Raw genomic sequence first — 55,555 nt, 5'->3', positions numbered from 1 at the left:
GTGCGGTCCCACCACCCACCCTCGACACGGTGCGGACCCGCGAGAAGCTGCAGCACGCCCTGGTACAGCGGCCGGTTGTTCTCGGTCGCCAGCCGCAGCGGCTTCGGCAGGATGAAGGTGGGCTGCGGCACGTCGACCGCCCGGCATGTCGCGCGAGGGGCCGGCTCTGGCGCAGGGCGCCAGCGGCACATCCATTCCATGCGGTGGTCTTCGAGGATCACGGGTCGCAGCACACGGTCCGGGCCGAGGCGCGCGGCGATGCGCTCGAGCACCAGCGCCAGGCTCTCGCCGGACTGGCGAGCCTCGGGCAGCATCGAAAAGCTCTTCTCCTCGAGCGTCTGCACTTCGGTGGCCAGCAACTCCAGGTCGCCGACGGGAGCGAGCAGCTCGACCTTGCCCAGGTGCTCGGCCAACAGCCGGATCAGGTGCTCCGTGTCGCGCGTGGCCTGGGCCGTGCGCACTGTCAGCTCACCGCCGTCGCCGGCAGACTTCGCTCGCATCGCGTCGTGGCACCAGCGCAGCGTGAAGGCTGTGACACCAGATCGCCGGGCCATCAGCCAGCCGGCCATCTGCAGCATCAGCCGCCGTGCGCCGAAGAGCATGGCTGGCGCATGCTCGACACGCGCCATGAGTTCAAGCTTGGCATGGAAGGTTTCCGGCAGTTGGGCCCACGGGTAGGTCTCGGGGCGCAGCCCATAGGCCTGGTCCAGGGTCGCGAGCAGCTGCGCGTCGAAGCGCCGGCTCAGCCCCCCGCGCGGCAGCGCGCGGACCTGGCCCAAGGTGCGGCAGCCCAGCCGGGCCAATGTGGCCTGGTGAGCGGCGACCTGCGTCAGCGTCTCCAGCGGCAAGGCATCGAGGAGCTGGGCGAGCGGCTTGGCAAAACCGTTGGACAGGCCCGAGCGCGCGACAGCCAGCGCGGCCAGGCTCGTCGGGCCCCAGCTCAGCTGCCGCACACCGAGGCTCGTGCAATCCTCGCGCACGCGCTCCACCAGGCGACGCTTGCCGCCGAACAGGCGCACGCTCTGCTCGAGCTCCATCACCACGGCCGGGCACGCCAGCAGCGCCTCGAGGACGGCCACGCGTGGCGTGAACTGCAGGCACCACGTCGCCAGCCCGTCGAGCGCGTCAGTGCGCGGGCGCGGATCGTCCGGAAGGCCGTCGGGAAGAAGGGTTGCCCACAGCATGGGAGAACTCTCGGGAAATGTCTTGGGGGAGGCCCTGGCTCTGACCCTGACGCTTTCGCGCGGCGATTAGGCGGCTCGGATGGCGCAGGCGCGGCGTCAGGATCGCGTCCAGCCCGCCGGGCACCGAGGGCAAGGTCAGCTCGCCTTCGTGCGGCGGTCCCTTGCGCTTGAGCAGGTGGACGTGCAGCTCCCAGTCGATGCCCAGCCTTGCCTGCAGGCGCAGCGGCGCGGCCGAGGCTTCGTGCTCGGCGGCTGCGGGCCGACACAGGATCACCGGACCGTCGCAGCTCTGTGCGCACACCTGCAGCCGCCGGATCTGTTCCTGGCGCGCCTGCGGCAGCCAGCTCACGAGCATGCCGGCAGCGTTGGCCTTGATGAGCTGCTCGGTCGCCCATAGGCGCTCGACGGGCTTGTCCGCCTGGATCCAGACGATATGCCGTTCATCGAGGCCCAGATGCTTCAGGCCTGGCAGGTGCGGTGGCTTTGGCGGGCCGACAATCACGATCTGCTTACCCTGCCCCACCAGCGTGTGCATCGCGGGCGCGAGCAGGCGCCACTCGAGCACCGAGGACTGCACCTGCAGCACCTCCGTCAACGATTGGCAGGGCCAGCCGTGGCCAGGCAGTTCCGCGTCGAGGGCTTCGAAGCCGGTGCCGACAGTCGTGGTGACCGGCGTACCGAGGGCGTCGCCGCGCCAGATAGCCGATTCGACGGCGTGCGGGAGCACAACGGGCCAGCGCGGCACGCTCGCTAGGGAGGAAGGTTGCGGGGCCTCTGGCGTGTGCTCGCCATCCGCCCATGACAGGGAGATGGCCATCTGTGGCTCCGATTACTGTATGGATGTACAGTATCGAGGACGATTCGGCACCGAGCAAGAAGGTTTACAAATTTTCCTCCTCGGACGGGTCCGGCGATCTACGTCGACACGGCGCGGGGTCGGCGGGCCCATCCACATTGTCATGGATCACGACGACATACCCACCGACATCTGGATCTTCTACTGCGTGCGGCAGCTGAAGATGCACTGGCGCACGGTCGATCCGGAGCAGCTCGAGGAGTTGGCCGCGGACCTGGCGCGCGAGCCGCATCTTCGTCAGATGTCGCCGCAGGCCGCGGCGCCGAAGTGGATGGAGCCCGTCTTAGTCCCGCGCAGATAGGTCGCTGCCCTGCGCAATCGGCGCACCGCCATCAGCTCTCAGAGCTTCGACAACCATCTTCGAACTGCTTTATAAGTCGCTCTCAACACACGTTTTTGCCAAGCCTAAAGATTCGATCTCTAAGAAAAAACCTTTAGCCCACCGTCGTGGGCATCTCGTCATGGGAGCTGTCGCATGTGCTATTCCGCCCAGATTCGCGCCGACTACAAACAGTTCTTCCGTCTCTTCGGTGGTGTGCTCACCTTGCGCGCCTTTGCCGAGCTCTACTACGAGCGTCAAGGCAACCCGAAGATCAAGATTCCCAAAATGATGGACGCGGCCTTCGAGACGCCTGAGAACGACGAGGAGCGTGAGATCAAGGGGCTGATTGACACTTTCAATGCCGAGCAGGCCCTGGCGCTCGAGCAGGACATCTTTGCGCAGCGCAAGCGCCTGGCGGACGCTCAACGCAAGTTGCTGACCAAGACCACGAAGAAAGCCACCGAGGACGTTCGCATGGCCACCGCCAAGGTCGAGTGGGGATTGGGGAAGCTGGCGGACCTCAGACGCACGCAGCCGGAGCCACGCGACGCGAGGATCTTTCCTGGCGTGTATGCACCGGTCATGATCTGGGAGAACGGGCAACGCGCGGTCAAGCCGATGCGCTATCACTGCCGGCCGGCCGGCAAGCCCGAGAAGTTCGATGTGCTTTACCCGGGTACGTACAACGCCCGGCGCGACAACCTCGAAGGCTTCTGGCGCGGCCAGTTCAGCGTGACGCACGGCGTGCTTGTCGTCAATGCCTTCTACGAGCATGTCGACCGCGATGGAAAAGACACCATCCTCGAGTTCAGGCCAACGCCCGCACAAGACATGTGGCTCGCTTGCCTGTGGTCCCGATGGACTGCGCCTGGCCAACCCGACCTGCTCTCGTTTGCTCTCATCATGGACGAGCCGCCGGACGAGGTTCGCGCTGCGGGGCAAGACCGCTGCCCCATCCCGCTCAAGCCCGAGAACATCGATGCCTGGTTGCGACCGGACATGGGGAGTCCGGATGCCCAATACGCGTTACTTGATGACCGCGAGCGCCCCTACCACGAGCATCGGCTCGCAGCCTGAGTGCCCCTCGGGGCCTGACTGGCCGCGACCATCGAAGTTCATCGAGGTCGTTGATACCTACATCCGCTGGTACAACGAGAAGCGGATCAAGATCTCTCTCGGCTCTCGCAGTCCCATCAAATACCGGGTGAGCCTCGGACTTGCAGCATAACCAGTCCAAGTTTTTATCCGCCCCCTGGGTCACTTCTGAATGGAAACCAACATCAATGACTTGACGCGCTTTTCTCGCGCGGAGGTTCTTAGCCCCTGACGCTCTTTGAATTGAACCGGCACCAACGCGTGCCAGGGGCAGCAGATGTAGGCAGACAGCGCTGGCGACCTCAGCTTTTTGATCCGGCTGTCTCAAGCCGTTAAGCTGCAATGACCGCTCTCGGTCCTACGGAATGCGGAACCCGCAAGTGGCTGAAAGATGGCGCGCACAGACGATCGGCGGGACAGCTCACTCACGCAGCGTGAAGACGATGGAGGGATACGACACAGGCCGCAAGTAAATAGCCTCGATGCCATGCAGCGCTGTGGCGTCGAACATCAGAGAGTCACCCGCCTTTACCGAGGCGGTCTTGGCGCTCTAACGGTAGCTAACCTCCCCTGGCAGGAAATACAAGAGCTTAAGCCCTGGATGCTGGAACGTGACATAAGGCTTTGCATCGGGAAGCAGCGTGACCAGGTAGGGCTCCACGAACAGATTGCCGGACAGCGAGTGACCGAGGAGTTCATAGCGGTAGTCCGCGACTTCGCCGACGCGATCGACAACGAGCCCGTGACCCGACTGAACATGACAGAAGTCCGTGCGGCGAGCCTGGTCGCCGAAGAAACGCGAGATTGGCACCCGCAACCCATCGGCAATGCGGTCCAGAGTTTCGACCGAAGGCGACACCAATCCGTGCTCGATACGTGAAAGCATTGATCGAGAAACTCCACTGGACAGGGCAAGCGCACCGGCCGAGTTTCCCGCAGCCAGCCTCAGCGCCCGAATCTGCGCACCGATCCGCGAGGCAGAACCGCTCCGCGGTGTGGACTCTGGTTGCTTGCGTCGCGCCTTTGCATGTTCAGGCAGCTTGAATGGCCGAGCAGTGGGGAAAGGTGAAGCAATTCGAACGTGCGTCAATCTCGATCCTCGTGGCAGTCGTCGATCCTGCAAAAATTAATCCCAAGGGTCGACCGCCGGGGCCCCGCGCCAATTCTTCAACCCGCTCTCTGGCAAAAGTGACGATTGGTCGACATCTTAATATGTGACGATAAGTCCGTGGTTGATTAGTCTACAAACCACGCCAATTGGAGGGTGAAGTCACTATCCATTCGGTTCAGCGAGCGCTTGAGGGAATTGCGAAAAGAGCGCGCCCTTTCGCAAGAGGAATTTGCAGCTGCCTGCGGTTTTGACCGTACCTATGTCAGCGGCATGGAGCGCGGAGTTCGCAATCCGTCTCTCGCCGCAATAGAAACCCTCGCCGCAGCACTTGGGCTCTCGGTGGGCGACCTGTTCAAGGGGCTATAGCGCCCGGTCGCGAGGGCCGCTGTTGGAGCAGTTCCGCGGCAAGCCAGTCGTTGGCCCGCTGCCGCGAGGAACGGTGCGGCCCCATAGACAATGGGGTTGAGCCGGCGACGCCTGCGCGACGTCGTGCGCATCTCAGACCGCAGTTTGTCCACGATCCACCGCTGCAGCTCTGGGAGGCGTTTCCGAAGCCGCGTGTCGGCGATCCTGCAGGGTCGCAGGGGATCCAGCGCGCGCTCAAAGCGACAGCGACGGATCCCTCGCAGGCGATCGAGCGCATCGAGATCGTTTGGCCACCAAGCGCGCGCAGACTCCGCTCGGGTGGAACGACGCCCTCCAAACGGTGCCCAATCCCCCTTGCCTGCCATGTTCGAAACGCGGGTCAGCGCCCCCCGACGCCGTCGCCTTCCCCTTGGGAGAGCCAGGACCTGTGCAATCGCCGTATCAACGGGCGGGCCAACCGACGCGCATCGACCACCGGGGCACACGACGCAGCATGGCAGCTCGGCGAAGAAGCGTGCGCACGTCCACCTGACGCTCTGCGGCGCGATGCCGCGCGCCGACTCAACAGCAGTCGCCCCGGCACACCGGCCTTGCACCTACCAGTTCTGGCAGTTGCTGCATCACGGCTGGACGCGAAGGATGCGAGGTCCGCCCGCACCACCAGGAGCCTTCCATGCGCACCCTCTTGATCGACAACCACGATTCCTTCACCTACAACCTCTACCAATACCTGGCCGCGTGCAACGCCGAGGAGCCCCTCGTGATCAGGAACGACGAACGGCCCTGGCGCGAGATCGAGGCGCTGGACTTCGACAACATCGTGATCTCTCCCGGGCCCGGCAGACCGCAGCGTCCGACGGATCTCGGCATCTCCGCGGAAGCCCTGCGCCAGGCACGCGTGCCCGTGCTCGGCGTCTGCCTGGGGCACCAGGCCATGGCGCACCATTGCGGCGCCACGGTGGCACGTGCGACGCGGCCGATGCACGGACGCCTGGATCGCGTCCATCATGCGGCGACCGGCCTGTTTCGCGGCATTCCCGACCACTTCGAAGTGGTGAGATACCACTCGTTGGCCGTCACCGACCTGCCCGCTGAACTCGAGGCGCTGGCCTGGGCGGCGGACGGCACGCTGATGGCGCTGCGTCACATTCGCCGGCCGTGGTGGGGTGTCCAGTTCCACCCCGAATCGATCTGCACGGAATACGGTGCCCGACTGTTGAACAACTTCCGGGAACTGACGCTGGCATGGCGCAGCCATCGCCGCCCCGCGAGCACCATGGGCAGCTTCCTGCCGGAATTCAGCCTCGGCAAGCACGCTGCCGTGCAGGTGCATGCCCGCTGCCTCGATGTCCTGCCGGATCCCGAGCAGGTCTTCGATGCCCTCTTTGCCCAGGCCACCACATCGTTCTGGCTGGACAGCAGCCTGACCGACACCACGCGCGCACGCTTCTCGTTCATGGGTGATGCCAGCGGCCCTCTGGGCAAGCGCGTGATCTACCGCGCGAGCGGCAAGGATCTCGAGATCCGCACTCACGGCACGGTGGACAGGCGTGTCCAGAGCATCTTCGACTACCTGCGCGAGCAGCTGCCGCCACCGCGGCCGGCCCCTGCGCCGCTGCCATTTGATTTCGCGGGGGGCTTCGTCGGCTACTTCGGCTACGAGCTCAAGGCAGAGCTCGGCGGCGGGAGCGTGCACCGCGCCGAAACGCCGGACGCGCTGTGGATCCTGGCGGACCGGCTCCTGGTGTTCGACCACGCCGAGCAACAGACATGGGTGCTTTGCTTGGACGGGGACCAGCTCTCGAAGGCCAACGCGGACTGGATCGAGGCGGTTGCACGGCAGCTTCAACGTGAGCTGCCCGCCATGCCGTCCGTCGGCGAGGATGCCGCGCGCGGGCTGGGCCCGATGCAGTGGCTGGTCGATCTCACCGATTATCGCAGGCGCATCGTGCGCGCGCAGCACGAGATCCTCGAAGGTGAGACCTACGAGGTCTGCCTGACCAACCAGCTGCGGGGCCAAGGCGCCATCGAGCCATGGCCGGTCTACCGCGCACTTCGCGCGCGCAGTCCTGCCCCCTACGCCGCCTTCCTGAAGACACCCGAATTGTCCGTGCTGTGCGCGTCGCCCGAGCTGTTCCTGCGCATCGGTGCCGACGGCAGCGTGGAATCCCGGCCGATCAAGGGCACCGCCGGGCGCGGAGAAGACGAGGCGGCGGACCGGTCCATCGCACAGTGGCTTGTCGACGACGAGAAGACACGCGCGGAAAATCTGATGATCGTCGACCTGCTGCGCAATGACCTCAACCGTGTCTGCGACGTGGACTCCGTCCACGTACCGGGACTGTTTGAGATCGAGACCTACGCCAGCGTGCACCAGATGGTCAGCACGATTCGGGGGCACCTGCGTGAAGGACTGGGCCCGATCGACTGCGTGCTGGCGACATTCCCGGGCGGATCGATGACGGGGGCGCCCAAGGAGCGAACCATGCACATCCTCGACGGTCTCGAGGAGGCGGCACGTGGCGTCTATGCAGGCAGCATCGGCTATCTCTCACTGAACGGCACGGCTCAGCTGAACATCGTGATCCGGACCATCGTGAGCGCCGCCCAGCGCGTCTCGATCGGCACGGGCGGCGCCATCGTGGCGCTGTCGGACCCGGACCAGGAGGTCGAGGAGATCGTGCTCAAGGCACGTGCATCCTGCGAAGTGCTGCAGCGATGCGGCGGCGCTGGCGCCATGACGCCACACGACACCGCTCCGGCGCCCGCGCGCTCTGACAAGCCGAAGGCCGGCGAATGATCTCGGCGCCGAACCGCCGAGGCATCGCACTCATGACCGCGGCGATGGCGTGCTACGTACTGAACGACACGCTCGTCAAGCTGACGCTGGACGTCTTTCCCCCTGGTCAGGTTCTGGCCGTCCGGGGCGTCGCCGCGACAGCGGCGCTCGCGCTGGTCTCGCACCGTCGCCTGGCAACACCGGGGGCCATGCGCACGCTCTGGCGTCCCCTGCTGGCGCTTCGATGCGCCCTGGAGGTGACCACCGCGGGCACCTCGGTACTCGCGCTCTCGCAGGCCTCGCTGTCGAGCGTCAGCGCCATCATGATGACGGCCCCGCTGCTGATCGCGATGACCAGCATGACACTGGGGTGGGAACCTGCCCGCCCTGGGCGCCTCCTCGCCGTGGCGTTCGGCCTGGCCGGCGCGCTGCTGATCCTGCGGCCCGCGGCCCAACCGCTGAGCGATGGCGTCATCCTGGCATGCCTGTGCGCCGTCTCGCTCGCGGCGCGAGACCTGGCGACGCGACGCTTGCCACCGTCGCTGCCCTCCGCCATGGTGGCCGCGACCGCGAGCTGTGCGGCGTGCGCGGCCGGTCCCGTGCTGGGCTGGGCGATGGACGAGTCCTGGGCCAGCGTGGCGCGCCGTGAGACATGGGTGCTCGTCGGCGCCGCACTGTGCACCGCGGCGGGCAACTACTCGCTCATCGCGGCATGCCGCGGCTCGGACCTGGCCGTCGTGACGCCCTTTCGCTACAGCCTGCTCGTATGGGCATGCCTCGCCACCTTTTTGGTGTGGGGGGAGGTGCCCGATGCCGCCGGCACCTGCGGCATCGTCGTGATCGTGGTCGCCGGCATCTTCACCATGCGCGGCGCAGTCCGGCGTTGACCGGGACGGCCGCTCGCCAGGCCTGGAACAGGCGCGCCTCACGGCGACGGCACCTCGCGCGCGACCGTTGCGGCGCCATGACGCTCAGGTCCGAAGGCTGAACACCGCGCACAGGTAGTTCATCGGCGCCTCGTCGACGCGCACGACGCCATGGGCAGCGGATGCGTCGAAGAGCAAAGCATCCCCCGCGCCGAGGCTCACATGCCTGGGACCGTAGCGGTAGCGCGCCTTTCCTGAGAGAACGTAGATGAACTTGAGTCCCTGATGCGTCAGCGCCGCGGGGGTTTCGTCGGAAGCGTCGATCTGCACGAGACTCGGTGCAACGCTCAAGTCCCCCGACAACAGATGCCCGAGCAGTTCATAGCGTCCGCCCGTTGCCGCCGCCAAGCTGTCCACCGGGATGCCGTGACCGGCCGGCACGTGCAGAAAGTCGACGCGTTCCGCGCGCTGTGTGAAGAATCGCGAGATCGACACGCCCATCGCGGTCGCAATGCGCTCGAGGGTCTCCACCGACGGCGATGCCAGACCGCGCTCCACGCGGGAGAGCATGGAGCGCGAGACCCCTGCACACCTGGCCAGCTCGCCGCCAGAAGTTCCTGTCACTGCGCGCAAGGCCTTGATCTGAGCACCGACGGCACCGGCTCGCTCGCTGCGAGGCGGGCGCGCCGGCCTGGTTCGCGGGGCGACGAGGCGTTGCGGCAGCCGGACGACATTCGCCGTGGGAAACGGCGATGGTGTCCGCGCGCGGCTCATGGAACCCTCCGCCGCGCATCCGGCCGCATGCAAAGAGAACGCGCGCGGGCATGCGGTGGCCGCATCGCCATCGAAACGCATTCGTGGGCAGCAAGGCGGTGCACGTCGCGAAATCTCATGCTCATCTCAACGACCCGAGCGGTGCGTCGATGACCTCGAGTTCCAGGCGGCAGGTCTCTTCGATGACGAGCGCGTACAGCGATCGAAGGAAGTCCCCACGGATGCCATGATTCGCCGCGAACTCGGCGGCGCGCTGCTGCACAAGCCCGATGCGTTGCGGCTGCATCATCGGGATCGCGTGCTCGCGCTTGTGCAAGCCGATGCGACAGCAGCAGTCCAGCCGTTGCCGCAGCGTCTCCATGAGCCGCCAGTCGATACCGTCGAGCTCGTCGCGCAAGGCCTGCAGCACCGCCTCCGCTTCGGGATTGTCTTCAGGGGCCGTGGCGCCATGGGAAGCAACAGGAGTATCAGAGATAGACATGTTGGATGAAGCACGTTCGAGTGGTCGAACGTCGATCTTTGTGCCGGCGCCCAGCGTGAACAAGGCTTGCACGCCATGCACAAGGCGTCACCTCACCGTCGCAACGGCGCGCCCGTCCGATCCTGGCGTTCCAGCGCTCGCCCGTGTACACAGCGCCAACGTGCGAGCCGGGTCTCGCCATCGATCGCTTGCATGTCGCGCAAAAACGCGCCGGGCCAGACGATTCAATGCAACGCGCCGGGGTGCACCCGAGGGCGTCGTGACGGGCACGCCGCAGGCACGCAACTGCCAGATCAGGTAGTTTTGCGACGCCTCCTCCTTGGCTCTAATGGACCGACGTGCTCAAAACATCGGAGGTCCAATGAACATCGTGACTGGCACCGCGGACACCCTGCCGGCTGGCTTGCTTTTCGACATGGCGCACTACCGCTACCGCGTCTTCGTCGAGAGGCTCGGGTGGCAGCTGCAACACCACGGGCGGCTGGAACTCGACCAGTTCGACCGTCGCGACACCTTGTATGTGATCGCGCGGCAGCGAGGCGGCGAACTGCGTGGCGTCGCACGGCTGCTTCCCACCGACCAGCCCTACTTGCTCGCGACGGCATTTGCTCAGTTGCTGCCCGGTCGCCCGCTGCCGCGCAGTCCCGAGATCTGGGAGCTGTCGCGCTTCGCCGCGGTCGACCTTGATGCGTCCGGCCGAGAGGGGACCCGTTTCGGCGCCTCCGAGGTCGCGCTCGCCCTGCTGCGCGGCGCCATGCAGCTCGCCGCGCAACGCGGTGCGCGCGCGCTCGTGACCGCTTCGCCGATCGGGATCGAGCGTCTGCTGCGTATCGCGGGCATTGCCGCCAGCCGAATGGCGCCACCGGTGGCGATCGGCGGCCACAGGATGTTTGCTTGCCGCATTGAACTTTCGTCGACCCGGCCAGCACCCGCGTCGGCCTCCGGCGGCGACGGCGGCACACTCGCGCCGCTCAGCCGAGCAGTCCCAGTCCGGCCGCGCTCGCCACGGCGGCGGTCTTGTTCGCCGATCTCAGTTTGAGTCTGACGTTCTTCGCATGGAAGTTGACCGTGTTCACCGAGATGCTCAAGAGCAGTGCGATCTCTTCGGACGTCTTGCCATCGGCCATCCACTGCAAGATTTCGATCTCCCGCGCGGACAATTCGGGTGGCGGCTCGCCATGGGTGCGGCGCAGCGCCGCGGAAAGTGCCACATGGGCCGCATTGGCAAGCCAGCAGAATTCGGGCTCATGGGCCTTCAGTTCTGCGCGAGTGAGGCTCTGGCTCGAGCGCGCCAGCGAAAGCATGCCCACGGACCCGGAGGCATCGAAGCTCGACTGCGCCCACCCCACCTGCAGGTCGAAGGCGCGTGCCTCCGCCCACAGCTTCGGCGTGCTGCGGAACAGCTCGCGGCTCCAGACCAGGGGCGCGGTCGAACGCACGCCGTGCGCGACCGTGGGGTCGATCTTCAGGTATCCCGCTTCCCGGTAGCGGTCCTGCCACCGCTGGTCGTAGTTGCTGATCAGCATGAACTTTTGCCGAGAGTATGGAAGGCGCATGCGCACGCCGTAGGCGCACGATTCGAACCCCAGTCTGCGCACGGTCTCGGCGACGACGTCGAACACCGACTGCAAATCCTCGGCTTGGGAGAGGGCCGTGCGAACGTCATCACCGAGGACGTCCAGACGGCGCCGCATGGCACGGGGAGACCACCGAACGCCCGCGAGGATGCATGGTTGTTCCACGACGAATGGGAAGTCCCCTTCTGCGCTCATGAGCCACCTTTCCGTTGCGGTCGCCGCAGGGCCCAAACAGGATTGCGTCTCCAGCGCGTCGGCATAAGATGCGCCGGGGGGACCGGGACCGCAGTTCAAAGTCTAGGCACGGCGCTCGGATCGCGCAGCGACAAATCCTCCATCCTTTTCGCCACCGGTCGCGGCGCGCGGCACCTGCTTCAAACCAAAGCATCAAGATGCTGCCGCCATTCGGCACCCGTGGCCCTTGTTCTTCACCTCCAGCGAGGGCAAGTCGATGTCAGAGGTCTGGTTCATTCTTCTGGACGGGTTCGATCTCTATGAGGCCAGCGCAGCGATGCAAGCCTTTGTCGTCGCCAACGGCTTCGCATGCGTCGCCGGGCAGGCCAGGCGCTACCTGGTGCGGTGTCTCACGAACGGTGCCGCGCCGGTGCGCAGCAACGGCGAAGCGACACTTCATGCGGATGCGCTGCCCCCCGCGCTTCCCGCGCGGGTGGAACATGTGATCCTGGTGGGCGGAAGCAGCGCCAGGCAGGCGCTGCTGCATCCCACGCGCAGCCAAGCGCGGCTCGCGGCTTGGATCGCGCGCGAACGCCCGCGCATCGGCCGCCTCGCGGCGATCGGCGAAGGGGCGTTCGTGGTGGCGTCATGGCGCAAGCGAACGCCGCGTGATGCATCGAGCGGTGACACGGGGGTTGCCGCAAGCCTCTCGGGACTCGAGTTGGCGTTGCGAACCATCACCGGCGACATGGGCTACCGCGTCTCGCTCCAGGTCGCCGAGAAGCTCGCGCCGGCGCCAGAGCGATTCGGCGCCCCTTTTCGTTTTCGCACCGCGCTGACGGGCCACGCATGCGGTGACGAGCGCGCCCTCGCACTGAACCGATGGATCGCGGCGCACCTTCGACAGCCGCTGACCAACGACCAGTTGTCGCAGCGCCTGGCCATGACGTCGCGCACGTTCTCGCGCTTTTACCCACGTGCCACCGGCTTCACGCCAGCGCGCGCTGTCGAACACATTCGCCTGGAGCATGCGTGTCACGTGCTCGAGACAACGCTCATGTCATTCAAGCAGATCGCACGGCGCAGCGGCTTCTCCTCCGAGGAAGTCATGCGCAGGGCTTTCATCCGGGTGATCAAGATGACGCCGTCCCAGTACAAGCGCCAGCTTTACGGGCAGGTCTGATCGGATGAGCTCGAACCTCTGACGAACGAATCCGGCGATGCAGGCGCGTGGCGCGCGGGCCTCCAGCCAGCAGACGCTCACGAAAACAAGTGCGACGCACGACGGCGTGTGCATGCGGCACGCTGGTACGCCTGCCAGCCTCGAAGCGGTCCCAATGACCCACATCCGGGCCGCGGGCCCTGCCTCGTCCGGTGGATGGCTGTGCGCATCATGGCCGCCGCGTTAGGCGGCGGCGCACACGATCGCCTCTTGCATGAGGCCAATCCGTTTCGGCCATTTCTCTGGTGTCTGACGGTCGCCGACGACTGGAGCCGACGCCCGCGATGCCAAGGGCACGCTTCGTCAGCGCGCTCGACGCCCGGTGCGTTCGGTCAGTTCGCGAGCTGATCGGTGACACTCGCTCGGTCAACGATGCCGGGACATGCCGCCGCGCTGCAGCTGCCTGCCGCTGGAGGCGTCCAGTTCGCATACGCGCTGTCGGCAACATCTGCAGGACGTACCGCCATCGGAATGCCCAGCGCGAGAAAAAAACTGCCCATCTACGCCAGTGCGACCGCCAGCGACATCAGTTTCTCTTCATACGGCACTCCATTCCAACGATTCAAGAGGACCGAATTTGTTCGAGTCAGAGCCTTGCGAGCCCGTCCGGTGTCCGCCAAGCGCTTGAAGGCACGATGGCTCTCCAAGTGACCGGATCAAGAACGGGACCAGCGCGGGGCACGGCCGAGGTCGCTGCGCGGAGCGAAGGCGGTCCGGCCGGCGGGGCGGCGCGCTGCTGCCGTCTTCGCCTTCGGCAAGGGCCCCACTCCCGTGTCTCGCGCCATGTTCAGCGAGGCAAGAAATCCGCCATGAGCCGCCCGGCCTGATAGAGCAGTTCGAATTCGGCATCGTCGATCGACCTTTCGATCAGGTCGAAGTGTGAAAGCGTGCCCAGGAGGGCGCGGTCCGAATCGATGACGGGGACGGCGTGGTAACTCACGACGATGCCTTGCGACGGATGCCCGGCCAGTCGCGTATCCGTCGATGAGTTGTTCGTGCGAAAGAGGCCGTCGCGCACGACGAACTGGCAGAAGCTTGCGTCCATCGGCACCACTTCGAGAAACGCAGGCCGGACCTGGTGGAGCTTGTCGAAGAGCAGCACGTTGCGGAGGTTGTCGCCCTCGATGCGGTACACGCCGGAAAACCGATGCGGCACCCCGTCATTGAGGTAAGCCAATGCGGCAGCGGAACCCTTCGACTTGAGGACCGCCGAGAGCCTGCTGAAGTCGCGCGTGGTCTGCATGATCCAACCTCCCAAGGGGAACGTCGCTCCGAACTGTGCCCATGTCGCCGGCCGACGCCGCGCGCGATTCGCTGGCTCGGTGCGGCAGATGAATCAATCTAGCCGATTCGACGCGCGCATGGGCAGTGTTTGTGCCGGGACATGCAGGCCCGCGAGCTCTTTGTCGGGGCCGCTTCGCTACTGGCAGTGCGGCTCGTGGATGCCCAGTCCTGCCGTGGCAGCGGCGGCCTTGTTGCCGACCGTCGACACCCGCGCCAAGTCGCGCTCGTTGCCGATGGAGCCATACGTATTTTCGTGCTACTTTTTCCCTCCATCATGGCCCAAGACGCATCTTCCCCATCGCGCGAACGCCGGGACGACGGTTCGCTGCCTGTCGTCCACCCCACGTTCGACGAACGCTACCGTGCGTGGGCCGCGGCAGAGGCGGCCATCGTCGAGGCGACCGCGTCAGGAACTATCCATGACGCGGACCGGCTCAGCGCGCTGTGTGCGGATGCCGTCGAGAAACACCGCGTGCTATGGGCCGACACCGGTCTCGGCTCGCTCGACACCGGCATCGCTAAGGCGCCGGACGCCGGCCGGGGCTGAGGGTCCTTGCGCGCGCGGGACGACCATGGCGCGAGCCGCAAAGTCATTGCTCAGGAGATTGCCATGCACTCGACAGACACCTCACTTCATGACCTTCGGGATCAGGTCCTGGCCGATCTGCGCCGGGATCGCGCCCGTACACGATGGATCGGTTTCGTGGCGCTTGCAGCGGGCCTGGGCGCGGTGACGTTCTATCTGTCGGTCTTCTAGCCGTGCGAGCGCAGGGGCGCTGCATCGAAATCGCCCCGTCGCCGATGTCCCCGATGGGGGGAGGAGGAGCCCGCCCAGGCTGCCACCTTGCCCGGGGGCGCCGGCTCCCAACGAAGGGATCGTGTTCGAGCTCATCCTGTGCGCTGCTGTAATCGCGCCAAGCGTCGACCTGGTTGAAGGGAACTCCGCAGCCCGCGGCACAGCGCGCCATTCGCGCGCGAGGTCGCGATTGCCGACCTGCCGTGTTCAAGGGGCGCGTGTCAGGCGCGCTCGGCTCCGTACCCTCTCTTCCGCACTTCTGAGCGTGACCTTATCCGACACGCGCGCACGGACTAAAAAAGGCACGACCCATTTTCGAATGTGATAAATTCACATCTCGCATTGGATTAGCTCGAAAGTTTTCTTTTTCACTCGATCACCACGACGCGATGCCGCTGCAATTCCTTGTCGAACTCGCACAAAAGCCGCTGCCGCTGGCGGTCACTTGCCCGCGCCAGTTGGGTCACGTCACACGCCTCAAGGCAATTGGCCTGATCGAGGCCACGTTGGCCCTCTCGCATTCGCGCGATCGCCGCACGCATGCGGCGCTGGTTCATCACGTCACGGAATCGGGCGTCCGCGAAATCATGGAAGCGACGGGACACGCGCCGACGCCCATGCGTCGGTGCGAGCCAAACAGCGTCGGGCTGACCTTTCTGCGATTTCTGGAACACGCCGACTTGCCGGTCATCGTCACGCACGACGATGAACGCAACATCGCGGCGCGCCTGCTGCTCGGCGGCTTGATTCATGGCGCAGTCGACGACGTTTCGGGGGACGCCCGCGCCACCGTGATTCGCGGCCTCACGGCGGCGGGCAGGGCTGCGCTGTCTGTCCGAATGCGCAAAGACATCGCAGCGCTGAGGCCGCGTGCGCATTGGGAACCCGTGCCCGGTGGTTTGGCAGCGTCTCGTGAACTGACGACGTTGCCGCCCCATGCCCCGGTCATGCGCCATGAAGCTGTGCACGCGATGGACTGACGCACTCGCCCGAGCCCGCACCTTTGTCATCCATCATTTCATTCACGCGTCGCATGCATGCTTCGGATAGTGAAGGCCGTCAAACTTCCGACTGGGCGTCTCCCTGGGGCTCCTGCCCATTGGGATCACGACATGCGCGCACTGCCCTTCACGCCGGAATGGCGCGAGGTGAAGCGCGTCAATGCGATGGATAACCACCTGTCCCTTGCCCTACCGTCCAAGGTGCAGCACGGGGGTCGCAGCAGGGCAGTCCAAGGGGGGCGAAAGCCGTCCCTCCGACGCCCGTGCGGGAGACGCGCGGCACACTGCCGCGATGTCGCCCGGACCCGCGCGCGCGCCCGACGGCGCGAGGCATCGCTTTGCGCCTTTGTCCCATCCACGGCGTGTCTGCAACGGTCAGCGCTTGCGATGCAGGCAGCGACCGCAGTGGCCTTGTTCGCCGTGCTGCATGAAGGCTGCCCTCACCCGCCATGGCGCGCCAGAAGCCAGCCCGGCAAGCGTTACCATCTGCGGGGTCATAGCCGTCAGTCAGGCGCCTGTCGTCCAGGAAGGCGGCTGCACCGGGCGACGAGCAGAGGAGGGCGCACGCGGCGGGCCCCCGTGCACATGGGACGCCAGCGTCCACCCAAAGGGTGAACGCCTCCGGAAGCCTTCGCCGCCAGCTCGGATTTTTTCTAGCCTATGGCAGGACCAAACGCTCGCTTCATGGAACAACGCCTCACTTGGGCTCTCGCCGCATGCGCGCGCGTCCTTCGGCCTGTGGTCAGGCTTGCGCTCGCCATGGGTGTCAAGCACCCGCACCTGGAAGAACTGCTGCGTGATGTGCTGATCGAAGAGGCGCGACGCTCATGGCAGCGCCAAGGCGTGCCACATCCGAATCTAAGCCAGCTGTCCGTGACGACCGGATTGAACCGCAAGGCAGTGACCGCCAAGGTCAGGGCCATCGACGAGCCGCTACCGCACACCGAATCGTCGGCCGCGGCCAAAACTTTCACACTGTGGATGCAGATGCTTTCCGAAGACCCCTCGCTGCGGCGCCTGCCCGTCGCCGCAGGCGCAGCTGCCCCGTCCTTTGAAGCCGTGGCCCGGATGAGCAGCCGCGGCAACGTGCACCATCGCACCATCCTGGACGAGCTGATTCGATTGAACATGGTGAGCGAGACCGACGGCACCGCCGAGCTGACCGGCGATGGCTTTGTACCGACGGGCGATCTGCAGTCGATGCTCGCATTCCTCGGTGACAACGTCCGCGACCATCTGCAGGCGGCGGTGTCCAACACGCTCACCGAGCAGCCCCGCATGCTCGAGCGCTCGGTGTACGCGCGCGGACTGTCTCTGCAGGCGTGCGAGGACATCCAACGGCTGGTGCGGCAGCGCTGGTCGGTACTGCATCAAGAACTCGCACAAGAGATGTCCCGATCGGTCGGGCTTGCCCCGGCAGGCGCCGAGGGCCGGATCCGGGTCGGCATCTACACCTACTACGAAGACGAGGGCGGCCCCTCAACATCGCACCTCCCGCAACAAGAGCCCAAGGAATGACGTACATGCATCCATATCGCCGTTACGCGCGAGGGCTGTTACTGGGCACGGCCGTGGCGCTGCTTCTGTCCTGCGGCGGAGGGAGCGGTTCCGGCGGCGCAACCGTGGGAGGTCTCGGCGCAGGCGAGACCCCCGCGTCGGCAGGCAGCGCGAGCGACCCGGCCGGCAACGGCTCAGGCGCAGGCGCAGGCGATGCGGGTGCAGGCGGTACGGGCAGCGGCTCCGCCTCAAGCGCGGGAGGTGACACGAGCACGGCCAGCAACGGCAGCGGCAGCACCGATGGCTCGGGCGTGGGTTCCGGCGGGACGGGCGTCAGCGCTTCGGCCGCCGGCGTGGGTTCGGCCGACGGCTTGGGCAGCATCATCCTGAACGGGCTGCGCTTCAACACCGACGCTGCGACCGTTGCCATCGAGGATGCCGATGCCCTGGAGATCGGCATGAGCGCGCGCATCGTGGGCAAGGTCGATTCCGACTTCAACAGTGGTGTCGCCAACGACGTCGTGTCGGCCGCCGAGTTGCGCGGTGCGGCCACGGCCATCGACACGGCGGCCGGGACCTTCGTCGTGATGGGCACGACAGTGAGCATCGACGCCGGTACGGTCTGGGGAGACGCCAGCGGCTTGGGCGATGTCACGGCTGGGCGCATCGTGCAGGTGTGGGGCCTGCCAGGGGCGCCAGGCAGCTTGCGCGCAACCCGTGTGCAGACTGCGCCAACGCGTGTCGATCCGCTGGTGACCGGCACCGTGCAGAACCTCGACCTTCTGGGCAAGACCTTCATGCTGGGTCCGCTCAGCGTCAACTACAACGCAGCACCGTTCGCGAGCATCGATGTGCCGTCGCTTGTCAATGGCCGCATCGTGCGGGTGCGTGGCATGCTGCCACCGGTGGCGGGCGTTCTGGCAGCCACGCAGGTGCAGGGCTGGTACACCTTCCCGGTGAACGACGGCCTCGCGCTCCAGCTCGCGGGCGTGATCACCGACTTCGGTTCGCAGGGCGAATTCAGGGTCCTGGGCACGCCGATCGATGCCGCTGGCGCCCAGATCACCGGCGGGCCTGCACGCTCGCTGGGCAATGGGGTGAAAGTGGAAGTTGACGGTTTCCTTTCCGGCGGTGTGCTGAGGGTGAAGAAGCTTCGCATCCGCAACGTGCCGGGCACGGGCGGGCCGGCCTCGTTCACACTGATCGGGGCCATCGGCGCGTACCAGTCGCCGGCCAGCTTCCGGGTACGTGGTCAAAAGGTGGACGCCAGCGTCGCCGGCGTGGTCTTCGAGAACGGCACGGTGGCCAACCTGGGCAACGGCCAGCGCGTGACGGTCAGCGGTGACAGGGTCGTTGACGGGGTCCTGATCGCGCAGCGCGTGACGTTCGCTGTGCCCTGAGCACGTGGCCCCGCAGCGCAGAGGCGGTCGATTCGTCGGTGGCGCGGCGCGCGCGGCGGCCCCCCAAGCGGTCGTTGCGCTGGCCGACATGCGAGGTGTTGCGGAGTCGGCCCTTGCGCTTCAGCGATCGCGATCCGCTTTATCGACAACCTAGCGCCTGACGCCTGACGCCTGACGCCTGACGCCTGACGCCTGACGCTACCGCGCAGGTCGCCCGCTCAAGGCGCCTTTCGGCATAATTTCCGGATGCTCGCCCGACTAATCTATCGAAGCGTGTCGAAGCAGCCGTCGGAGGCGGACGTTGCCGACATCCTGACCGCCTCACGACGGAAGAACCGCATGGTGGGCATCACCGGCGCCCTGTGTCACTTGCGAGGGGCGTACATGCAATACCTCGAAGGCGATGAAGCCGCGATCGAATGCGTCATGGCGGCCATCGCCGAAGACCCCCGGCATTGCAGCCTGTCGGTGATCGAATACCGCCTGATCGCCGCACGCGCGTTTTCGCAATGGTCGATGGCTTTGCTCGCATGGGATCTGGAAGTCGACGCGGCCCTCGGTCCACTCGCTGACATGGGGCTGTTCGGCATCCCGCCTGACCAGGCGGCGCCGGCCTTCCGGTCACTGAGCAAAACATCGCGCTGGAGCGAACTCTAGAGGTCTCCGTCGGCCGACTTCCGTCCCAGACAGGAACAGTGCGCAGCAGGCACGCGGACCGCTGCAACCGGCAGCCCGCGAACACCGCCAGGACCCCACTACAGCCAACGGGCTCGTCACGCGCGCTCCACGAGGGCCTCGCCCCGCCAAACCTTGCCAATGCCGCCGCGGGCGACCCACGCGGGATGCCCCTACCGCTTCTCGAGAACGCTGCTCGCCCCCGAGACGATAGGCGGGGGCCGGCCCGCACCCGGCCTCCCGAGGTTGCCGGTCGCTGTCACAAACCTGACGCGAACCTGAACACCGCCATCACTGATATGTGATACTTTCACATTTGAGAAAGTAATTAAATCCAAAGAATTAATTTCGACTTCCCACTCCAGGACGACACGCAACATGACATCAACCTCGGGGCTCGAACCCTGTTCCGATCGCTCGCTGGGCTCGGACGCGATCGGCTGCGCGAAGACGACCGGAGACTGGTACGAACGCCATCGTCTGGCGCTGCAGTTTCTTCATGGCCTTGAACGGGTCGTTTTTCCCTCGTCGAGCACGGAGAGACAGGCGTGCGAGAGCGCCGCAGTCTTGTGGCAAGCGGGGCTGATCCGTGCCGAGGTTCACCCCAACCTGAGACAAGTCGTCATCTGGGGATTGACAGAGGTGGGCCTGGAATTCTTCTCGCGCCGCCACGGCAAGTCAGGCGCGGCAGGGGCGCCCCCCGTCTGGCATGCGCCGCGCGGATTGCAGGACACCGCCCTGGTGCACCCGCGCGCACGCGCGCCCATGTCGGTGATCGCGTGATCCTGCGCTTCAGGATCTGCCTACGCCCTCCTCGCCTGCATCGGATGACAGATAAAAGCTTGTCGACCTGTCCGGCCAGCGCGACGTTGCTTGGCCATGGGACGCAGGTCGCGCGATGCCGCCTGGACCTTGCTTGGCCATCGCCCCGGCTCAAGCCGGTGCTGGCGGGTCGGTCATCGAAACGAATTTCCGTGCGAGACGCCCGGCCCCGCCTGCCAACACGCCCTGCCGCCTTGCACCATACCCGGAGATCCGGCCCACCCGCCTGGCTCCGCTATCCGCCCCTGCGTTGTTTTCCAGCGCACGGCGCCCCACAAAGGCCGTCGCATGCCGCTTTCCGCCATCCTCATCGAAGACAGCAAGACCATCAGGGACAGCCTGATTCCAGCCTTGCGCGACTTGGCCAACGTGCAGGTCATTGCCCTGGCCGAAAGTGCGCCCGATGCCGCAATCATGCTGACAGGCATGCGCGATGCGTGGCAAATCGCCATCGTCGACCTCTTCTTGCGCGAGGGCTCGGGCCTGGATGTATTGCGCACGCTCCAGCGCCGCTTGCCACATCAACGTGCCGCCGTTCTGACGAACTACCCGACCACCGAAATGCGCGAACGCACGCGCGAACTCGGTGCCGACGCGCTCTTCGACAAGTCTGCGGAGCTGGAGCAATTCTTTCGTTGGTGCAACCAGCAACCTCTGGCCGTTCCGGCTCGCCACGCCGCCTCGCGTTGGCCGCGGCCGCCCCTGTGGCCCGACCCGTCCGTCCGGATCGCCACTGCGACCGCCGATCGCCTTCCGCCGACGACGGGATATCGCACGGCGGCCGATCGATATTCAGGGGGACCGCAAGACTGAACCGCTTTCAGCGCGCCGGGCGCGTCACGGATTCGCCCACATCTGGCAAGCGGTTGATGAAGAGCGCGCGTGGGGGCGAGGTGACTTGCCTGCACGTCGCCAATGCGTTTCGACGACGCGGTCCGCGCAGTCAGCAGACGATGGATCAAACCCTGAATGAGGAGATGGCATGAAGGAATCGAAGTTCGAGCTTTTGGATCGGTACTTTGCGGCGAGGCGGATCAAACCGAAGGATGGATACGACGCCGAGGATAGGGCGCGACGCGTCCAGAGGTTGTGGGATCGGTTGGAACGACTGGCCTCACCAGTCTTCGCCGAATTCGAGGAGTACCTGAACGTCGCGCTGGGTGACGCGGTCGAGTGCTACATCGACAGGCACACCGGCCGAGACTCCGATGCCCCACCGTACATCACCTTCCGATGGGGCGCGCAAGGAACGCACCTGAACTCGCTGAGTTTCACCGGTGCCGTCGAGACGGGCGAAATCCACGCCACCTGGCGCTGCTGGCGAAACGGCCTGAAGTTTCACGGCGAAGACACGATCAACCCGCTTTGGTCCTCCGAGCTTGTCCATTCGATGCTGCAGGAATTGGTTTTTCAGTTCGCCCCCGTTTGAAAGTGGTCATCGCCTCATCGGAGTTCGATGCCAGCCCCAAGGAGGCGCAGGCGCACAGCGAGCCGGTCTCGTCACGTGCTTTCTCAAGTGCCGCGTCAATCATGGCGGCCCGGTTCTGCATCCGATGCGTCAGGCGCAAGGTTTCCGATCGGCTACGGCGGCCCTCCACCGCGTGGTGCGGCTCGATGATTCTGAGCATCGCGTGCCATGGGCACGAAGCGCCCCATTCAGCAGGAGGGCATCCCCGCCTTTGTTCTTCCTCATGCCCGCACGCCCGGCCATCCAAGAAGCCGGTATGCCCATGGTGAGCGCGCGCCCCCGCGCGTGAACATCGCCCCGCGCGGCTGTCGGTCGACTCGATCCGATGAGCCATCGAAAGAGTCAGCGGGGTCGATCGACCGCGCGGCGCAATCATCGCGACGCACAAAGGTCGGTCGACGCCTCTGTCAATTGCGCGGGGGACGGTCACGCTCAAACTCGTTGGGGTCCTTCGAAGTTTGTCCCGCCGCGTATACAACGCGTTGCGGGCCGGGCCCGCCGCGTGGCAGGCCGATGCCCCGCGCAAGCCCGCGATTCGAGCAATGGGTTCCCATCCGACCCTGTTCAAAAAAAAGCTCGTTGGACCCCTCTTGAAAGTCGTCTGCCGGCACCTAGTCTCTTCAGCGTCGGAAACTGGTCACCGCCAAAGGGGGTATCGACAAGACCATGAACTTGCTCAAGCAAATTGCCGGCTCTCGCTTGCCCCTGACGTTCTATCGCACCGAGGACATCGACCAGGTTCGCGTCCTTCGCGCCGCAGGCCTTGTGGTCGCCATGGTGCCTTCACCCCTTCACGCGTCCTCAGGTTCGCCGTACGTGGCCCAGGTGCTCGCCGTCACCCAGAAGGGCCGGGAGGAATTGGCGAAATTCAACTATCCCGCATCGCGGTCACCGCGATGGCGCTTCAGGATGCCTCGCATCAAGACTCTGGCGTGGCCCAAGGCGCCCCGCTCCCGTGCGTACTCGCGCAAGTCCGCACCGATGCAGTAGCGTCTTTTCGCCCCGCTAGGCGCGCGCTTGCCCGGATCTTCAGTTGTCAGTTCGTCAAAAATCGTGTGCCGCCTCGGTCGGCCGAGGCGCGCCTGCACTCAGGAGGTTTGCCATGTACCGTTCCCTGTTTCCCCGCGACTTTTTCGCCGAAATCGATCGCCTGCAACGCGATATGCGCCAGGCGGCCGACCTCTCGCCCAGCATCCGGGGGATCCCTCGCGAGGGCTTCCCTGCCCTGAATGTCGGCAGCACCGATCGGGCGCTCGAAATCTACGCGTTTGCACCTGGGGTCGACCCAGAAACGATCGAGGTCACGCTCGCGCGGGGACGGCTCACCCTTGCTGGCGAGCGAAAAGCAATCACGCCACGCGGGGAAGACAAGCCCATGCGCCACATCAACGAGCGGTTCGAAGGCGCCTTTCGCCGCGTCATGACGCTGCCCGACGACGCCGATCCCGACGCTGTGGAGGCGAAGCTGAGCAATGGGCTTCTCCACATCACCGTCCAGCGCCGCGCGGCCGCACAACCGCGCCGCATCAACGTGCAGTGAACGCAGCAACCAACGCAGAGGAAGGATCATGAACAGCAACCTCCAATCAGCCGACCGTTCGATTCGCCAGGACGCCGGAAATTCGGAGAACGACCGGTACGAGGTGTCCGCGCTTACGCCGCCGGTCGATGTCATCGAGAACGTCAGCGGCATCACCCTGTACGCGGACCTGCCCGGCGTCACCCGTGAAGGACTCAACCTCCACGTCGAAGCTTCGACATTGACCATCGAGGCCGAGTCCTCTTTGAAGGTACCTGACGGTTTGAAGATCAGCCACACCGAAGTCGCGCTCGGTCGCTTCCGGCGTGTTTTCACGCTCAGCAAGGAACTCGACACCGAAAAGGTCACGGCGGAGCTGGATCATGGGGTTTTGAAGCTCCGGATCCCGAAGACGGCGCATGCGCAGCCGCGTCGGATTGAAGTGAAGGCCGGTTGAAACCATGGCGGTGGCCTGGCAAAGCCCTGGCCACCGCCTGTGCGGTCGCCGACCGGTGCCATGGCTTCGCAGGATGGTTCCCCGACCGACCTCCCGCGACGCCCGGGCATCTGGCGTGCGTCGCGCTCGGGCACGTTGCCTTGAGGCAATGGAGCGATCCCACATCCTCATGAAGTTGATGGACTGTGCCAGCATCGTGCGGTACGCCACTCAGCCACGGCGGCTGCGGAGATGGACGTGATGTCAAGGCCTGCAGGAGCGCATCGAACGATGGCCTGTCGAGACTTCCTACGAGCCGCACAGCCACCTTCGAGTTGACTTGCCGGGAGCTTGTCCTCTTCGCACGAAGACCTTCTCTCGGTGCAGCAGCAAGCTCATTTCCGCCCCGCGGCGCAGGAAGCTGGTTGTAGGCCTACCTCGGCCACACTGAGATGGTATCGGGAGTCGTTCGCTTCATGTGAGGGCAATGCCGACCGGTGCGGCATCTTCGTTTTCGCCAGGCTGGCGAGGACCGACGCGTTCATCGACAACGCCGTCGAGAAATGCCAAGTTGCCCGCCTTCATTGCATCAAGCCAGATGCCTTAGGCCCGGTTGGCCGAGGCAAGTCCACGCCACTGGGAGGCATCGCCGTCCTCCTCCATCAGCACCTCATAGGGCGCCTGGGAGCCGGTTCGTCGACGTGCCGAAATTCGGCGAGTCCGGGACATCAATGCGCTCCAGAAAGATTTCCAGCACGGGTTCGCGGAAGGGTCGCCCCCCTGCCGCCGCCTCAAGAAGCTGCTCTTCGCCGCAGCCCACGCTCGTGGTCCATGCGCGCAGCGCGTCGAGCGCGATCAGCTTGCGATCAAGAGCGGTCTTCCCAGGACCATCTGACATGCAGGCCTTCCGTTGCCCGACGGCACCGTGTGACGGCAAGCGAGGATGGCGCGATGCGGGTCTGCCAGTGACCCTCAAAATGCGATTCCAGCTGACAGCATCTCTTCTGCGCTTTGGCGGCCGACGGCACGCTGGCAACTCGTTGCGAATACAACCGGTTTCGTCCGACAGCGTCGGGGCCGATCGCCGCTTAGATTGCTTGCTCGCCGCCCGGCCGCTGCCAAGACGACTTTTCTTCGCTGGTCGCCAGCTGCCGAACCCCTCGGGGTGACGTGGGCTCGGGCTTGCCCCAATCTCGCTCGTTAATGATGCACTCCAATTCCGCTGCCGAAATGTTCGAGGAGGCCATGGGCGCCCGCGTGGTCGCTGTGTTGACCTCCCATCCGACGCTGTCCTCCGAATGGTGCGAGCGCTTGCGCCTCGCGCGTCTTCAGGCGTTGGCCGCTCGAAAGCGACCACCGGATGAAGCTCGCACGCCGCCGGTCAATCTCCCTTCGAGCCCACGATCTGCATTGGAGACTTTGTCCAACGCGTGGGCAGCGGAACCTGCCATCGGTCGCGCGTAGCCGCGGAGACTCGCGTCCACCCGGCGTTGCCACGGATGGCAGAGGTCACGGCCCGCCGACGAACGGCGCGCTCATGCATTGCCAGGCCCTGGCGTCCTCAGCAGTGAACCAGATGGCAGACAGCAATCCCCGCGACGGATCCTTGTCGCGCGGCATGGATTTGTGCGCCGGCGACACGGCCTCACACGGCGATGGTGGGAGCGAGATCGTCGCTGTCACACGCGGTGCGCGCCTGTCACGTCGCAGCAACCACGGTAGGCAGCGAGGCGGCCGCCTCGGCAAGGCGCTGCGCCACGGCGTTCAACAGCGCGCCCGCGAATCCACCTGGCGCCCGCGCGTCGACGCGCGCGCTCGTCACCACCCGGGGCAAAGAACTCCAAGCTACCTCACGACCGGCAGCGACCAGTGCGGCGACCAGCGCCTGGTCTTCTCCGCAAACAAGGTGCCTGAAACCGCCGACTTCCCGGTATGCCTCAGCAGACACACCAAGGTTCGCTCCGTGCACATGGCGATGATCGTCGTGATCAGAATACGTTTCACTGAAATGCACCTTCAGCAGTTCGGCGTTGGCGCCGTGCGGCGACCAGTCATGAACGCAGACCGTGCCGCACACCACGTCCGCCTCTAGCGCAAGCTGGCTGGCCAGCCACCCCTCGGAGACCACCGTATCCGCATCGGTGAAGGCGAGCCATCGGGCGCCCCGTGCCAGCATGGCCTGCGCGCCCGCCGCGCGGGCCATGCCCACGTTGCGCGCTTGAAGCGTCAACGTCATCGCACCGGCCGCAGTGGCCGCTGCACAAGTTGCGTCGGTGCAGGCGTCCAGCACGACAACCGTTTCCACCCGTTCGCCCCTCAATGCAACATGTTGCGCGGCGCGTTGAACCGCAGCGAGACAGCTGCGGATCAACTGCTCTTCGTTGTGTGCCGGGATAACGATGCCGATCATGCGATGCCCTCCTCCGCATAGCTTGTTGGGGTTGGGTCGCGAAGACCATGGCTGTGCGGCACGGCGATGTCCTGGCTCACGGCACGTGCCCGCTCAAAGTTGATCGGTGACACTTGCGTTTGACCAGCGCCTTGCTTCATCAACGACTCCTCTCCCGTCTCGTCCCATACAGCGGAGGTACCGTCCATCAGACCTTGGGAGGATCGTTCTCGCGCCCGAAGTGACGGTGCTGGCCCATGGCCGCGATGAACGACTCGATCGCATCGTCGGCACCGGCAGCATCGGCGAGGATCAGGCCAGGGTCGGCCGAGCCATCGGGCATCGTGAGCGGTATCCGCGCCTCTGCCAGGAGCGCATCGGACGCGCCCAGCGCCAGGATGGTCTTGCAATGCCAGTACTGGTCGCGCAGGAACTCGAGCGTGTGTGCGTCGGCGTCGAGTGCCTCGACCGCGGGCACGCCGTCCGGCAGCACCAGCGCGTCGAACAGGAAGCCGGGCGAGTTCTCCATCGTTGCGTCGACGGCGAACTTCTCACCGCCCGCACCTGCGCAGGTTCCCAGCCGCGCGCCGACGAGCCGGGGTACCGCGCCGGCGGCCACCAGCGCCGACACCAGCTTCTGCAGCGACGCGCCTTCCACACCGTTGGCCACGAGCACCGCCACCTTGCGCGTGCGGATGCCGCCGTCGCCGGGACGTGCCATGAGCGACAGCGCGGGCGACTGCTCGACCTCCGGCGCGGCCGGCGTTTCGAGCGCCTTGGGCATCGGCGCCGGCAGCTGCATGCCGAGGTCCTGTGCGAGGCGTTGCGCCAGTTCGGGCACCGCGTTCAGCAGGCTCGCCACCACGCGCTCGCGGATCGCGGGCACGGTGACCTTGGACAGCTCGAAACGGAACGCGTTGCCGATGTGCGCCTGCTCCACCTCGGTCTGGCTCTGGAAGAACAGCCTCGCCTGCGTGTAGTGGTCGGCAAATTTCTCGGGCTTGATGCGCACCTTGTCCGCGCTTTCCTTCGCGTCCAGGCGCCGCGCGATGCTCGCGAAGCCCTGTGCCGCACCGGCCTGGAACGGGCAGCCGCCGGCCAGCGAGTTCGGCTCGTAGGCCACGCGGCCGCGATGGATCGCCTGGCGGTGCATGCCGTCGCGCTGGTTGTTGTGCACCTGCGCGATCGGCGCGTTGATCGGCAGCTCGTGGAAGTTGGGGCCGCCGAGCCGGCTGATCTGCGTGTCCACGTACGAGTGGATGCGCCCGGCCAGCAGCGGGTCGTTGGTGAAGTCCAGGCCGGGGACGATGTGCGCGGTGCAGAACGCCACCTGCTCGGTCTCGGCAAAGAAGTTGTCGGGGTTGCGGTTGAGCACCATGCGGCCCACGATCTGCACCGGCACCAGTTCCTCGGGAACGATCTTGGTCGCGTCGAGGATGTCGAAGCTGAACTGCTCGGCCTGCTCCTCGGTGAAGATCTGCAGGCCCAGCTCCCACTCGGGGTACTCGCCGGCCTCGATCGCCTCCCAGAGGTCGCGCCGGTGGAAGTCCGGGTCGGCGCCCGAGATCTTCACCGCCTCTTCCCACACCAGCGAATGCGTGCCGAGCTTCGGCTGCCAGTGGAACTTGACCAGGAAGCTCTCGCCAGCCTCGTTCACCAGCCGGAAGGTGTGCACGCCGAAGCCCTGCATCATGCGGTAGCTGCGCGGAATGGCGCGGTCGGACATCTGCCACATGAGCATGTGGGTCGACTCGGGCATCAGCGAGACGAAGTCCCAGAAGGTGTCGTGCGCGCTCGCAGCCTGCGGCATCTGGTGGTGCGGTTCGGGCTTCACCGCGTGCACGAGGTCGGGGAACTTCATCGCGTCCTGGATGAAGAACACCGGCATGTTGTTGCCCACGAGGTCCCAGTTGCCTTCGTCGGTGTAGAACTTCACCGCGAAGCCGCGCACGTCGCGCGCGGTGTCCTTGGAGCCGCGCTCGCCGGCCACGGTGGAGAAGCGCACGAACACCGGCGTGACCTTGCCGGCCTCCTTGAAGGGAGCGGCCCTGGTGTATTGCGTGAGCGGCTCGTAGGCCTCGAAGAAGCCGTGCGCGCCCGAGCCGCGCGCATGCACGATGCGCTCGGGAATGCGCTCGTGGTCGAAGTGCGTGATCTTCTCGCGCAGGATGAAGTCCTCAAGCAGGGCCGGGCCGCGCGCGCCTGCCTTCAGCGAGTTCTGGTTGTCTGCGATGTGCACGCCCTGGTTGGTCGTGAGCACCTGGCCGGTCGAGTCGACGCGCACGCGGTCGAGCGTGCCGATGGTCGCGTTCACCGCCTCGGCCGCGGGGCCGCCCGTCTTGTCCGACCGATTGGCCTCGGACAGCGTGCTCACGCCCGGCAGGTGCGACGGCGGCGCCACCGTCACGCCTGCAGGTGTCGACGCCGCATTGGACTCGCCATGCTCGAGCGGCTTGTTGACGTTGGCGGGCATGCCGGCGGCAAGCGCCTGCGTGTCGATGGCCTTCTGAGCAGGCGCATCGCCCTTGCCCGCGGCCGCGGGCGCCGGACCCGCGGGTCCGCTGTCGGTGTTGCGGGCTGCGGCGCGCGCCGCGTCGATCTCGGCTGCGCTTGCAACGGGTGAAGCAGTGGGTTTCTTGGCCATGATGGGTGTATTTCGTGAGGTAGAGAAAGAGCCAACCCTTCGCAGGGTCGAGCCGTGGCACGCGTTTTTTTGTAGGACGCGATCCCTCTGCACGGCGAGCTGCAAATTCAGGTTCAAACTTGATCTGGGTTAATGCAGCAACGAAAAACACGGCGCACAATGGCGCCCTCGCCCCATCTATGTTGACCAGATCCGTACTTCTGAACCGCGCCGCCCCACTGTCGGACGCCGAACGGGGCCGGCTGGAGACAGCGATCGCTGACGTACGGACATTCCGCGCGGGTGAAACGGCGGTTCGCCAGGACACGCCGATCCAGGTGAGCTTGCTGCTTGTGGAAGGTTTCATGACGCGACACGTCGACGCGCGCGACGGCAAGCGACACTTGGTGGCCGTGCATGTGCCCGGCGACTTTGTGGACCTGCACGCTTTCACCTTGAAGCAACTCGATCACGACGTGGGCGCGCTGACGGACGTGAGCGTCGCGGTTTTCACGCACGAATCGTTGGAAAAGATCCTGGTCGACGATGCGGCACTGGCCAAGCGCCTTTGGTTCATCACGATGCTCGACGCCGCGCAGCATCGGCAGTGGATCTATCGGCTTTCCAGCCTCACGGCGCTGCAGCGGGTCGCTCATTTCCTCTGCGAGACCCATGCCCGACTGCTGGCGGTCGGCCAAGTTCGCGCTCACGGATTCACGCTGCCGATGACACAGTCGGACATCGGCGAGGTGTGCAGTTTGACGAATGTGCATGTCAGTCGCGTCTTGCGCGATCTGCGGGAAATGGGACTGTGCCAACTCCGTTCATCGCAGGTTCAGATCCTCGACATCCAGGGGCTGGTGACAGCCGGGTTGTTCGAACCCGGATACCTCTATCTGAATCCCCACGTCGCCTCACAGGCGGTTGGACACAATGGAGACTTTCATGACCGATAACAGGTCCTCGCTCAGACCGCGCGAAGACGCCGGCGTGGCCACGGCGATCGATGGCGTGGTCGTCCTGGACGGTCCGGATGGCGTGGCGGTGACGATGACACCTGACGCTGCCGCTCAAACGGCAGACAGCCTGCATGCCGCTGCGAACGAAGCCCGTCGACACGCTGGGCTGGGACCCGGCGCGCCAGAAGGTGCCGGCCCCGGGGCATGAGCTCTCTGAAGTCCGCGCAATCATCGGGGACGCTGTGTGCCGAGCGAGTTTCCGGTGCAAGGGCGATTCGAAGGCTTCGTCCCTGCTCACAGGCCCCCCGCGCATCTGCGAAGGTGAGAGCGCTCTTTCCGGGTACGAAGTGAATGGCCAGAGATTTCTTGCGCAAGATCGCGCACTTGCCTCTTCCAATCGAGATTCGCCAACCAGGGGATATGCGCAGTGTTTCCGTTCTGCGTGCTGCCGGGATGCTGGAGGCGATCGTGCCGTCGGAGCCATTCGACGATAAGAGCACAAGTACCGTCCTGAGAATCACGCCATTGGGGTACGCGGAGCTCGAGCGACCCGATGAGGACTGACCCCGCTCCCGCACTTTTCCTGCCTCTGAACTCCCCAATTACCCTGCCATGTTGGGATATCGGAGTGCCCTTTCTTCCCTGGCTGCAGCGGGCTGACATGGGCCGGTGATGGACCCAACCGCGCGTGGTTGTACCCGACGGCCTCGAAAAATGATTGGCTTCTCGCCTCGCGCCGGAATTTTCAGCGCCGCACGGCAGCCGCTGCACCTTGCAGGCGCTGAACAGCGTTGCTACGTGCGCTGACCCAGATGCGGCGCTCGACTCGGCCCGGGTGTCGTGCATCTGCCCGAACGCTTGAATCCGTTCACTGTCGTCCTCGAATCCCTCGGCCTCACTGCCCCGAATGCGCGGCCAACCGCAGCGCCTCGCGCCCGGAAATGGATGTCCTTGCTGTTCACCCGCCAGGCGTTGTCAGTCAGGTGCATTCGCCGAGAACTGCAGGCCTTGGAAAGACGTGCTTTGAGGCCACCCATCGCGCGGCACCTGGCGTCATGAGAGCGCCTCCATGCATCGGTTCCGGACCGTGTTTGGCTTTGTGAGAGGCAAGCATCGCGATACGACCCACAGCAACGGCCACACGACGCCCGCCGCAGCCGGTCTTGTGCTCGCGTTGAATGGGTTTGGTGTCGGGGGAAACGGCTGCTGCGCCGACCTGTTCGTGCAAGGCCGATGGGCCCATGTGCGTCCGGGTCACCATTCAGGGACCACGGTGATGGCGCCGCGATTGCACCGCGTGCAACGGTTGCCCGTCAAGTGCACGAGTCCTAAATTTCGTTCCCGTTGGCCACCGGCCTCTCCCTTGCGGGACCCATCCAGGCAGGCCGACCGTGCATGCAGATTCGCTGCGACACGCGACACCGACACGCAACAAGGACCCCATGCCACATCTCCATCCATGGCGCGCAGGACGCGCGCTCACCGATCGCTCGCCCGACACTTCCTTTTGGTCTGGATGGTCCTGGCGCCTGCGCACGAATGCGCGGCTCGGTGCGCTGGCCTGGGTGCTTGCCACTGCGAGCGTCGCGCCGCAGCATGCCGCGGCGGCCGAGCCCCTGCTGTTGAGAGTGGGCGCGCTGAGGCTCGCATCGGCAGGCCCCCTGTTCGTGGCCCAGCACGAGCGCTATTTCGAGGACGAGGGTCTCTCGGTCCAGATCCGCTACTTCGACGCCGCGCAACCGATCGCGCTGGCGGTCACCGCCGGCGACGTCGACCTCGGCGTGACGGCCATGACGGCAGGCTTCTTCAACATCGCCGGCAAGGGAACGCTCAAGGTCATCGCGGGACAGGCCGCGATCGTCAAGGGTCGCCCCGGTGACGTGCTGATGGCGTCGAACAATGCCTACGAGCGAGGCATGCGCCGGGCCGCGGATCTTCCGGGGCGTTCCATCGCGATCACCCAGACTGGATCTTCCTTCCACTACGAACTCGGCCTGTTCGCCGATGCCGAGCGCTTCGACATCCAGCGCATCACGTTGCGTCCGTTGCAAAGCATGTCCAACATGGTTGCCGCCCTGAAGACGGGCCAGGTCGATGGCGCGATCGTCTCACCGCAGGCCGCCGCGGAACTCACGGCCAACCACGAGGCCAAGGCCATCGCACAGGTTGCGGATGCAGGCAACTACCGCTTCGGCGCCCTTTTCGCGTCCGCGCGCGTGCTGCAGGAACAAAGGGCATCGGTGGCGCGCTTCGTGAAGGCGTACCGGCGCGGCGCGGCACTGTACAACGACGCGTTCTTCGGCTCGGGTGCGCGGCGCAAGGAGGTCGCGCTCATGATCGGGCAACACATTCTGCCGAGCGAACCCGCCAGCGATCGCGTGGCCGACCTGGTGGGCAAGGGCGCGTACTACGTGGAAGCGGGTGCACCACTCGACCCGGACGATGTCCAGCGCCAGGTGAACTGGTACCGCGCGCGCGGCTTCATCGACGACGCGGTGGCAGCCGGCCAGATCATGGACCTGTCGTTCTCCCGCTGAGTCCTGCTCCTTCCTCAGACCTCTTCCCATGCGGCAGTGCATGGCCGCACATCTCCACTGAACTGCGATGCGACTCGATATCGACAACGTCTCCCACAGCTACGGCGACCTCACCGTGCTCTCGAACATCTCGGTCAGCGTGCCGAGTGGCAGGATCCTCGCGATCGTCGGCCCCTCTGGATCGGGCAAGTCCACCCTGCTGCGCATCATCGGCGGGCTGGAGTCACCCGACGCCGGCCAGGTGCAGTTGATGGGCTCGACGCCGCCAGGCTGCATCAATCCCCTGACCTTCGTCTTCCAGGACTTCGCGCTGTTGCCCTGGCGCACGGTGCGCGGCAACGTGGAATTCCCGCTCGAACGCAAAGGCCTGACCAAGGCGCAACGCTGCGACTTGGTTGACGATGCGTTGCACCGCACCAACTTGAGCGCATTCGCGGACGCACTGCCCAAGCAACTGTCGGGCGGCATGCGACAACGCGTCGGCATCGCGCGCGCGATGGTGGTTCGGCCCGCTGTCCTGATCATGGACGAGCCGCTGTCCGCACTGGATGCCCAGACACGGGAACTGCTGCTTATCGACATCGCGCAGCTTTCGGCTAAGGAAGGCTTCACGGGGGTGTACGTCACCCACAATCTTGTCGAGGCGATCCGGCTGGGTCACACGGTGATGGTGCTCTCGCGGCGCCCGGGGGCCGTCAAGGCGCTCATCACGATCGACACGCCGCTGCTGGAGCGACGGTCGGACGGCCCCGAACTGCAGGCGCAGTCGGCCCACATCTGGCATCTCCTGCGTGAAGACGCACTGGAAGCGGAGCGCGAACTTGTCTGATTCATCTCTCGTTCTGGAACCGGCCCGCCGGCCCGTTCCCTTCCGGGGCGGCGGCTTCGCGCCCCGCCGGCTGCCGGTTGTCTCCACAGCGGGCATTGCCCTGATCGTGCTGGCCTGGCAGGCGGCGAGCAGCCTGGGCTGGGTCGACCCCGTTTTTCTTCCCAGTCCCTGGGTGATCCTTCAGATTCTTTGGAAACTGCTGTTTGCCGGTGTGCTTTGGAACCATCTGATCGCCTCTCTTACCCGGCTGGGCATCGGGTGGTCGAGCGGTGCCTGCGCAGGCATCCTGGCAGGCTTGGCGCTGGGCCTGTACTCGGCTGCGCGCTCGGTCGGCGTACCGCTGGTTTCCGCACTCATCACCATCCCTAAGGTGGCACTGCTGCCGCTCTTCATCGTGTGGTTCGGCATCGGCGAGTGGTCAAAGATCATGATCATCGCGTTCGGCGTCTTCTTTCCGACCGTGATCAGCACGTATGGTGCTGTCGACAACGTGTCCAAGAACCTGATCCGCATGGCGCAGAGCTTCGAGGTGGACAACGCCAGCATCGTGCGCAAGGTGGTCCTTCCCGCCGCGCTGCCAGGCATCCTTTCGGGATGCCGCCTGTCTGTCTCCATCGGCATCATTTTGCTGGTCACTGCGGAGATGATTGGCTCGAACGAAGGCATTGGCGCGTTCATCCTCGCGGCTGGCAACCTTTACCAGGTCGACCGCCTGCTCGCAGGCGTTGCGCTCCTCAGCCTGATCGGCCTGCTGCTGTCGGCCGCGATCACGAGGGCCGAACGCAGATGGCTTGACTGGCGGTAGGGCGACCCGCAGAGACGGCGGTCGACCGGTTGGCTTGGAGGAAAGGTCGCCGGCCGCCCATGCCTTCGTGCCAAGTGCCCTCCCTCACGATGCCGCAATCGTGCCGATACCCTGCGATCTAGACCCGCCGACTGCACCGCACCGCCGCTCGCCCCCGAAGCACCGCCAACTCGTCCTCCGCCGCCGCACGCCGTGGCCGCTCGAATAATCGGCATCGTCGTCCCCGCCCACAACGAAAAACCTGCACGGGCACGCGCCCCGGCGCTCCAGCGCCGTCGTGCATCGACTCTCCACACCGCGGCGCCGACGGAAGACCGCAGAGAGCATGCGATCGCACACGAACGCTCCAGCCGCGGATCGACACTGTCCCTCCATCTGGCCCGAAGCAAGCAGCGCAGTCCGCCAAAAGGAGGCGACGGGGCCATTTCCCGCAGTCGAAGCCCGGACTGATGGGGCTGCGACGCCAAGCGAGCTTGATTGACCGCGGCAGCCCTCGCGTGCGACCTGCCTGCAACCACCGTCCAACAGACGAAACCCAAAAAGTGGAAATCAAAGTGCGCCGACAAACCCGCAGGCCTTTTTCAGCCGAGACCGCAATCAGCCATCGACCCGGCCCGGTTGCCAGCGACCACAGAGTGGTCCAGCTCCCGCACAGCGATGCACGCCAGCGAAAGGTGGCCCGGCCGCGTCCGCACGCCCCCGAGCACCATCGGCGCAGAGAACACGCTCATGTTGAAGCTTCCGCACAGCGCAGCTCCAGAGCTGCGCCCATCAAAGGGAGTGATCAAGGCGACAAGAATCTCACGGGCGTCAAGCGTTTTGGGCAACGTCATGCCAGCACGCAAGTCGCCGACAAAAGCCGGTGCGACGCCGGCACTAAACCCGCGCCCACCACCGCCAAAGCAGAAAGCCTGACGTGCGACAGATGCACTCCCATTTTTCCTCCGTACGCACTACGCCCGCCCCACATGTCGACCACGACCATTCGCCTTGAGGATGAATTCAAAGCCCGCATCGCCGCCGCCGCCGCGAGGTCGGGCAGGTCTTCGCACGCGTTCATCCTAGAGGCGGTTGCCGAGATGGTCGAGCGCAGCGGGTTGGACGAGGAATTGCATCGGCTTGCCGACAGGCGGTGGGCAGCGCTGCGGCGCACGGGCGAGTCGGTCGCCTGGGACGACGCCAAGCCCTGTCTCCAGGATCGAGCGGCGGACAAGAAGGCTCACCGCCCCGCGGCGCGCAAGTCAGTTCCCTGACCTGTTCATGGTTCGCATCGAACTGGCGCCAGATATCTTGAATGACCCCGACCGCATCATCGACCACCTGGGAACGCATGAGGTCAACGACATCACCGACCGGGTTGCGTAAATTCTCGAAGCCATCCAAACTCTTTCTCGCAGTCCATCGATCGGTCGTCCGGTCAGAGATGAGAAGCGAGAATTGATCATTGGCGCTCCTCGCCGACGTCACCGGCGTGTGTGCGCCATGCCGCATCGACTAAGCTGTGTCGCCATGCAGTTCCCGAGCAAGACCCGATGGCTGTGCGCAGCCGTCCTGACGATGTCGTGCTTCCAGAGCGCGTTCGCCGCCGACGAAGAGTCGGTGCGCGAACTCGCCGAGGCTTCCCAGCACATGCTCAACGACCTGGCCAGCCAGGTGACCGACCTGAAGGCCATGGCAGACCGGAAATCCTTCGACAGCGTCGCGAAGACGCTGGCGAAGCAGGTCGAGCAATGGCCCACCGAAACCGATGCCACCGAGAAGTACCGCCCGTGCAAGCACGCGCTCCAGCGCGCATTGGACGTGGCGCGGCTCACGCATGCCAAGGCCACCGCCGTGAAGACGGCACCGCCGCCCGACGAGAAGGCCTGGCTGCAGGCGCACGCGAAGCTGACGGACAGCCGCGCGGTATGCGAGCGCGTGCTGCGGCATCCGCTGATCCGTGCGTCCTGACACGACGCCCTTCCACAATTGATTGATCGTTTTCACGGAGTCCGCATGGCGTCTTCATCTCCCGCAGCCCATCCGCACTACGACCGTCTGATCGCCGCGGCGCGCGCGCTGCCGCCGCTTCGCGTGGCGGTGGTGCATCCGGTCAACGACGTGTCGCTGGAGGCCGTGCTGTCGTCGGTGCGGCTGGGGCTGGTCGCGCCGGTGCTGGTCGGCCCGCGCGAGCGCATCGAGGCGGCTGCGGCATCCATCGGTGCGGACATCGCGGGCTTCGACATCGTCGACGCGCCGCACAGCCATGCGGCAGCCGACGCGGCGGTGGCGATGGCGTTGCGCGGCGAGGTCGACGCGCTGATGAAGGGCAGCCTGCACACCGACGAGCTCATGGGCGCGGTGGTGCGACGCGAAGGCGGCCTGCGCACCTCGCGGCGCATCAGCCACTGCTTTGTGATGGACGTGCCGGGCCATTCGCAGCCGCTGGTCATCTCCGATGCGGCGATCAACATCGCGCCCACGCTCGAGGAGAAGGTCGACATCGTGCAGAACGCAATCGACCTCGCGCATGCGCTGCAGATGCCGGCCGTGCGCGTGGCGCTGCTGTCGGCCACCGAGACGGTGAACGCCAAGGTGCCCTCCACGCTCGATGCGGCCGTGCTGTGCAAGATGGCCGACCGGGGGCAGATCACGGGCGCGCAGCTCGACGGCCCGCTGGCCATGGACAACGCCATCGACCCCGAGGCCGCGCGCATCAAGGGCATCGTGTCGCCGGTGGCGGGGCGCGCCAACGTGCTGATCGTGCCCGACCTGGACGCGGGCAACATGCTCGCGAAAAGCCTCACCTTCCTGGGCGGCGCCTATGCCGCGGGCATCGTGCTGGGCACGAAGGTACCGGTGATCCTCACGAGCCGCGCCGATTCCGAATCGGCACGGCTCGCCTCGTGCGCGGTGGCCTCGATGCTCGCGAAGGCGGGGCGCGAGCGGCTCATCAAGGCCGTGGGCTGAACGCTTCTTGCGGCTTCGTCAGTCCTGCAGGCAGAGGTACTTGAGCTCCAGGTAGTCCTCGATGCCGTGGCGCGAGCCTTCGCGGCCCAGGCCCGACTGCTTCACGCCGCCAAAGGGCGCGACCTCGTTGGAGATCAGGCCGGTGTTGATGCCGACCATGCCCGTTTCCAGCTGTTCGCCCACGCGCCAGATGCGGCGGCGGTCTTCGGTGAAGACGTAGGCCGCGAGTCCGAACTCGGTGTCGTTGGCCATGGCGATGGCTTCTTCTTCCGTCTCGAAGCGGAACAGCGGCGCGAGCGGCCCGAAGGTCTCCTCGCGCGCCACGCGCATCTGCTGCGTGACGCCGGTGAGCACCGTCGGCTCGAAGAAAGTGCCGCCCATCGCATGCGGCTTGCCGCCGGTGCGCAGCTGCGCGCCCTGCGTGAGCGCGTCGTCGATGTGCTCGCGCACCTTGGCCACGGCACGCGCGTCGATCAGCGGCCCCTGCGCCACGCCGGCCTCGAGCCCGTTGCCCACGCGCATCGCTTCCACCGCCTGCACGAGCCGCTGCGACAGCGCGTCGTAGATGCCCGACTGCACGTAGATGCGGTTCGCGCACACGCAGGTCTGGCCGGCGTTGCGGAACTTGGAAGCGATGATGCCTTCCACCGCGCGCTCCAGGTCGGCGTCGTCGAACACGATCAGCGGCGCGTTGCCGCCGAGTTCGAGCGACAGCTTCTTGATGGTCGGCGCGCACTGCTGCGCGAGCAGGCGGCCCACGCCGGTGGAACCGGTGAAGCTGAGCTTGCGCACGGTGCCGCTCTCGCACAGCGCGGCGCCGATGGCCGGCGCGTCGCCTGTCACGATCTGCAGCACGCCCGGCGGCAGGCCGGCCTCGAGCCCCAGCACGCCGAGCGCGAAGGCGCTCAGCGGTGTGAGCTCCGCCGGCTTCACGACGATGGTGCAGCCCGCAGCCAGCGCGGGGCCGACCTTGCGCGTGATCATCGCGGCCGGGAAGTTCCACGGCGTGATGGCGGCGCACACGCCGATCGGCTGCTTGAGCACCACGATGCGCTGGCCGCCGCGCTGCGGCTGCAGCACCTCGCCGTCGATGCGCTTGGCTTCCTCGGCGAACCATTCGATGAACGACGCGGCATAGGCGATCTCGCCGCGCGCTTCGGCCAGCGGCTTGCCCTGCTCGAGCGTCATGAGGCGGCCCAGGTCGTCCTGGTGCGCGAGCATCAGGTCGGCCCAGCGGCGCAGCACCTGGGCGCGTTCGCGCGCGGTGCGTGCGCGCCACGCAGGCAGCGCGGCGGCAGCGCCGGCAATGGCGCGCTCGGTCTCGGCGCGGCCCATGCGGGGCACGTCGGCGATGTGCCGGCCGGTGGCCGGGTCGGTCACGGCGAGCGTGGCGCCGCTGTCGGCGGCGGTCCATTCGCCGTCGATGAGACAGGCGGGCTTGAGCAGGTCGGGACGCTTCAGTCCCAGGTCGCTGGCGGTCATGGCGTTCGCTCCGTTCATGCCTTCAGCGCATCGGCGACGATGCCCAGCGCGCGCTCGAACAGTGCGTCGGGAATGGTGATCGGGTACAGGAAGCGGATCACGTTGCCGTACATGCCGCAGCTCAGCAGCAGCAGGCCCTGTTCCAGCGCCCTGGCCTGCACGCGCTTCACCGCCTCTGCGTCGGGCGCGCCGGTGGCGGGGTCGCACAGCTCGATGGCAACCATGGAGCCTTGCGCGCGCACCTCGGCGATGGCCTTGTTCGCTTCCTTCGCGTCGAGCAGCCGCGAGACCAGGCGCGAGCCGAGTTCGGCGGCGCGGTCGCACAGCTTCTCTTCGGCGATCACGTCGAGCACCGCGTGGGCCGAGGCCACCGCCAGCGGGTTGGCCGCGTAGGTGCCGCCCAGGCCGCCGGGCGCGGGGGCGTCCATGATGGCCGCGCGGCCCGCCACCGCCGACAGCGGCATCCCGCCAGCAAGGCTCTTGGCCATGGTGACGAGGTCGGGTTCCACGCCGTGGTGCTGCATGGAGAACAGCTTGCCGGTGCGCGCGAAGCCGGTCTGCACCTCGTCGGCCACCAGCACGATGCCGTGCTCGTCGCACACCGCGCGCAGGCCCTTCAGCAGCTCGGTGGGCGCGACGTTGAAGCCGCCCTCGCCCTGCACCGGCTCGATGACGATCGCCGCCACGCGCTTCGGATCGATGTCGGTCTTGAACAGGCGCGCCAGCGCAGCCAGCGAATCCGCCGCGCTCACGCCGTGCAGCGCGCTGGGGAACGGCACGTGGAACACGTCGGCCGGGAACGGACCGAAGCCGAGCTTGTAGGGCGCGACCTTGCCCGTCATGGCCAGCGTCATGAGCGTGCGGCCGTGGAAGCCGCCGCCGAAGGTGACCACGCCGGCGCGGCCGGTGTGGGCGCGCGCGATCTTCACCGCGTTCTCCAGCGCCTCGGCGCCGGTGGTGAAGAACGCCGTCTTGACCGGGCCCGAAATCGGCACCAGCGCGTTCAGCCGCTCGGCCAGCGCGATGGCGCTCTCGTAGGGAACGATCTGGTAGGCCGTGTGCGTGAAGCGCTCCAGCTGCGACTGGATGGCGGCCACCAGTTTCGGATGGCGGTGCCCGGTGTTGAGCACCGCGATGCCGGCGGCGAAGTCGATGTACTCGCGGCCTTCCACATCCCACACGCTCGCGTTCTCGGCGCGCTGGGCATGGAAGTCGCACATCACGCCGACACCGCGCGGCGTGGCGGCGAGGCGGCGGTTCTTGAGTTCGCTGTTGGTGGTCATGGAAGGTCCGGTAAGAAAAGGGATGGAGGTCGTTCGAAAGATCTGATTGAATCGGCTATTGGCTCCATCGAAAAGATCCACTTTTATCGATGTGCATGGGGCCAATTGAAAATCCCCGCATGAAATCCATCTGTGCCGACCTGGTGCTTCAGCGCCTCGCCCCCCGGGCCGACGCGGCCGGCGCCGCGCTCAACCGCCAGCTCTACGACTGCCTGCGCGAGGCCATCCTCGACGGCAGCCTGCCGCCGTCGAGCCCCCTGCCCGCCTCGCGCGACCTGGCGCGCGAGACCGCCATGTCGCGCAACACCGTGCTGCACGCCTATGCGCAGCTTCAGGCCGAGGGCTACGTGCATTCGCGCGTGGGCAGCGGCACCTTCGTGGCCGCGACCACGCCCGAGAGCCAGCTGAGCGCCGGCCGCGCGCGCGCCGCCGACGCCGATGTGCCCGGCACGGTGCGGCTCGCCAGGCGCGCGCAGGCGCTGGTGGCCGACGCCTCGGCCGCGCCGCGCCAGTGGGGCGCCTTCATGCCCGGCGTGCCCGACGTGACGCAGTTTCCGCACCGCGGCTTCGGGCGCATCGTGTCGCGGCTGTGGCGCGCGCCCACGCCGGAGCTGCTCACCTACTCGCACGGCGGCGGCCACCCGGCGCTGCGCGAAGCCATCGCCGAGCACCTGCGCGTGGCGCGCGCGGTGCGCTGCAACGCCGACCAGGTGCTGGTGACCGAAGGCGTGCACCAGGCCATCGACCTGTCGCTGCGCATGCTGGCCGACCCGCGCGACACGGTGTGGGTGGAAGAGCCCGGCTACTGGGGCTTCCACAAGGTGCTGCAGATGGACGGCACGCGCGTGCGCGCGCTGAAGGTGCAGACCGGCAGCGACAGCCCTGACAGCCCCGAAGCCGGCTGGCCGCGCGGCGGCACCCCGCCGCGGCTGATCTTCGTGACGCCCTCGCACCAGTACCCGCTGGGCTCGGTGATGAGCCTGGCGCGGCGCCGCGCGCTGCTCGACCACGCGCGCGCGTGCGGCGGCTGGATCTTCGAGGACGACTACGACAGCGAATTCCGCTTCGCGGGCCGCCCGATTCCCTCGATGCAGGGGCTGGAGCCCGACAGCCCGGTGATCTATGTCGGCACCTTCAGCAAGACGCTGTTCCCGGGCCTGCGCGTGGGCTACATGGTGCTGCCGCGCGCGCTGGCCGCGCCCTTCCGCACGGCGCATGCCGACCTGTACCGCGAGGGCCACGCCATCACGCAGGCGGCGCTGGCCGAGCTCATCGGCCAGGGCCACTACGCGGCGCACATCCGCCGCATGCGCGTGCTGTATGCGCGGCGCCGCGCGCTGCTGGCGGGCCTGATCGCCACGCACCTCGGGCCGGCGTACCTGCACCCGCAGGCCAGCAACGCCGGGCTGCACCTGGTGCTGCAGTTGCCTGCGGGCTGCGACGACGTCGCGATCTCGCGCGCGGCCGAGGCACAGGGCGTGCTGACCCGGCCGCTGTCGCGCTACTACCGCCGCAGCGGTGCGCAACGCGGGCTCTTGCTGGGCTACGCGTGCGTGCAGGAGGCCGACATCGAACCGGCATTTCGCGTGCTGCTGGAGTGCCTGCGGCGCGCCCGGGCGACTTGATGCGGGTCCGGCCTGAAGGACGCGACAGCCGCCAGCAGCAGCCTCTTGCCGCCGCGCGCTGTTTTATGGCCACAGGCGCTCGAACTACCGCATTCGTACTATTGCGCTCAACGGTATGCAGGTCTATGGTTGCGAATACTTACACTGCAATTGTTCTTTGCACAGGAACGAGTTACCTCGGCTTTTGAATGTTGACTGCAACGACATTTCTGCTGGCTTTGCTGCTGATGCTGGTCGCGCGCGAGGTCTACTTGGCGCTGTGGCTTCATCGTTCCACGCGGATCCAGCGCAGTCGCCAGGGTTGGGTCGCCACGGAAATCCGCCGCCGCGTGGCCATGGAAGAAGTGCCGGTGCATGTTTCGGCGTACCCGTTGCCGCGCGAGGAGCGCATCCTGGTGAGCCGCGTTCTGGGCCTCGTGATCTGGCACCGCGAAGTGAGCGTGGGCTTGCCAGCCAGCGCCTGCGAGCGGCTGTCCGCGATTGCGCCGCAGGAGTTCGATCAGCAGTTCCCGCCTTGGCTGCGCCTGGGCGTTGTGCAGATCTGAGCCGGCGCGTCTGGCTCGCGCGAACCAGCCGTCACGTTCGCCGCCATTCGAGCGGATGACGGCGATCCCGAAGGCACTGCTTCAACTGAATGCCTCGACTTGCCGGATGAGCCTGCCGCGCCGCGCACGAAACTCATGAGGGGTCCGGCGCCAGCAGCTTCAGCCTGACCAGGCTCTCGGCGGTCGCGACGATCGCTTCCTCGGCCGGCCGCGGATTCCAGCCGAGCAGGCGCCTGGCCTTCGCGCTGGTGGCGTTCATGTTCACGCCGAGGATCGGCACGATGTCCTTCATCCTCGGGTCCCGCCACGCGCCCAGGCGAACCAGCCAGTCCGGCAGACTGCGTGTAGCGACCTTGCTTGCCGCCGCACCCATGCGGGCGCGCAGGATCCGGGCCACCTCGGCGAACCAGATGCTTTCGCCCGCGATCGCGAGAAAGCGCTCGCCGTTGCCGGCCGGATCGACCATCGCGCGCAGGTGCAGGTCTGCCACGTCGCGCACGTCGACGAAGCCCGAGTTGATCCGCGGCAGGCCCGGCTGGCCGTCCATCATGGCCTTGATGATCCGGATCGAGTGGGAGTAGTCCGCGCCCAGCGCCGGCCCGAGAACCGCCGTCGGATTCACCGCCGACAGCTCGAGCCCGCGGCCTTCGTTGCGGATGAACTCCCACGCGGCCCGCTCGGACAGCGTCTTCGACTTCTGGTACGGCGCGACGTTGCCCGTGAGGTCGCTCCAGTCATCCTCGTTGAAGGGCCGGTTCATGGGCTTGTGGCCAACGCCCACCGCGCCGAATGCGGAAGTGAGCACCACACGCGCAACCCCTGCATCGCGCGCCGCGCGCAGCACGCGCAGGTTGCCGTCGACCGCGGGACGGACCCAGTCCTCTTCGGTGGCGTACGTGCCGGAGGGCGTCGGCGAAGCGCCGTGGATCACGTAGCGGCATCCGCCGGCGGCCTCTGCCCAGCCGGCATCCGAGCCCAGGTCCGCGACCACGAACGACAGGCGCGCGCGCGGTTGCGCGCCTCCAGTCCCGAGGTTGTCGCGAACCTCCGCCTCCCTGGCGAGCGACCGCACCGTCGTGCGGACCTGGTAGCCCTGGCTCAGCAGCGCAAGGATGCAATGCTGCGCGATGAACCCAGTGCCTCCGGTGACCAGCACCAACTCTTGACTCATGTGTATTCCCCTGGCGTCCTGCGCCAACTGCGTTGAACTTCCCGACCTGGCGGCTGGCCGTCTGCATAACGACCGCTGTCAGGACCGGGCCCAACGATATGAGCGAGGCGCCGTACTGTGAATGCTTGAAAGTCCGCCTTGCTTGCGCGATAGTCCGGAAATGAGTGCCGATCCGTTCTCCGACATCCTTCGCCTGACGCAGGCCTGCAGCCTGCTGACGGGCGGCTTCACCGCCAGCGGCGAATGGGCGATCCGGTTCCCGGCGCCCGACAAGATCAAGTTCTTTGCCGTCGTGCACGGGGGTTGCTGGGTTCGGCTCGAAGGCGAGCCGGAGCCGGTGCGCTTCGACACCGGCGACGTGGGGCTGCTGTCGGCGCCCCGGTGGTCGGTGCTGTCGAGCGGCCCCGATGTCGAGCCGGTCGATGCCATGGAACTCTTCTCGGGCGCCGGCCGGTCGTCGGCGCGACTGGGCGACGGCAGCGAGTTCGCGCACATCGGCGGCCACGTGCTGCTCGACCCGGTGAGCGGGCCGCTGCTGCTGAACGCGCTTCCGCCGTGGATCCACATCCGCGCCGCCGCGCCGCAGGCCCCGGTGTTCCGCTGGCTGCTCGACCAGCTCGTGCAGGAGCGGGCCGGGGCGGAGCCGGGCGCGCAGGTGGCCTCCGCGCAGCTCTCGCAGCTGCTGTTCGTGCAGATCCTGCGCGCACACCTGAAGAACGCGGAACCTCTTGCCGCCGGATGGCTGCGGGCGTTGAGCGACCCCCGCATCGCCCCGGCCCTCCGGTTGATGCATGACGATCCTGCGCGCGCCTGGCACCTCGAGGATCTGGCAAGCGCCTGCGCGATGTCGCGCACCACTTTCGCTCTTCACTTCAAGGCCTCCGCCGGAGTCGCGCCGCTGACCTACCTGACCGAGTGGCGCATGCGCCTGGCCGAACGCACGCTCGGCGAAGAGGCCACGCCCGTGGCCGTGGTGGCGCAGACGCTGGGGTACGCATCGGAGAGCGCTTTCAGCAACGCGTTCAAGCGTGTCACCGGGAGTTCGCCCACGGCCTATCGCCATGCACTGCGGACATCCCATGGACGGGCGACGGCGGGGCCGGCGCGCACCGCGGGAAGCGCGGGCCGCATTGCCGGGTAGGCGCGCTTTCGCCGGACGGCGCGGGCACGGCACGGCACGGCATGATTGAGTTGACGGTCTCTTCGATGCCGACGCGCACGCGTCCCCTGGGCTGGCGGATGTACTGTGGATCGAAGCGCCGCGAGGTGTCCGGTACGCCGACGATCCGCAGCAGCTTCCGGCGCCGGAACGAGCGCGCGGGATCACCCGGAAACGTCCTGTCGATGACGTCGGGATCGTCTTCGTACGCGCCCGTGGTTTAGACGATGTCCATGCGGCTGCGGCGGTCTCCATGGCCGAGGGCTGGCCGGCGCCAATGCGCTTCCTGCAGCGCTTGCGATCGCGGGCCACCGCAGGCGAATCCCCTGGGGAAAGGTTGCACAATGCCGCGCTGGCCCTTACGCCGAAGGCGTCGCGCCTGTGCTTCGCCTTTCAGCCCAATGTAATGACAAGAATGAAACGACTGCGCACCAACGTCGAAGGACTCGACACCATCCTCAACGGCGGCTTGTTCGAGGGCGGCGTCTACATCTTCGAAGGCCCTCCCGGCGTCGGCAAGACCACTCTGGCCAACCAGATCGCCTACACGCTCGCGCGGCGGGAAACGCGGACGCTGTACGTGACCATGCTGGCCGAGTCGCACGCGCGCATGCTCCAGCACATGGAGGGACAGGTCTTCTTCGACCATCAGGACGTCAACGCGCAGGTGTTCTATGTCAGCGGCTATCGCGAGTTCGAGCAGGGCGGCCTCAAGGCCGTGGTGGGTCTGCTGCAGGGCGAGCTCATCCGCCATCGTGCAGGATTGCTGGTCATCGACGGCCTCGTTGTCGGAGGTCCCATCTCGATGTCGGACGACTCCGTGCGGCAGTTCGTGCACGAACTGCAGAGCCTGGTCAGCGCGCTGTCGTGCACCTGCCTCATCCTGACGAGCGGCAACGGCAATGCGTTGAGCGCCGAGCAGACGATGGTCGACGGCATCTTCTCGTTCGAAGACTACGGCTTCCACTGGCGTGCGGAGCGCCGCATTCAGGTCAGGAAGTTTCGCGGCAGCCAGATCATCCGGGGCAGGCATACCTTCTGCATTTCGTCGCGCGGGCTCCAGTTTTTTCCGCGCCTCGAAAGCCTGCCTCCGCCCGCCTCCAGCGGCACGCTCGGGCCCGGCACGCTTCCCTTCGGGCTGCCCGCACTGGACAGCGTCCTACGAGCTGGCGGGGTCCTTGCGGGCAGCGCCTCGGTGTTGACCGGGCAAAGTGGCTCGGGTAAGACGACCCTGGCGCTGGCGTTCGCCGCAGCTTCGACGACGCAGGCACCCGGATTGCTCCTGCCATGCACCGAACTCGTGGGAGACCTGCGGCGCGGCGGCGCGGAACTGGGTCTTGGGGTCGCACACACAATGGATTCCGGCGCGCTCGTCGTCGAGCCTCTGGGTCAAGAGGATGAATCGATGGACGAGATGGGACACAAAGTGCTGCGCCTGGTCGATGAGATGAAGATACGCCGCCTCGTCGTGGACGGGCTCGCCGGCCTTGCCGACACGTTGGCGTTTTCCGAGCGTGGCTACAGGTTCCTCGGGCGCCTGCTGCTGGAACTCAAGGCCCGAGGCGTGACGTCGCTATTCACTGTCGACCCTGCCGCTCTCGCTGCCGCAGCCGATTCCCCTCTGGCCGAAGGCGTCGTCGGATGGTTCGACAACGTGTTTGCGTTCGATGCGTCTCCCGCGCCGCATGGCGCGGACCGGCCGCCCGGGCGAATTCTTTCCATCATCAAGATCCGCGGCAGCCAGGCCTCCCAGGCATCGGTGGACGTGGATCTGTCCCTGCAGGATGCAAGCGTGTCTCCGAGCGCTTGAATGAAAGCCCGTCCCGATGAAATTCATTCTGGTTGTCGAGGACGAGCACGGGAGTGCGCAGATCGTGCGTCTCCTGCTGGAGTCCGAAGGCTATCGCGTGGCCCTGGCCGGCAACGGCCGGGCCGCCCTCGAGATGCTTTCCGGTGAAGCGCCCGCGCTGATCCTCTCCGACTTCATGATGCCGGTCATGAACGGCGGCGAACTCGGCCAAGCGGTACGCCGCGACGCGGCGCTGTGCCAGATCCCTTTCGTGATCATGAGCGGCACCGACGAGGAAATCGTGCGGCGAACTTTTCAGGGTTACGACGCCTTCCTGGTCAAGCCATTCGAACTCGACCCGCTGCTGGCGCTGATCAAGCGGCTGGTGACGAACGGACGCCCGCCCCAGCCCAGCAGCGAGGCGATCGGGGCATCGATGAAGCAGCTCATGCGGGGCATCCGGTTGCCAGGCCACAGCGACTGAACGCCGGGCCGCCGCTGCGCAGCGGCCTCGCGGCTACCTTGACGTTCCAGCCTCCGTCTTCACGGACGCGGAAACCGGCTCCCGGTCATCGGCGGCGTTGCCAAGCTCGGGCATCGGCGGCGGCACGAGCTGCTCGATGATCCGGACGCGTCGCACGACCAGTTCGTCGATCTCCAGCCGGCGGATTCGGGCCCGTCCCACGAAGAGCCGGCCGACCGCCAGCGCACCGACGGCCAGCGCCCCGAGCGCTGCAGCGCCAACCACGATGGAGCCCAGCGCAGCCGTGCCCACGGCATGGGCGCCCGTGGCGGCCGCAGGCAAGGCACGGGCGGATTTTGATGGCATCAACTTCATCGAAAACCTCCTGGTTTGCACAACACGAACGATCCTGCTTCAACCACACCGGCCTCTGGTCGCGGCGCGTGCAGGCGCAGCCTCCCGCGAACATGGCCGGGGCGCAAGACTCACGAGAGCCCGGAGCCGGCCGGCCGTGCGCGCCTACTCGCGGGCGAAGCGCATCTTGCATCTGTCGACCGCGGCGGTCCCGGCTGCGAAGCCCGAGAAGCCGGCGAAGTTGGAACGGGAAACCGTCAGCACGCCGTCGGCGCCCACCTCGGCACGCAGGTACGGCCGGTCGCCGTACGAAAGGACGACCCGAAAGCCATAGCCGCGCCTCGTCTGGCTCGACTGCTGCGGCAGGGCGCCCCGCTCGCTCGCACCGGAAAAGCCGTTGTACAGGCATTCGGAAAGCTCGTTCACGTCGTCGAGCCGGTACTTGACCTCGACGATGGTCCTGGCGCCGTCCGGTGCGAAGAAGCTGTCGGCCTGTTGGGGGCTGCTGCAGCCGACGGCCGACAGGATGGCAAGAAGGGAAAGCGCTTGTCTCAAGACCATGGGCTCCGGGCTCGCGTTGATCGGGTTTGCATCGAACGCATGATGTCATCGGATCGTGCGGTCGGGGGAGCGCAGGTTCTTCACGACGATGAACCTCGATGGGCCGATTCAGCCGGAGTGCCGCATGAAGCGCCGGCTTCCGGTGCGATCCGCATCGCTCATCCGGCCAGGCTTCGCATCTCGGCCTCCATCCACTCGCAGAAGCGCCGCGCGACGCGCGATTCCGATCGCCGCTGATAGCGATAGCTGCCGATGCTGACGGGCTCGAATCCGGGCAGGACGGCCAGGATGCCGGAGCGGATTTCCCTCGCGGTGAGAACGGGCGGTGCGAGCACCATGCCGAGCCCCGCAACGCAGGCATGAAGCGCCGCATCGTCCGTGTCGAACGCATGCGTGAAGCGGAGGTCCGCCAGCGAGATGTCATGGCGCTCTCCCCAGAGTGCCCAGTCCCGGTTGCCGGCCGCACGCTGGATCGCGGGCAAGTCGGAAATGGCGATCCGCTGCACGTCGGGGCCCTGCGGCAGCAGGCGCGGCGCAACCACCGGGCGACTCGTGTCGCAGGCCAGCATGGCCCAGCCTTCGGCGGCCTCGTCGTCCCGGAAGTAGCGGATGCCGACATCGCAGAAAGGCGCGACAAGGAAGCCTCTCGCGGGGCCTGTCTCCACCCGCACGCGTGCCTCGGGGCACACCGCGCGAAAGCGGTCCAGGCCAGGAATCAGCCAGCGCACCGCGAACGAGGTCGATGCCTGCACGCTGATTTCGGTTTCGTCGCGGCGCAAGGCGTCCGTCGATCGCTCGATGAGCGCGATGGCCGGGGCGACCTCTTCATGGAAGCGCCGTCCCGCGTCGGTGAGTGAGATGGTGTTGCTGCCGCGGCGCAGCAGGTCGACACCCAGTTCGTCCTCGAGCTTCCTGAGCTGATGGCTCACCGCGCTGGAGGTCACGCACAAGGCGTCGCCTGCGGCCGTCAGGCTTCCGGTGCGCGCCACGGTGGCGAACACGCGGACAGCGTTGAGAGAAATGCGGTGCGCCTTCTGCATGAATTTTCCTCAGGGTGGCCTCGAAATGCTCGTGCGAGTTTCGCGCGTGCGGCCGCCACAATCAAACGCAGACTCCCGCTGCCATACAGCGCACCGGTCGTTTTCCCTGCCATCGGGCAAGCGGCTGCTGCAGGCCTGCCTGGGCCAGTTTTTCTCATCGCCGTCGATAGCCGCCACCGTTCACTTCCGCATGCGCCGCCTGCCGCTTCATTACCGCGACCTGATCGCGCTTTCGGTGCCGATCGCAGGCATCCAGTTTGCGCAGATCGCGTTGACGACCACCGATCTCATGATGATGGGACTCATCGGCACGCAGGCGCTGGCGGCGGGCGGCCTGGCCCTGCTTCTGCACAACCAGTGCCGCACGATGTGCGTCGGCATGGTGACCGGCGTCGGCAATCTGATCGCGACGTCGATCGGGCGCAGCGAGAGCCGTGCGGAGGGCGGGATGCCGGATGCCATCGCGCGGGAAGACATCCGCGACCTCGTTCGCTCCGCCCTGCTGCTGGCCACGCTGGCGGCGCTGGCCGCCGGCGGGCTGCTCGCGGGCCTCGGCGAATGGCTGCGGTTCCTCGGACAGGACGCGGCCGTGGTCGCGCTCGCCAGGCCGATGACGATCGCGCTCGCGCCCGGATTGCTGCCGACGGTCTGGCTCAATGTGCTGCGGCAGTTCGCCGTCGGCATGCGCCGGCCCGGTTCGCTGCTGGGGGTGACCGTGGTGTCCATTGCCGTGAACGCACTGCTGAATGCGGTCTTCATCCACGGCTGGCTGGGCATGCCGCGGCTGGGGCTGACGGGCGTGGCGCTGTCGACCACGCTGGTGCAGGCGTGGACCTTTCTTGTCTATCTTCGCGCCGTGCGGCGCGACGCGGACCTCGGGCACCTCGTCTGCCTTGCCTTCTGGCGCGCAAAGCCCTCCACGGTGCTGAAGATCGCAAGGATGGGAGCGCCCATTTCGCTGGCGTACGGCCTGGAAGCGGCAGTGGCATCCGTCGCGTCCGTGCTGATGGGAGGTTTCGGCCCGGTGCTGCTGGCCGCCTCCAACGTCGTCAACCAGCTGGGCAAGATCGTCTACCAGATCAACGTCGGCCTGTCCCACGGCGCATCGATCATGGTCAGCCGTGCCGTGGGGCGCGGACGCCACGAGGAGATCGGCGCGATCGCGCGGGCTGCACTCGTGAGCTGCTTCGCGCCGATGGCGGTCATCGGGCTGGCCTGCCTGCTCGCTCCACGGCTCGTGCTGTCGCCGTTCCTGGGCGGAACCCGCGCGGACCCGGCCGTAGTTGCCATGGCGACTTCGCTGCTCTGGTTCGGCGTGGGCAACCAGTTCCTCTCGGGCTCGCAGAACATCTGCATCGGCCTGCTGCGCGGCCTCGGAAACACGGCATCGGGACTGGCCAACACCGTCATCGGCTACGGGTTCATCGGCCTGCCTGCCATGCTCCTCTGCAGCCATGGCCTCGGCGGGGGCGGCGAGGGCGTGTGGCTGGGCACCTGCATCGCCTTCGGCGCCACGAGCCTGCTGCTGTGGCGGCGCTTCACCGCCGACGTGGCGCAACTGCCGCATGCTCGGCCGGCGCCCGAGCCCCCTGGCTGAACGCAGGTGCCGCGATCAGTCTCCCGGCTTCCGCAGCACGGTTTCCCCGGTTCGCGGATCCGTCAACGTGACGTTCTCGAGCGCCTTGATCCGCCATGCGCCACCCCGCCGCACGAGCACCGCGAGGATCAGCGTGTCGACGGCGTGCGGGCCCGCCGGATGAGCGGCACCGGCCGCGAGACGGCTCCAGAAGTGCACGACGGCCGCGCCGTCGCCGAGGGCGGCCACGTCGATCAGGTCGTTCGCCAGCGTCGAACGCTGTAGATGGTCGCGTGGATGGGCGCATGCAACGCGACGATCGCCTCCACACCTCGCACGTAGTGGCCGAACCGGTTGACGAACGTCGCGTCGTCATGGAACAGCGCGCCGAAGCGGGCCATGTCGTGGTCGTTCCATGCGGCCTGGAATGCGTGGGGGGCGTCTTCGGGTCGTTTCATCCTGTTCCTCCGGCGGGTCGGTGGCAATGGCGCGTGCCGATGTGCGGATGACCTATGCGAGCTGCAGCAGGATCCGTGCGAACGCCTCGGGCGCGAGCCGGGGAACATCGTGCGCGCAGTCGAGGCGGTGCGTGGTCCACTCGGGGTCGAGCCGCAGGCGCTCATACGGCGCGATGAACGGGCTGCCCTCCCATCCGGACGCGACGAGGAAAGTCTTGCTGCCCACCTTGCGCCACTCGCCGGTGAGCCTGATCGCCTGTAGGAAGGTCGCGATCGGACGGGGCCGGCATCGCTTGTCGAGATGGGCCGAAGGCGCGCAGGTCAGGCCGTCCGCGGCCACGCCCGCGACGAACCGCTCGCGGTACGCCGGGGTGGTGAGCGACCAGAGCGATTCACCGTCTTCGGGCACATAGGCGTCCGCGTAGACGATCGCCTTGACGTGCGACGGCACCTGGTCTGCCGCACCGGTGACGACCATGCCGCCGTACGAATGGCCGACGAGGACCGCGGGTGCATCGCCTTCGCGAAGCACCCGCACCACCTCGTCGACGTGACGCGCGAGGTTGACGCCGCTCGCGGGCTCGTCGCCCAGCCCCGCGAGCGTGAGCGCCCGCACTTCGTGGCCTTCGCCCTGCAGCGCATGGCCGACCGCGTCGAATGCCCAGCCGCCGTGCCAGCCGCCCGGCACCAGAACGAACCTTGTCATCGTGCGTGTCCTTTCGATGGCGAACCCGGGTGCATGGCTGCACGCTCCCGCGTGAGTCACATGATGCGCGCGATGCGTTCTCGCAGGCGCGGCGTCGCGAAGTCGAGGAAGGCACGCAGCTTCAGCGGCAACGGCGTCTGGCCCGCGTGCACGAGGCTGACGGGCAGCGGCGTCGACTCGAACGCCTCGAGCACGACGCGCAGCGCCTGCGCACGGATCGCATCCGCGACCTGGTAGGACAACACGCGGACCAGCCCGACGCCCAGCGTGGCCGCGGCGATCGCGGCTTCGGCGGTGTTGACCGTCAGCCGCGACCGGACGGGCACGGACAGCTGCGACTTGCCGGTTCCGAACATCCATGCGCGCATGGAGGCCAGCACTTCGAAGGTGACGCACGCGTGCGCCGCAAGGTCCTTCGGGCTGGCCGGCACGCCGTGCAGCGCGAGGTACGCCGGGCTGGCGCAGACGACGCGCCGCACCGTGCCCACGCCCGTTGCCATCATCGTGCTGTCGGGCAGCTCGCCGATGCGGATGGCTGCGTCGGCATGCTCGTCCATCAGGTGCACCACGCGGTCCGTGAGCACGAGATCGACGCCGATCTCGGGGTACTGCGCCAGGAACTCCGCGACCACGGGCACCACGTGCAGCCGCCCGAACATCTCCGGCGCGGTGACCACCAGCTCGCCCTTGGGCGAGGCGTACTCCCCTGCCGCGGCGCGCTCGGCTTCGCCGATCTCCTCGAGGATGCGCCGGCAGGCGGCCACGTACGACAGGCCGGCTTCCGTCAGCGAGAGCTGCCGCGTGGTGCGGCGCAGCAGCCGCGTTCCCAGGTGCGACTCGAGATCCGCCACCTTGCGGCTGACGGTGGTCAGGGGCATGTCGAGCAGGCGCGCCGCGGCGGACAGGCTGCCGGCATCGACGACGGCGACCAGCACGGACATGGCATCGAGGCGGTTCATTCGGTACTGCCGATTTTCGGAAGAATCATTCCCGATGTTGAGGGATTCTCTTCATGAATGCAAACACCTAAGGTACGGACTCGCCCTTCGCAGCACGGCATTCCGCCGCGCACGAGGGCACCTTCCGAAGGAGAGCGCCGTGAACGGCCAGCCCACCACCACCGCCAGCGCGGCAGCGCCCACGGCTGCATCGCGCGGCAAGATCGTCATGATGGCCGTCATTGCCGGCGCAGTGATCACCAACATCTACTGCACGCAGCCCATCCTGCCGCTGATCGCGTCCGGCTTGCAGGTGGACATCGCCACCGTCGACCTCGTCGCCGGATCGGCGCTGCTCGGCTTCGCCGCCGGGCTGGCGCTGCTGCTGCCGCTGGGCGACCGCTTCGACCGCCGCAAGCTCGTGCTCGGTCAGATCGCCGGGGCCTTCGTGTTCGCCTCGGCGGCATCGCTGGCGCCCGGCATCTGGGCACTGGTCGCGGCGTCGTTCGCGCTGGGCATCGTCAGCTGCGTGCCCCAGCAGCTTGTGCCGTTCGCGGCCGTGATGTCGCTGCCGAGCGAACGCGGACGCTCGGTGGGCACGGTCGTGAGCGGGATCATGGTGGGCATCCTGCTGGGCCGCACGATCAGCGGGGTGGTCGGCGCGGCCTGGGGCTGGCGTGCGGTCTACGGCGTGGAGGCGGCGTTCATGGTGCCGGTGTGGATCGCAGCCGCGAGGTTGCTGCCGCGCGGCGTGCCGAGCACCGACCTGTCGTACGGCCGCCTGCTCGCGTCGCTGTGGCCGCTGGTGCGCGACCACCGCCCGATCCGCGAATCGATGATGGTGCAGGCGCTGCTGTGGGCCTGCTTCAACGCCTTCTGGGTGAACCTGGCGGCGCTGCTGGCCAGCGGTCCGTGGCACCTGGGCAGCGCCTGGGCCGGCGGCTTCGGCATCATCGGCGCGGCCGGCGCCATGGCGGCCTCGCTCGGTGGCCGCGCCACCGACCGGCTCGGCCCGCGCAGCGTCGTGGGGGTGAGCATCGGCATCGTGACGGTGGCTTTCATTCTGCTGGCCGGCGCGGAGTCTTCGCTCGTGTTCCTGGTGATCGGCGTGGTGGTGCTCGACATCGGCGTGCAGTCGGGCCTGGTGTCCAACCAGACCCGCGCCTTCGCGGTCGATCCGAAGGCGCAGGGCCGCATCAACAGCCTCTACATGACCGCCACGTTCTCCGGCGGGGCGCTCGGCGTGATGGTCAGCGGCTGGCTGATGGCGCGCTGCGGCTGGAGCGGCATCGTGGGCTTCGGCATCGTGCTGGGGCTGGCCGCGGCGGCGATCCACCGGATCGGCACGCCGCGCCAGGCACGGCCACAGGCCTGAGCACGGGAGCGCCGCTGCGCCTCAGATGCTGGTGCCGGCCACGATCGCGATGCCGCGGATCTGGCCCGCCGCCGCCGCACCGGCCGGCTTCGGATAGCGCAGCGGTGAGAAGCGGTGCAGCAGCTCGGCCTCGCGGATGCGCGCTGCCTCGAGGTTCGCGAGCTTCACATGGCCGAAGCCGCGCACCGACATCGGCAGCGCCGCCACGCGCGCCGCGGTCGACTGGTTGTCGGCCGTGAGTTCGCCCGACATGCCCTGCAGCAGTCCGTCGAAGTGCGAGATCAGTTCGCGCTCGGTGCGCCGCTCCTCGGTGTGGCCGAACAGGTCGAAGGCCGTGCCGCGCAGCCGCTTGCCGTGCGCCAGCCACTTCATGGCGGGCAGCATCCATGCACCCAGGCGCACCTTGGCCGGAGCCTTGCCATGTGCGGGTCGCGACAGCAGCGGCGGTGCCATGTGGAACTCGAGCTTCAGGTCGCCTTCGAACTGGTCCTTGAGCTTCTGCATGAAGGCGCCGTCGGTGTAGAGGCGCGCCACTTCGTACTCGTCCTTGTAGCTCATCAGCTTGAGCAGGCTGCGCGCGGCATTGCGCGTGAAGGGCAGGCTCGCATCGCCGCCCTGGAGCGCGGACTCGACCTTCTGCAGCGCACGGATTCGCGTTTCGAAGCGATCGGCCCATGCCGCATTCTGGTAGCCGGTGAGGTGACGGCGCGCTTCGGCGATCAGCGTTTCCAGCGGGCGGTCGTCGCCCTGCTGCGACGGCGTTGCCACCGGCGCGGCGCGCAACTGGTCGAGCGCCGCGGCATCGCCGGCAGCCAGGCGGCCCAGCGAGAAGGCCGACTGGTTGGCGGCCACGGCCACGCCGTTGAGTTCGATTGCATGCATCAGCGCCTCGAGGCTCAGCGGAATCAGGCCGCGCTGCCACGCGTAGCCGGTGGCGACGATGTTCGAGGCCAGCGTGTCGCCGAGGAATTCCTCGGCCAGGCTCTGGGCATCGAAGGTCTCGACCTGTTCCTCGCCGGCCACGAAGCGCATCTTCTCGAGCAGCAGGTCGACGTGCAGGTCGGCATCGGGGTTGCGCAGCGACTCGGCCACGGGAATCTCGTGCACGTTGGCGAGCACGCGGGTGCGGCCGTGGCGCACGGTCTGCAGCGCATCGGGCGACGCGCCCACCACCACGTCGCAGGCCAGGATGGCGTCGGCCTGCTGGGTGTCGATGCGCACCTGGTTCAGGCGCTCGGGCGCATCGGCCAGCCGCACGAAGCTCAGCACCGAGCCGCCCTTCTGCGCGAAGCCCATGAAGTCGAGCACGCTGGCCGACTTGCCTTCGAGGTGCGCTGCCATGGCGATCACCGCGCCCACCGTCACCACGCCGGTGCCGCCCACGCCCGTCACCAGCAGGTCGTAGGGAGCGGCCCAGGCGTGCGCCGCCGGGTGCGGCAGCGCGGCCACGCGGTGCAGGAAGGCATCGCGCCCGGCCGCCAGCGCCCCGCTCTTGCGGCGCAGCTTGCCGCCGGTGACGCCCACGAAGCTCGGGCAGAAGCCCTTGGCGCACGAGTAGTCCTTGTTGCAGCTGGTCTGGTCGATCTTGCGCTTGCGGCCCATCGGCGTCTCGTGCGGCAGCACGGCCACGCAGTTGCTCTGCACGGTGCAGTCGCCGCAGCCTTCGCACACGGCCTCGTTGATGTACAGGCGCTTGGGCGGGTCGGCCAGTTCGCCCTTCTTGCGGCGGCGGCGCTTCTCGGCGGCGCAGGTCTGCTCGTAGATCAGCACCGTCACGCCGGCCATCTCGCGCAGGCGGCGCTGCACGTCGTCGAGCGCGGCGCGGTCGTGGAACTCGGTGCCGTGCGGAAAGCGGTTGCGGATGTCGTCGTACTTGCCGATGGCATCGCTCACCACGACCACCTTGGTGACGCCCTCGGACTCGACCTGCCGCGCGATGGCGTCGACGCTGATGACACCGTCGACGGGCTGGCCGCCGGTCATGGCCACCGCGTCGTTGAACAGGATCTTGTAGGTGATGGTGGCCTTGGCCGCCACGGCCTGGCGGATCGCGAGGTAGCCCGAGTGGTAGTAGGTGCCGTCGCCGAGGTTCTGGAACACGTGCGGCGTCTTCGTGAACATGGCGTGCGAGATCCAGTCGACGCCCTCGCCGCCCATCTGGATCAGGCCCGCGGTGCTGCGGTCCATCCAGTTGGCCATGAAGTGGCAACCGATGCCCGCGCGCGCGGTCGAGC

54 protein-coding genes and 3 pseudogenes (2 of these 57 cut by a window edge) are annotated in these 55,555 nt (G+C 66.9%); 34 read left to right on the top strand and 23 right to left on the bottom strand.

Annotated elements, in window-relative coordinates:
* Both AACL56_RS29930 and imuA read right to left on the bottom strand, forming a co-directional pair.
* Positions 1-1,184: the 5' portion of a Y-family DNA polymerase gene (locus AACL56_RS29930; protein WP_339093640.1), read on the bottom strand. Its footprint begins 154 nt before the window's first position; 1,184 of the gene's 1,338 nt are visible here — the first part of the coding sequence; it begins with the start codon at positions 1,182-1,184; its stop codon lies beyond the left edge, outside the window.
* Positions 1,126-2,001, bottom strand: a complete 876-nt coding sequence (gene imuA, locus AACL56_RS29925; RefSeq protein WP_339093638.1) for a translesion DNA synthesis-associated protein ImuA — start codon at positions 1,999-2,001, stop codon at positions 1,126-1,128. Before imuA ends, AACL56_RS29930 begins: the two co-directional genes overlap by 59 nt.
* A gap of 142 nt (positions 2,002-2,143) precedes the next feature.
* Here imuA and AACL56_RS29920 point away from each other — a divergent pair, with 142 nt between their 5' ends.
* The 3 genes and pseudogenes from AACL56_RS29920 to AACL56_RS29910 all read left to right on the top strand — a co-directional run.
* A complete protein-coding gene (locus tag AACL56_RS29920; protein WP_339093637.1) occupies positions 2,144-2,341 on the top strand; it encodes a hypothetical protein in 198 nt (65 codons plus the stop codon).
* Between the two features lie 174 nt (positions 2,342-2,515).
* Positions 2,516-3,439, top strand: coding sequence for an SOS response-associated peptidase family protein (locus AACL56_RS29915; RefSeq protein WP_339093635.1), 924 nt, complete (start codon positions 2,516-2,518; stop codon positions 3,437-3,439).
* 34 nt (positions 3,440-3,473) lie between these two features.
* Positions 3,474-3,590 (top strand): annotated as a pseudogene (locus AACL56_RS29910) (IS3 family transposase); the annotation flags it as partial.
* Positions 3,591-3,878: 288 nt separating this feature from the next.
* Here AACL56_RS29910 and AACL56_RS29905 read toward each other — a convergent pair.
* Positions 3,879-4,415: pseudogene (locus tag AACL56_RS29905) on the bottom strand (helix-turn-helix domain-containing protein).
* Between the two features lie 306 nt (positions 4,416-4,721).
* Between AACL56_RS29905 and AACL56_RS29900 the strand changes: the two are divergent.
* The 3 genes from AACL56_RS29900 to AACL56_RS29890 all read left to right on the top strand — a co-directional run bounded on the left by AACL56_RS29900 (position 4,722) and on the right by AACL56_RS29890 (position 8,600).
* Positions 4,722-4,934 carry a helix-turn-helix transcriptional regulator gene (locus AACL56_RS29900; RefSeq protein WP_339093633.1) on the top strand — a complete coding sequence of 71 codons (213 nt, stop codon included), beginning with the start codon at positions 4,722-4,724 and terminating at the stop codon, positions 4,932-4,934.
* A 673-nt stretch (positions 4,935-5,607) separates the two neighbouring features.
* Positions 5,608-7,734: an aminodeoxychorismate synthase component I gene (gene pabB / locus AACL56_RS29895; RefSeq protein ID WP_339093631.1), complete on the top strand. Its 2,127-nt coding sequence runs from the start codon at positions 5,608-5,610 to the stop codon at positions 7,732-7,734.
* Positions 7,731-8,600, top strand: coding sequence for a DMT family transporter (locus AACL56_RS29890; protein ID WP_339093630.1), 870 nt, complete (start codon positions 7,731-7,733; stop codon positions 8,598-8,600). The genes pabB and AACL56_RS29890 overlap by 4 nt, the downstream gene beginning before the upstream one ends.
* Before the next feature lie 84 nt (positions 8,601-8,684).
* Here AACL56_RS29890 and AACL56_RS29885 read toward each other — a convergent pair whose 3' ends face one another.
* Together AACL56_RS29885 and AACL56_RS29880 are read right to left on the bottom strand one after the other, a co-directional pair.
* A complete protein-coding gene (locus AACL56_RS29885) occupies positions 8,685-9,221 on the bottom strand; it encodes an XRE family transcriptional regulator (RefSeq protein WP_339095276.1) in 537 nt (178 codons plus the stop codon).
* 253 nt (positions 9,222-9,474) lie between these two features.
* Entirely contained in the window at positions 9,475-9,897 is a 423-nt protein-coding gene (locus AACL56_RS29880) for a chorismate mutase family protein (RefSeq protein WP_339093629.1), read from the bottom strand.
* Between the two features lie 298 nt (positions 9,898-10,195).
* Between AACL56_RS29880 and AACL56_RS29875 the strand changes: the two genes are divergently transcribed.
* The gene (locus AACL56_RS29875) at positions 10,196-10,873 is read left to right on the top strand and encodes an acyl-homoserine-lactone synthase (RefSeq protein ID WP_339093628.1); all 678 of its coding nucleotides are present in this window, start codon (positions 10,196-10,198) and stop codon (positions 10,871-10,873) included.
* Here the strand turns inward: AACL56_RS29875 and AACL56_RS29870 are convergent.
* Positions 10,806-11,606, bottom strand: coding sequence for a LuxR family transcriptional regulator (locus tag AACL56_RS29870; protein WP_339093627.1), 801 nt, complete (start codon positions 11,604-11,606; stop codon positions 10,806-10,808). The genes AACL56_RS29875 and AACL56_RS29870 overlap by 68 nt on opposite strands.
* Positions 11,607-11,832: 226 nt before the next feature.
* On the opposite strand from AACL56_RS29870, the gene AACL56_RS29865 reads away from it, so the two are divergent.
* Positions 11,833-12,768: a GlxA family transcriptional regulator gene (locus tag AACL56_RS29865; RefSeq protein WP_339093626.1), complete on the top strand. Its 936-nt coding sequence runs from the start codon at positions 11,833-11,835 to the stop codon at positions 12,766-12,768.
* Between the two features lie 826 nt (positions 12,769-13,594).
* Here AACL56_RS29865 and AACL56_RS29860 read toward each other — a convergent pair.
* On the bottom strand, positions 13,595-14,050 hold the full coding sequence (locus AACL56_RS29860; protein WP_339093625.1) for a GAF domain-containing protein: 456 nt from the start codon (positions 14,048-14,050) through the stop codon (positions 13,595-13,597).
* A 315-nt stretch (positions 14,051-14,365) separates the two neighbouring features.
* On the opposite strand from AACL56_RS29860, the gene AACL56_RS29855 reads away from it, so the two are divergent.
* From AACL56_RS29855 to AACL56_RS29800, 12 genes are all read left to right on the top strand, one after another.
* Positions 14,366-14,638 carry a hypothetical protein gene (locus tag AACL56_RS29855; protein ID WP_339093624.1) on the top strand — a complete coding sequence of 91 codons (273 nt, stop codon included), beginning with the start codon at positions 14,366-14,368 and terminating at the stop codon, positions 14,636-14,638.
* Between the two features lie 63 nt (positions 14,639-14,701).
* Positions 14,702-14,848: a hypothetical protein gene (locus AACL56_RS29850; RefSeq protein WP_339093623.1), complete on the top strand. Its 147-nt coding sequence runs from the start codon at positions 14,702-14,704 to the stop codon at positions 14,846-14,848.
* Between the two features lie 428 nt (positions 14,849-15,276).
* Entirely contained in the window at positions 15,277-15,867 is a 591-nt protein-coding gene (locus tag AACL56_RS29845) for a hypothetical protein (RefSeq protein ID WP_339093622.1), read from the top strand.
* Between the two features lie 705 nt (positions 15,868-16,572).
* The gene (locus AACL56_RS29840) at positions 16,573-17,406 is read left to right on the top strand and encodes a DUF6502 family protein (RefSeq protein WP_339093621.1); all 834 of its coding nucleotides are present in this window, start codon (positions 16,573-16,575) and stop codon (positions 17,404-17,406) included.
* 5 nt (positions 17,407-17,411) lie between these two features.
* Complete coding sequence (locus tag AACL56_RS29835) at positions 17,412-18,785, top strand: DUF5666 domain-containing protein (RefSeq protein ID WP_339093620.1); 1,374 nt, start codon at positions 17,412-17,414, stop codon at positions 18,783-18,785.
* A 246-nt stretch (positions 18,786-19,031) separates the two neighbouring features.
* Complete coding sequence (locus AACL56_RS29830) at positions 19,032-19,442, top strand: BLUF domain-containing protein (RefSeq protein ID WP_339093619.1); 411 nt, start codon at positions 19,032-19,034, stop codon at positions 19,440-19,442.
* A gap of 396 nt (positions 19,443-19,838) precedes the next feature.
* A complete protein-coding gene (locus AACL56_RS29825; RefSeq protein WP_339093618.1) occupies positions 19,839-20,243 on the top strand; it encodes a hypothetical protein in 405 nt (134 codons plus the stop codon).
* 327 nt (positions 20,244-20,570) lie between these two features.
* On the top strand, positions 20,571-21,095 hold the full coding sequence (locus tag AACL56_RS29820) for a response regulator (protein ID WP_339093617.1): 525 nt from the start codon (positions 20,571-20,573) through the stop codon (positions 21,093-21,095).
* Positions 21,096-21,264: 169 nt separating this feature from the next.
* Complete coding sequence (locus AACL56_RS29815) at positions 21,265-21,711, top strand: hypothetical protein (RefSeq protein ID WP_339093616.1); 447 nt, start codon at positions 21,265-21,267, stop codon at positions 21,709-21,711.
* A 705-nt stretch (positions 21,712-22,416) separates the two neighbouring features.
* A complete protein-coding gene (locus tag AACL56_RS29810; protein WP_339093615.1) occupies positions 22,417-22,740 on the top strand; it encodes a hypothetical protein in 324 nt (107 codons plus the stop codon).
* A gap of 112 nt (positions 22,741-22,852) precedes the next feature.
* Positions 22,853-23,290: an Hsp20/alpha crystallin family protein gene (locus AACL56_RS29805; RefSeq protein WP_339093614.1), complete on the top strand. Its 438-nt coding sequence runs from the start codon at positions 22,853-22,855 to the stop codon at positions 23,288-23,290.
* Positions 23,291-23,318: 28 nt separating this feature from the next.
* Positions 23,319-23,726: an Hsp20/alpha crystallin family protein gene (locus AACL56_RS29800; RefSeq protein WP_339093613.1), complete on the top strand. Its 408-nt coding sequence runs from the start codon at positions 23,319-23,321 to the stop codon at positions 23,724-23,726.
* Between the two features lie 649 nt (positions 23,727-24,375).
* Here the strand turns inward: AACL56_RS29800 and AACL56_RS29795 are convergent.
* The 3 genes from AACL56_RS29795 to AACL56_RS29785 all read right to left on the bottom strand — a co-directional run bounded on the left by AACL56_RS29795 (position 24,376) and on the right by AACL56_RS29785 (position 28,738).
* Positions 24,376-24,603 (bottom strand): hypothetical protein, encoded by a 228-nt coding sequence (locus tag AACL56_RS29795; protein WP_339093612.1) that lies wholly within the window; start codon positions 24,601-24,603, stop codon positions 24,376-24,378.
* A gap of 801 nt (positions 24,604-25,404) precedes the next feature.
* Positions 25,405-26,115 carry a glycosyltransferase gene (locus AACL56_RS29790; RefSeq protein ID WP_339093611.1) on the bottom strand — a complete coding sequence of 237 codons (711 nt, stop codon included), beginning with the start codon at positions 26,113-26,115 and terminating at the stop codon, positions 25,405-25,407.
* A gap of 187 nt (positions 26,116-26,302) precedes the next feature.
* Positions 26,303-28,738, bottom strand: coding sequence for a catalase (locus tag AACL56_RS29785; RefSeq protein WP_339093610.1), 2,436 nt, complete (start codon positions 28,736-28,738; stop codon positions 26,303-26,305).
* 179 nt (positions 28,739-28,917) lie between these two features.
* Between AACL56_RS29785 and AACL56_RS29780 the strand changes: the two genes are divergently transcribed.
* From AACL56_RS29780 to AACL56_RS29765, 4 genes are all read left to right on the top strand, one after another.
* Positions 28,918-29,673, top strand: coding sequence for a Crp/Fnr family transcriptional regulator (locus AACL56_RS29780; RefSeq protein ID WP_339093609.1), 756 nt, complete (start codon positions 28,918-28,920; stop codon positions 29,671-29,673).
* Between the two features lie 1,445 nt (positions 29,674-31,118).
* A complete protein-coding gene (locus AACL56_RS29775; protein ID WP_339093608.1) occupies positions 31,119-32,213 on the top strand; it encodes an ABC transporter substrate-binding protein in 1,095 nt (364 codons plus the stop codon).
* A gap of 67 nt (positions 32,214-32,280) precedes the next feature.
* Complete coding sequence (locus AACL56_RS29770) at positions 32,281-33,042, top strand: ABC transporter ATP-binding protein (protein WP_339093607.1); 762 nt, start codon at positions 32,281-32,283, stop codon at positions 33,040-33,042.
* Complete coding sequence (locus AACL56_RS29765) at positions 33,035-33,847, top strand: ABC transporter permease (RefSeq protein ID WP_339093606.1); 813 nt, start codon at positions 33,035-33,037, stop codon at positions 33,845-33,847. Before AACL56_RS29770 ends, AACL56_RS29765 begins: the two co-directional genes overlap by 8 nt.
* Before the next feature lie 581 nt (positions 33,848-34,428).
* On the opposite strand, the gene AACL56_RS29760 is transcribed toward AACL56_RS29765, so the two are convergent.
* Complete coding sequence (locus AACL56_RS29760; protein ID WP_339093605.1) at positions 34,429-34,680, bottom strand: hypothetical protein; 252 nt, start codon at positions 34,678-34,680, stop codon at positions 34,429-34,431.
* A gap of 135 nt (positions 34,681-34,815) precedes the next feature.
* On the opposite strand from AACL56_RS29760, the gene AACL56_RS29755 reads away from it, so the two are divergent.
* The 3 genes from AACL56_RS29755 (at position 34,816) to AACL56_RS29745 (ending at position 36,796) form a co-directional block, all read left to right on the top strand.
* Positions 34,816-35,100, top strand: coding sequence for a ribbon-helix-helix protein, CopG family (locus AACL56_RS29755; RefSeq protein ID WP_339093604.1), 285 nt, complete (start codon positions 34,816-34,818; stop codon positions 35,098-35,100).
* Positions 35,101-35,356: 256 nt separating this feature from the next.
* Positions 35,357-35,797 (top strand): hypothetical protein, encoded by a 441-nt coding sequence (locus AACL56_RS29750; protein WP_339093603.1) that lies wholly within the window; start codon positions 35,357-35,359, stop codon positions 35,795-35,797.
* A 45-nt stretch (positions 35,798-35,842) separates the two neighbouring features.
* Positions 35,843-36,796: a phosphate acetyltransferase gene (locus tag AACL56_RS29745; protein WP_339093602.1), complete on the top strand. Its 954-nt coding sequence runs from the start codon at positions 35,843-35,845 to the stop codon at positions 36,794-36,796.
* Between the two features lie 18 nt (positions 36,797-36,814).
* Here the strand turns inward: AACL56_RS29745 and AACL56_RS29740 are convergent, their stop codons facing one another.
* Positions 36,815-38,278, bottom strand: coding sequence for an NAD-dependent succinate-semialdehyde dehydrogenase (locus AACL56_RS29740; RefSeq protein ID WP_339093601.1), 1,464 nt, complete (start codon positions 38,276-38,278; stop codon positions 36,815-36,817).
* A gap of 14 nt (positions 38,279-38,292) precedes the next feature.
* Complete coding sequence (locus AACL56_RS29735) at positions 38,293-39,561, bottom strand: 4-aminobutyrate--2-oxoglutarate transaminase (RefSeq protein ID WP_339093600.1); 1,269 nt, start codon at positions 39,559-39,561, stop codon at positions 38,293-38,295.
* A gap of 119 nt (positions 39,562-39,680) precedes the next feature.
* Between AACL56_RS29735 and AACL56_RS29730 the strand changes: the two genes are divergently transcribed.
* Together AACL56_RS29730 and AACL56_RS29725 are read left to right on the top strand one after the other, a co-directional pair.
* A complete protein-coding gene (locus tag AACL56_RS29730; RefSeq protein WP_339093599.1) occupies positions 39,681-41,186 on the top strand; it encodes a PLP-dependent aminotransferase family protein in 1,506 nt (501 codons plus the stop codon).
* A gap of 218 nt (positions 41,187-41,404) precedes the next feature.
* Positions 41,405-41,731, top strand: a complete 327-nt coding sequence (locus AACL56_RS29725; RefSeq protein WP_339093598.1) for a hypothetical protein — start codon at positions 41,405-41,407, stop codon at positions 41,729-41,731.
* 133 nt (positions 41,732-41,864) lie between these two features.
* On the opposite strand, the gene AACL56_RS29720 is transcribed toward AACL56_RS29725, so the two are convergent.
* Positions 41,865-42,902, bottom strand: a complete 1,038-nt coding sequence (locus AACL56_RS29720; protein ID WP_339093597.1) for an SDR family oxidoreductase — start codon at positions 42,900-42,902, stop codon at positions 41,865-41,867.
* 121 nt (positions 42,903-43,023) lie between these two features.
* On the opposite strand from AACL56_RS29720, the gene AACL56_RS29715 reads away from it, so the two are divergent.
* Complete coding sequence (locus AACL56_RS29715; protein ID WP_425337092.1) at positions 43,024-44,043, top strand: AraC family transcriptional regulator; 1,020 nt, start codon at positions 43,024-43,026, stop codon at positions 44,041-44,043.
* On the opposite strand, the pseudogene AACL56_RS34365 reads toward AACL56_RS29715, so the two are convergent.
* Positions 43,934-44,266, bottom strand: a pseudogene (locus tag AACL56_RS34365) (NAD(+)--rifampin ADP-ribosyltransferase); the annotation flags it as partial. The gene AACL56_RS29715 and the pseudogene AACL56_RS34365 sit on opposite strands and share 110 nt — an antisense overlap.
* A gap of 210 nt (positions 44,267-44,476) precedes the next feature.
* Here AACL56_RS34365 and AACL56_RS29710 point away from each other — a divergent pair.
* Both AACL56_RS29710 and AACL56_RS29705 read left to right on the top strand, forming a co-directional pair.
* A complete protein-coding gene (locus tag AACL56_RS29710) occupies positions 44,477-45,871 on the top strand; it encodes an RAD55 family ATPase (protein ID WP_339093595.1) in 1,395 nt (464 codons plus the stop codon).
* Positions 45,872-45,887: 16 nt separating this feature from the next.
* The gene (locus AACL56_RS29705) at positions 45,888-46,334 is read left to right on the top strand and encodes a response regulator (protein ID WP_339093594.1); all 447 of its coding nucleotides are present in this window, start codon (positions 45,888-45,890) and stop codon (positions 46,332-46,334) included.
* A gap of 33 nt (positions 46,335-46,367) precedes the next feature.
* Here AACL56_RS29705 and AACL56_RS29700 read toward each other — a convergent pair whose 3' ends face one another.
* From AACL56_RS29700 to AACL56_RS29690, 3 genes are all read right to left on the bottom strand, one after another.
* Positions 46,368-46,688 carry a hypothetical protein gene (locus AACL56_RS29700; RefSeq protein WP_339093593.1) on the bottom strand — a complete coding sequence of 107 codons (321 nt, stop codon included), beginning with the start codon at positions 46,686-46,688 and terminating at the stop codon, positions 46,368-46,370.
* A 144-nt stretch (positions 46,689-46,832) separates the two neighbouring features.
* Positions 46,833-47,228 carry a hypothetical protein gene (locus tag AACL56_RS29695; RefSeq protein WP_339093592.1) on the bottom strand — a complete coding sequence of 132 codons (396 nt, stop codon included), beginning with the start codon at positions 47,226-47,228 and terminating at the stop codon, positions 46,833-46,835.
* A gap of 158 nt (positions 47,229-47,386) precedes the next feature.
* Positions 47,387-48,268, bottom strand: a complete 882-nt coding sequence (locus AACL56_RS29690; RefSeq protein ID WP_339093591.1) for a LysR family transcriptional regulator — start codon at positions 48,266-48,268, stop codon at positions 47,387-47,389.
* A gap of 190 nt (positions 48,269-48,458) precedes the next feature.
* On the opposite strand from AACL56_RS29690, the gene AACL56_RS29685 reads away from it, so the two are divergent.
* Positions 48,459-49,865: an MATE family efflux transporter gene (locus AACL56_RS29685; protein ID WP_339093590.1), complete on the top strand. Its 1,407-nt coding sequence runs from the start codon at positions 48,459-48,461 to the stop codon at positions 49,863-49,865.
* A 15-nt stretch (positions 49,866-49,880) separates the two neighbouring features.
* Here AACL56_RS29685 and AACL56_RS29680 read toward each other — a convergent pair whose 3' ends face one another.
* The 4 genes from AACL56_RS29680 to AACL56_RS29665 are packed head-to-tail and all read right to left on the bottom strand — an operon-like array spanning position 49,881 to position 51,967.
* Complete coding sequence (locus tag AACL56_RS29680; protein WP_339093589.1) at positions 49,881-50,093, bottom strand: hypothetical protein; 213 nt, start codon at positions 50,091-50,093, stop codon at positions 49,881-49,883.
* Between the two features lie 5 nt (positions 50,094-50,098).
* A complete protein-coding gene (locus tag AACL56_RS29675) occupies positions 50,099-50,302 on the bottom strand; it encodes a YybH family protein (RefSeq protein ID WP_339093588.1) in 204 nt (67 codons plus the stop codon).
* Positions 50,303-50,354: 52 nt separating this feature from the next.
* Positions 50,355-51,008 (bottom strand): alpha/beta fold hydrolase, encoded by a 654-nt coding sequence (locus AACL56_RS29670; protein ID WP_339093587.1) that lies wholly within the window; start codon positions 51,006-51,008, stop codon positions 50,355-50,357.
* Between the two features lie 56 nt (positions 51,009-51,064).
* On the bottom strand, positions 51,065-51,967 hold the full coding sequence (locus AACL56_RS29665; protein WP_339093586.1) for a LysR family transcriptional regulator: 903 nt from the start codon (positions 51,965-51,967) through the stop codon (positions 51,065-51,067).
* 139 nt (positions 51,968-52,106) lie between these two features.
* Between AACL56_RS29665 and AACL56_RS29660 the strand changes: the two genes are divergently transcribed.
* Entirely contained in the window at positions 52,107-53,321 is a 1,215-nt protein-coding gene (locus tag AACL56_RS29660; RefSeq protein ID WP_339093585.1) for an MFS transporter, read from the top strand.
* 21 nt (positions 53,322-53,342) lie between these two features.
* On the opposite strand, the gene AACL56_RS29655 is transcribed toward AACL56_RS29660, so the two are convergent.
* Positions 53,343-55,555: the 3' portion of an indolepyruvate ferredoxin oxidoreductase family protein gene (locus tag AACL56_RS29655; protein ID WP_339093584.1), read on the bottom strand. 1,396 nt of this gene lie beyond the right edge of the window; only the last 2,213 of its 3,609 coding nucleotides appear in the window; its start codon lies off the right edge, out of view; it ends in the stop codon at positions 53,343-53,345.

Source organism: Variovorax paradoxus (assembly GCF_902712855.1).
Classification (GTDB): Bacteria; Pseudomonadota; Gammaproteobacteria; order Burkholderiales; family Burkholderiaceae_C; genus Variovorax; species Variovorax paradoxus_Q.
The sequence above is the reverse complement of the archived record's forward strand: the minus strand, read 5'-3'. Positions and strand labels throughout refer to the sequence as shown.

Excerpts from the sequence above, each read along its gene's own strand:
- AACL56_RS29855 (WP_339093624.1), top strand. The coding sequence starts at position 14,366 with ATGGCCCAAGACGCATCTTCCCCATCGCGCGAACGCCGGGACGACGGT.
- AACL56_RS29665 (WP_339093586.1), bottom strand. The coding sequence starts at position 51,967 with ATGAACCGCCTCGATGCCATGTCCGTGCTGGTCGCCGTCGTCGATGCC.
- AACL56_RS29695 (WP_339093592.1), bottom strand. The coding sequence starts at position 47,228 with ATGGTCTTGAGACAAGCGCTTTCCCTTCTTGCCATCCTGTCGGCCGTC.
- AACL56_RS29795 (WP_339093612.1), bottom strand. The coding sequence starts at position 24,603 with ATGTCAGATGGTCCTGGGAAGACCGCTCTTGATCGCAAGCTGATCGCG.
- AACL56_RS29860 (WP_339093625.1), bottom strand. The coding sequence starts at position 14,050 with ATGCAGACCACGCGCGACTTCAGCAGGCTCTCGGCGGTCCTCAAGTCG.
- AACL56_RS29700 (WP_339093593.1), bottom strand. The coding sequence starts at position 46,688 with ATGAAGTTGATGCCATCAAAATCCGCCCGTGCCTTGCCTGCGGCCGCC.
- AACL56_RS29825 (WP_339093618.1), top strand. The coding sequence starts at position 19,839 with ATGACATCAACCTCGGGGCTCGAACCCTGTTCCGATCGCTCGCTGGGC.
- AACL56_RS29805 (WP_339093614.1), top strand. The coding sequence starts at position 22,853 with ATGTACCGTTCCCTGTTTCCCCGCGACTTTTTCGCCGAAATCGATCGC.
- AACL56_RS29870 (WP_339093627.1), bottom strand. The coding sequence starts at position 11,606 with ATGAGCGCAGAAGGGGACTTCCCATTCGTCGTGGAACAACCATGCATC.
- AACL56_RS29785 (WP_339093610.1), bottom strand. The coding sequence starts at position 28,738 with ATGGCCAAGAAACCCACTGCTTCACCCGTTGCAAGCGCAGCCGAGATC.
- AACL56_RS29730 (WP_339093599.1), top strand. The coding sequence starts at position 39,681 with ATGAAATCCATCTGTGCCGACCTGGTGCTTCAGCGCCTCGCCCCCCGG.
- AACL56_RS29715 (WP_425337092.1), top strand. The coding sequence starts at position 43,024 with ATGCTTGAAAGTCCGCCTTGCTTGCGCGATAGTCCGGAAATGAGTGCC.
- AACL56_RS29915 (WP_339093635.1), top strand. The coding sequence starts at position 2,516 with ATGTGCTATTCCGCCCAGATTCGCGCCGACTACAAACAGTTCTTCCGT.
- AACL56_RS29810 (WP_339093615.1), top strand. The coding sequence starts at position 22,417 with ATGAACTTGCTCAAGCAAATTGCCGGCTCTCGCTTGCCCCTGACGTTC.
- AACL56_RS29690 (WP_339093591.1), bottom strand. The coding sequence starts at position 48,268 with ATGCAGAAGGCGCACCGCATTTCTCTCAACGCTGTCCGCGTGTTCGCC.
- AACL56_RS29830 (WP_339093619.1), top strand. The coding sequence starts at position 19,032 with ATGCTCGCCCGACTAATCTATCGAAGCGTGTCGAAGCAGCCGTCGGAG.
- AACL56_RS29775 (WP_339093608.1), top strand. The coding sequence starts at position 31,119 with ATGCCACATCTCCATCCATGGCGCGCAGGACGCGCGCTCACCGATCGC.
- AACL56_RS29875 (WP_339093628.1), top strand. The coding sequence starts at position 10,196 with ATGAACATCGTGACTGGCACCGCGGACACCCTGCCGGCTGGCTTGCTT.
- AACL56_RS29685 (WP_339093590.1), top strand. The coding sequence starts at position 48,459 with ATGCGCCGCCTGCCGCTTCATTACCGCGACCTGATCGCGCTTTCGGTG.
- AACL56_RS29770 (WP_339093607.1), top strand. The coding sequence starts at position 32,281 with ATGCGACTCGATATCGACAACGTCTCCCACAGCTACGGCGACCTCACC.
- AACL56_RS29835 (WP_339093620.1), top strand. The coding sequence starts at position 17,412 with ATGCATCCATATCGCCGTTACGCGCGAGGGCTGTTACTGGGCACGGCC.
- imuA (WP_339093638.1), bottom strand. The coding sequence starts at position 2,001 with ATGGCCATCTCCCTGTCATGGGCGGATGGCGAGCACACGCCAGAGGCC.
- AACL56_RS29740 (WP_339093601.1), bottom strand. The coding sequence starts at position 38,278 with ATGACCGCCAGCGACCTGGGACTGAAGCGTCCCGACCTGCTCAAGCCC.
- AACL56_RS29840 (WP_339093621.1), top strand. The coding sequence starts at position 16,573 with ATGGAACAACGCCTCACTTGGGCTCTCGCCGCATGCGCGCGCGTCCTT.
- AACL56_RS29670 (WP_339093587.1), bottom strand. The coding sequence starts at position 51,008 with ATGACAAGGTTCGTTCTGGTGCCGGGCGGCTGGCACGGCGGCTGGGCA.
- AACL56_RS29705 (WP_339093594.1), top strand. The coding sequence starts at position 45,888 with ATGAAATTCATTCTGGTTGTCGAGGACGAGCACGGGAGTGCGCAGATC.
- AACL56_RS29750 (WP_339093603.1), top strand. The coding sequence starts at position 35,357 with ATGCAGTTCCCGAGCAAGACCCGATGGCTGTGCGCAGCCGTCCTGACG.
- AACL56_RS29890 (WP_339093630.1), top strand. The coding sequence starts at position 7,731 with ATGATCTCGGCGCCGAACCGCCGAGGCATCGCACTCATGACCGCGGCG.
- AACL56_RS29820 (WP_339093617.1), top strand. The coding sequence starts at position 20,571 with ATGCCGCTTTCCGCCATCCTCATCGAAGACAGCAAGACCATCAGGGAC.
- AACL56_RS29760 (WP_339093605.1), bottom strand. The coding sequence starts at position 34,680 with ATGACGTTGCCCAAAACGCTTGACGCCCGTGAGATTCTTGTCGCCTTG.
- AACL56_RS29850 (WP_339093623.1), top strand. The coding sequence starts at position 14,702 with ATGCACTCGACAGACACCTCACTTCATGACCTTCGGGATCAGGTCCTG.
- AACL56_RS29755 (WP_339093604.1), top strand. The coding sequence starts at position 34,816 with ATGTCGACCACGACCATTCGCCTTGAGGATGAATTCAAAGCCCGCATC.
- AACL56_RS29675 (WP_339093588.1), bottom strand. The coding sequence starts at position 50,302 with ATGAAACGACCCGAAGACGCCCCCCACGCATTCCAGGCCGCATGGAAC.
- AACL56_RS29800 (WP_339093613.1), top strand. The coding sequence starts at position 23,319 with ATGAACAGCAACCTCCAATCAGCCGACCGTTCGATTCGCCAGGACGCC.
- AACL56_RS29920 (WP_339093637.1), top strand. The coding sequence starts at position 2,144 with ATGGATCACGACGACATACCCACCGACATCTGGATCTTCTACTGCGTG.
- AACL56_RS29815 (WP_339093616.1), top strand. The coding sequence starts at position 21,265 with ATGAAGGAATCGAAGTTCGAGCTTTTGGATCGGTACTTTGCGGCGAGG.
- AACL56_RS29745 (WP_339093602.1), top strand. The coding sequence starts at position 35,843 with ATGGCGTCTTCATCTCCCGCAGCCCATCCGCACTACGACCGTCTGATC.
- AACL56_RS29735 (WP_339093600.1), bottom strand. The coding sequence starts at position 39,561 with ATGACCACCAACAGCGAACTCAAGAACCGCCGCCTCGCCGCCACGCCG.
- AACL56_RS29845 (WP_339093622.1), top strand. The coding sequence starts at position 15,277 with ATGCCGCTGCAATTCCTTGTCGAACTCGCACAAAAGCCGCTGCCGCTG.
- AACL56_RS29790 (WP_339093611.1), bottom strand. The coding sequence starts at position 26,115 with ATGATCGGCATCGTTATCCCGGCACACAACGAAGAGCAGTTGATCCGC.
- AACL56_RS29780 (WP_339093609.1), top strand. The coding sequence starts at position 28,918 with ATGTTGACCAGATCCGTACTTCTGAACCGCGCCGCCCCACTGTCGGAC.
- AACL56_RS29710 (WP_339093595.1), top strand. The coding sequence starts at position 44,477 with ATGAAACGACTGCGCACCAACGTCGAAGGACTCGACACCATCCTCAAC.
- pabB (WP_339093631.1), top strand. The coding sequence starts at position 5,608 with ATGCGCACCCTCTTGATCGACAACCACGATTCCTTCACCTACAACCTC.
- AACL56_RS29720 (WP_339093597.1), bottom strand. The coding sequence starts at position 42,902 with ATGAGTCAAGAGTTGGTGCTGGTCACCGGAGGCACTGGGTTCATCGCG.